This is a genomic window from Pseudomonas sp. A-RE-22 (assembly GCF_019956035.1).
Taxonomy (GTDB): Bacteria; Pseudomonadota; Gammaproteobacteria; order Pseudomonadales; family Pseudomonadaceae; genus Aquipseudomonas; species Aquipseudomonas brassicacearum.
In genome coordinates, this window is record NZ_JAHBCZ010000010.1 from 57,120 (window position 1) to 109,617 (window position 52,498).

General features: G+C 61.1%; 49 protein-coding genes (1 of these 49 running past the window's edge). 20 read left to right on the plus strand and 29 right to left on the minus strand.

Features of this window, described 5'->3' with window-relative positions:
- Nucleotides 1–465 carry the 5' portion of a peptidoglycan editing factor PgeF gene (pgeF, locus tag KGA89_RS06080; protein ID WP_223470906.1) on the minus strand. Its footprint begins 261 nt before the window's first position, so 465 of the gene's 726 nt are visible here — the first part of the coding sequence; it begins with the start codon at nucleotides 463–465; the stop codon falls past the left edge of the window.
- Entirely contained in the window at nucleotides 462–1,424 is a 963-nt protein-coding gene (gene rluD / locus KGA89_RS06085) for a 23S rRNA pseudouridine(1911/1915/1917) synthase RluD (protein ID WP_003205696.1), read from the minus strand. Before rluD ends, pgeF begins: the two co-directional genes overlap by 4 nt.
- Nucleotides 1,425–1,574: 150 nt before the next feature.
- Between rluD and KGA89_RS06090 the strand changes: the two genes are divergently transcribed.
- The 4 genes from KGA89_RS06090 to KGA89_RS06105 all read left to right on the plus strand — a co-directional run bounded on the left by KGA89_RS06090 (nucleotide 1,575) and on the right by KGA89_RS06105 (nucleotide 5,872).
- Nucleotides 1,575–2,591 (plus strand): outer membrane protein assembly factor BamD, encoded by a 1,017-nt coding sequence (locus KGA89_RS06090; protein ID WP_223470907.1) that lies wholly within the window; start codon nucleotides 1,575–1,577, stop codon nucleotides 2,589–2,591.
- 125 nt (nucleotides 2,592–2,716) lie between these two features.
- On the plus strand, nucleotides 2,717–2,950 hold the full coding sequence (locus tag KGA89_RS06095; protein WP_013694237.1) for a PP0621 family protein: 234 nt from the start codon (nucleotides 2,717–2,719) through the stop codon (nucleotides 2,948–2,950).
- A complete protein-coding gene (locus tag KGA89_RS06100; protein ID WP_223470908.1) occupies nucleotides 2,940–4,529 on the plus strand; it encodes a two-component system sensor histidine kinase NtrB in 1,590 nt (529 codons plus the stop codon). The genes KGA89_RS06095 and KGA89_RS06100 overlap by 11 nt, the downstream gene beginning before the upstream one ends.
- Complete coding sequence (locus KGA89_RS06105; protein WP_223470909.1) at nucleotides 4,526–5,872, plus strand: sigma-54-dependent transcriptional regulator; 1,347 nt, start codon at nucleotides 4,526–4,528, stop codon at nucleotides 5,870–5,872. The genes KGA89_RS06100 and KGA89_RS06105 overlap by 4 nt, the downstream gene beginning before the upstream one ends.
- Nucleotides 5,873–5,963: 91 nt before the next feature.
- On the opposite strand, the gene KGA89_RS06110 is transcribed toward KGA89_RS06105, so the two are convergent.
- Nucleotides 5,964–6,329: a DUF6124 family protein gene (locus KGA89_RS06110; RefSeq protein WP_223470910.1), complete on the minus strand. Its 366-nt coding sequence runs from the start codon at nucleotides 6,327–6,329 to the stop codon at nucleotides 5,964–5,966.
- Between the two features lie 283 nt (nucleotides 6,330–6,612).
- Here KGA89_RS06110 and KGA89_RS06115 point away from each other — a divergent pair, with 283 nt between their 5' ends.
- On the plus strand, nucleotides 6,613–6,813 hold the full coding sequence (locus KGA89_RS06115) for a nucleoid-structuring protein H-NS (RefSeq protein ID WP_156886074.1): 201 nt from the start codon (nucleotides 6,613–6,615) through the stop codon (nucleotides 6,811–6,813).
- A gap of 321 nt (nucleotides 6,814–7,134) precedes the next feature.
- On the opposite strand, the gene KGA89_RS06120 is transcribed toward KGA89_RS06115, so the two are convergent.
- The 8 genes from KGA89_RS06120 to KGA89_RS06155 form a co-directional block, all read right to left on the minus strand.
- Nucleotides 7,135–7,299, minus strand: coding sequence for a hypothetical protein (locus tag KGA89_RS06120; protein ID WP_223470933.1), 165 nt, complete (start codon nucleotides 7,297–7,299; stop codon nucleotides 7,135–7,137).
- A 233-nt stretch (nucleotides 7,300–7,532) separates the two neighbouring features.
- On the minus strand, nucleotides 7,533–8,633 hold the full coding sequence (thiO, locus tag KGA89_RS06125) for a glycine oxidase ThiO (RefSeq protein ID WP_223470912.1): 1,101 nt from the start codon (nucleotides 8,631–8,633) through the stop codon (nucleotides 7,533–7,535).
- A gap of 56 nt (nucleotides 8,634–8,689) precedes the next feature.
- Entirely contained in the window at nucleotides 8,690–9,091 is a 402-nt protein-coding gene (locus tag KGA89_RS06130) for a type IV pilin protein (RefSeq protein ID WP_223470914.1), read from the minus strand.
- Nucleotides 9,092–9,102: 11 nt separating this feature from the next.
- Nucleotides 9,103–12,207 (minus strand): pilus assembly protein, encoded by a 3,105-nt coding sequence (locus tag KGA89_RS06135; protein ID WP_223470916.1) that lies wholly within the window; start codon nucleotides 12,205–12,207, stop codon nucleotides 9,103–9,105.
- Nucleotides 12,194–12,664, minus strand: a complete 471-nt coding sequence (locus KGA89_RS06140; protein ID WP_223470931.1) for a PilX N-terminal domain-containing pilus assembly protein — start codon at nucleotides 12,662–12,664, stop codon at nucleotides 12,194–12,196. The genes KGA89_RS06135 and KGA89_RS06140 overlap by 14 nt, the downstream gene beginning before the upstream one ends.
- Nucleotides 12,665–12,684: 20 nt before the next feature.
- Entirely contained in the window at nucleotides 12,685–13,401 is a 717-nt protein-coding gene (locus tag KGA89_RS06145) for a PilW family protein (RefSeq protein ID WP_003205716.1), read from the minus strand.
- Nucleotides 13,398–13,859, minus strand: a complete 462-nt coding sequence (pilV, locus tag KGA89_RS06150) for a type IV pilus modification protein PilV (RefSeq protein ID WP_028237094.1) — start codon at nucleotides 13,857–13,859, stop codon at nucleotides 13,398–13,400. Before pilV ends, KGA89_RS06145 begins: the two co-directional genes overlap by 4 nt.
- Nucleotides 13,856–14,329, minus strand: coding sequence for a GspH/FimT family pseudopilin (locus KGA89_RS06155; RefSeq protein WP_003205719.1), 474 nt, complete (start codon nucleotides 14,327–14,329; stop codon nucleotides 13,856–13,858). Before KGA89_RS06155 ends, pilV begins: the two co-directional genes overlap by 4 nt.
- A gap of 120 nt (nucleotides 14,330–14,449) precedes the next feature.
- Here KGA89_RS06155 and KGA89_RS06160 point away from each other — a divergent pair, with 120 nt between their 5' ends.
- Nucleotides 14,450–14,989 carry a GspH/FimT family pseudopilin gene (locus KGA89_RS06160; RefSeq protein WP_013694240.1) on the plus strand — a complete coding sequence of 180 codons (540 nt, stop codon included), beginning with the start codon at nucleotides 14,450–14,452 and terminating at the stop codon, nucleotides 14,987–14,989.
- Here the strand turns inward: KGA89_RS06160 and ispH are convergent.
- From ispH to murJ, 6 genes are all read right to left on the minus strand, one after another.
- Nucleotides 14,943–15,890: a 4-hydroxy-3-methylbut-2-enyl diphosphate reductase gene (gene ispH, locus KGA89_RS06165; protein ID WP_223470918.1), complete on the minus strand. Its 948-nt coding sequence runs from the start codon at nucleotides 15,888–15,890 to the stop codon at nucleotides 14,943–14,945. The two genes, KGA89_RS06160 and ispH, sit on opposite strands and share 47 nt — an antisense overlap.
- A gap of 206 nt (nucleotides 15,891–16,096) precedes the next feature.
- Nucleotides 16,097–16,534: an FKBP-type peptidyl-prolyl cis-trans isomerase gene (fkpB, locus tag KGA89_RS06170; protein WP_003205723.1), complete on the minus strand. Its 438-nt coding sequence runs from the start codon at nucleotides 16,532–16,534 to the stop codon at nucleotides 16,097–16,099.
- Nucleotides 16,527–17,039: a signal peptidase II gene (gene lspA, locus KGA89_RS06175; RefSeq protein ID WP_003205724.1), complete on the minus strand. Its 513-nt coding sequence runs from the start codon at nucleotides 17,037–17,039 to the stop codon at nucleotides 16,527–16,529. The genes fkpB and lspA overlap by 8 nt, the downstream gene beginning before the upstream one ends.
- Nucleotides 17,032–19,863, minus strand: coding sequence for an isoleucine--tRNA ligase (ileS, locus tag KGA89_RS06180; RefSeq protein WP_223470919.1), 2,832 nt, complete (start codon nucleotides 19,861–19,863; stop codon nucleotides 17,032–17,034). Before ileS ends, lspA begins: the two co-directional genes overlap by 8 nt.
- 13 nt (nucleotides 19,864–19,876) lie before the next feature.
- Nucleotides 19,877–20,815 carry a bifunctional riboflavin kinase/FAD synthetase gene (gene ribF / locus KGA89_RS06185; protein WP_057451576.1) on the minus strand — a complete coding sequence of 313 codons (939 nt, stop codon included), beginning with the start codon at nucleotides 20,813–20,815 and terminating at the stop codon, nucleotides 19,877–19,879.
- A gap of 130 nt (nucleotides 20,816–20,945) precedes the next feature.
- Nucleotides 20,946–22,484: a murein biosynthesis integral membrane protein MurJ gene (murJ, locus tag KGA89_RS06190; protein WP_223470920.1), complete on the minus strand. Its 1,539-nt coding sequence runs from the start codon at nucleotides 22,482–22,484 to the stop codon at nucleotides 20,946–20,948.
- Nucleotides 22,485–22,738: 254 nt separating this feature from the next.
- Between murJ and rpsT the strand changes: the two genes are divergently transcribed.
- Nucleotides 22,739–23,017 (plus strand): 30S ribosomal protein S20, encoded by a 279-nt coding sequence (gene rpsT, locus KGA89_RS06195; protein WP_003185593.1) that lies wholly within the window; start codon nucleotides 22,739–22,741, stop codon nucleotides 23,015–23,017.
- Nucleotides 23,018–23,288: 271 nt separating this feature from the next.
- On the opposite strand, the gene KGA89_RS06200 is transcribed toward rpsT, so the two are convergent.
- The 6 genes from KGA89_RS06200 to rplU all read right to left on the minus strand — a co-directional run bounded on the left by KGA89_RS06200 (nucleotide 23,289) and on the right by rplU (nucleotide 29,349).
- On the minus strand, nucleotides 23,289–25,325 hold the full coding sequence (locus tag KGA89_RS06200; protein WP_223470921.1) for a toxin-antitoxin system YwqK family antitoxin: 2,037 nt from the start codon (nucleotides 25,323–25,325) through the stop codon (nucleotides 23,289–23,291).
- Between the two features lie 81 nt (nucleotides 25,326–25,406).
- On the minus strand, nucleotides 25,407–25,862 hold the full coding sequence (locus tag KGA89_RS06205; protein WP_003205733.1) for a CreA family protein: 456 nt from the start codon (nucleotides 25,860–25,862) through the stop codon (nucleotides 25,407–25,409).
- Nucleotides 25,863–25,871: 9 nt separating this feature from the next.
- Entirely contained in the window at nucleotides 25,872–26,990 is a 1,119-nt protein-coding gene (gene proB / locus KGA89_RS06210; protein ID WP_003205734.1) for a glutamate 5-kinase, read from the minus strand.
- A gap of 337 nt (nucleotides 26,991–27,327) precedes the next feature.
- Nucleotides 27,328–28,551, minus strand: a complete 1,224-nt coding sequence (gene cgtA / locus KGA89_RS06215) for an Obg family GTPase CgtA (protein ID WP_003205736.1) — start codon at nucleotides 28,549–28,551, stop codon at nucleotides 27,328–27,330.
- Between the two features lie 190 nt (nucleotides 28,552–28,741).
- On the minus strand, nucleotides 28,742–28,999 hold the full coding sequence (gene rpmA / locus KGA89_RS06220) for a 50S ribosomal protein L27 (RefSeq protein WP_003205738.1): 258 nt from the start codon (nucleotides 28,997–28,999) through the stop codon (nucleotides 28,742–28,744).
- 35 nt (nucleotides 29,000–29,034) lie between these two features.
- Nucleotides 29,035–29,349, minus strand: a complete 315-nt coding sequence (gene rplU, locus KGA89_RS06225) for a 50S ribosomal protein L21 (protein ID WP_003176051.1) — start codon at nucleotides 29,347–29,349, stop codon at nucleotides 29,035–29,037.
- Between the two features lie 239 nt (nucleotides 29,350–29,588).
- Here rplU and KGA89_RS06230 point away from each other — a divergent pair, with 239 nt between their 5' ends.
- The 3 genes from KGA89_RS06230 to KGA89_RS06240 all read left to right on the plus strand — a co-directional run bounded on the left by KGA89_RS06230 (nucleotide 29,589) and on the right by KGA89_RS06240 (nucleotide 31,567).
- Nucleotides 29,589–30,557 carry a polyprenyl synthetase family protein gene (locus KGA89_RS06230; protein WP_003205740.1) on the plus strand — a complete coding sequence of 323 codons (969 nt, stop codon included), beginning with the start codon at nucleotides 29,589–29,591 and terminating at the stop codon, nucleotides 30,555–30,557.
- A gap of 204 nt (nucleotides 30,558–30,761) precedes the next feature.
- Nucleotides 30,762–31,103, plus strand: a complete 342-nt coding sequence (locus tag KGA89_RS06235) for a zinc ribbon domain-containing protein YjdM (RefSeq protein ID WP_003205741.1) — start codon at nucleotides 30,762–30,764, stop codon at nucleotides 31,101–31,103.
- Nucleotides 31,104–31,309: 206 nt separating this feature from the next.
- A complete protein-coding gene (locus KGA89_RS06240) occupies nucleotides 31,310–31,567 on the plus strand; it encodes a hypothetical protein (protein ID WP_003205743.1) in 258 nt (85 codons plus the stop codon).
- Nucleotides 31,568–31,701: 134 nt separating this feature from the next.
- On the opposite strand, the gene KGA89_RS06245 is transcribed toward KGA89_RS06240, so the two are convergent.
- From KGA89_RS06245 to KGA89_RS06260, 4 genes are all read right to left on the minus strand, one after another.
- Complete coding sequence (locus KGA89_RS06245) at nucleotides 31,702–32,319, minus strand: FKBP-type peptidyl-prolyl cis-trans isomerase (RefSeq protein ID WP_003205746.1); 618 nt, start codon at nucleotides 32,317–32,319, stop codon at nucleotides 31,702–31,704.
- Nucleotides 32,320–32,523: 204 nt separating this feature from the next.
- On the minus strand, nucleotides 32,524–33,012 hold the full coding sequence (locus KGA89_RS06250; RefSeq protein ID WP_003205748.1) for a TIGR00645 family protein: 489 nt from the start codon (nucleotides 33,010–33,012) through the stop codon (nucleotides 32,524–32,526).
- 133 nt (nucleotides 33,013–33,145) lie between these two features.
- The gene (locus KGA89_RS06255; protein ID WP_013694243.1) at nucleotides 33,146–33,487 is read right to left on the minus strand and encodes a hypothetical protein; all 342 of its coding nucleotides are present in this window, start codon (nucleotides 33,485–33,487) and stop codon (nucleotides 33,146–33,148) included.
- A gap of 368 nt (nucleotides 33,488–33,855) precedes the next feature.
- Entirely contained in the window at nucleotides 33,856–36,294 is a 2,439-nt protein-coding gene (locus KGA89_RS06260; protein WP_223470922.1) for a Lon protease family protein, read from the minus strand.
- A gap of 274 nt (nucleotides 36,295–36,568) precedes the next feature.
- On the opposite strand from KGA89_RS06260, the gene KGA89_RS06265 reads away from it, so the two are divergent.
- The 4 genes from KGA89_RS06265 to KGA89_RS06280 all read left to right on the plus strand — a co-directional run bounded on the left by KGA89_RS06265 (nucleotide 36,569) and on the right by KGA89_RS06280 (nucleotide 40,026).
- Nucleotides 36,569–37,057, plus strand: a complete 489-nt coding sequence (locus KGA89_RS06265; RefSeq protein ID WP_003185616.1) for a DUF3015 domain-containing protein — start codon at nucleotides 36,569–36,571, stop codon at nucleotides 37,055–37,057.
- An 88-nt stretch (nucleotides 37,058–37,145) separates the two neighbouring features.
- Nucleotides 37,146–38,999, plus strand: a complete 1,854-nt coding sequence (locus KGA89_RS06270) for a DUF4105 domain-containing protein (protein WP_223470923.1) — start codon at nucleotides 37,146–37,148, stop codon at nucleotides 38,997–38,999.
- A gap of 104 nt (nucleotides 39,000–39,103) precedes the next feature.
- Entirely contained in the window at nucleotides 39,104–39,460 is a 357-nt protein-coding gene (locus tag KGA89_RS06275; protein ID WP_223470924.1) for a hypothetical protein, read from the plus strand.
- Nucleotides 39,461–39,534: 74 nt separating this feature from the next.
- A complete protein-coding gene (locus tag KGA89_RS06280) occupies nucleotides 39,535–40,026 on the plus strand; it encodes a GreA/GreB family elongation factor (RefSeq protein ID WP_223470926.1) in 492 nt (163 codons plus the stop codon).
- A 155-nt stretch (nucleotides 40,027–40,181) separates the two neighbouring features.
- Here KGA89_RS06280 and ettA read toward each other — a convergent pair whose 3' ends face one another.
- Nucleotides 40,182–41,846 (minus strand): energy-dependent translational throttle protein EttA, encoded by a 1,665-nt coding sequence (gene ettA, locus KGA89_RS06285; protein ID WP_013694244.1) that lies wholly within the window; start codon nucleotides 41,844–41,846, stop codon nucleotides 40,182–40,184.
- A gap of 271 nt (nucleotides 41,847–42,117) precedes the next feature.
- Here ettA and KGA89_RS06290 point away from each other — a divergent pair, with 271 nt between their 5' ends.
- From KGA89_RS06290 to KGA89_RS06315, 6 genes are all read left to right on the plus strand, one after another.
- Nucleotides 42,118–45,966, plus strand: coding sequence for a bifunctional diguanylate cyclase/phosphodiesterase (locus KGA89_RS06290; protein WP_223470928.1), 3,849 nt, complete (start codon nucleotides 42,118–42,120; stop codon nucleotides 45,964–45,966).
- 222 nt (nucleotides 45,967–46,188) lie between these two features.
- A complete protein-coding gene (glyA, locus tag KGA89_RS06295) occupies nucleotides 46,189–47,442 on the plus strand; it encodes a serine hydroxymethyltransferase (protein ID WP_003205763.1) in 1,254 nt (417 codons plus the stop codon).
- Nucleotides 47,443–47,644: 202 nt separating this feature from the next.
- The gene (locus KGA89_RS06300) at nucleotides 47,645–48,175 is read left to right on the plus strand and encodes a hypothetical protein (protein WP_223470929.1); all 531 of its coding nucleotides are present in this window, start codon (nucleotides 47,645–47,647) and stop codon (nucleotides 48,173–48,175) included.
- 291 nt (nucleotides 48,176–48,466) lie between these two features.
- Nucleotides 48,467–49,780: a C4-dicarboxylate transporter DctA gene (locus tag KGA89_RS06305; RefSeq protein WP_003205767.1), complete on the plus strand. Its 1,314-nt coding sequence runs from the start codon at nucleotides 48,467–48,469 to the stop codon at nucleotides 49,778–49,780.
- 59 nt (nucleotides 49,781–49,839) lie between these two features.
- Nucleotides 49,840–50,544, plus strand: coding sequence for a FadR/GntR family transcriptional regulator (locus KGA89_RS06310; protein ID WP_003205768.1), 705 nt, complete (start codon nucleotides 49,840–49,842; stop codon nucleotides 50,542–50,544).
- Nucleotides 50,545–50,566: 22 nt separating this feature from the next.
- Complete coding sequence (locus KGA89_RS06315) at nucleotides 50,567–51,286, plus strand: GntR family transcriptional regulator (RefSeq protein WP_038858937.1); 720 nt, start codon at nucleotides 50,567–50,569, stop codon at nucleotides 51,284–51,286.
- Here KGA89_RS06315 and yjiA read toward each other — a convergent pair.
- Nucleotides 51,278–52,246, minus strand: coding sequence for a GTPase (gene yjiA / locus KGA89_RS06320; protein WP_013694246.1), 969 nt, complete (start codon nucleotides 52,244–52,246; stop codon nucleotides 51,278–51,280). The two genes, KGA89_RS06315 and yjiA, sit on opposite strands and share 9 nt — an antisense overlap.
- Nucleotides 52,247–52,498: the final 252 nt, after the last annotated feature.

Sequence of the window (52,498 nt, forward strand, 5' to 3'; positions counted from 1 at the left end):
CGGACCGATGGCCGGGCCGAGCCAGGCGAGGATTTCATCCGCGGGCACGGCAAGGCTGTCGAGGGTGGCTTCCAGCACGCCGTTCGCCAGCCCGCGCCAGCCGGCATGGGCTGCCGCGACGCGGGTGCCGGCACGGTTGCAGAACAGCACGGGCAGGCAGTCCGCGGTCATCGCGGTGCAGGCGATACCGGGTGTGTCGGTCCAACTGGCATCGGCAGCCGCCACCTGGGCCGGATCAGCCTCGACCACAGCAATGCCGTGGACCTGCTGCAACCAGGCCGGGGTGATGGCGAATTGATCGGTGAGGCGACGACGGTTTTCGGCGACGGCCACAGGATCGTCGCCCACATGGTCGCCCAGGTTGAGGCTGTCGAACGGCGCCAGGCTGACGCCGCCCGCACGGGTCGTGACACAGGCCTTGACCCGAGCCGGCGCGGGCCAGTCGGGTATCAGCCAGCCACTCATCCGATGAACGCCTCGCGGTCCTGCTTGAGCAACGTCAGCAGCCAGACGAAATCATCCGGCAACGGCGACTCCCAGCTCATGCGCTTGCCGGTCGTCGGATGATCCAGCTCCAGGAAACGTGCATGCAGCGCCTGGCGCGGGAAGTTCTTCAGCGATTCGACCATGGTCTGGCTGGCAGCCGGCGGAATGCGGAAACGACCGCCGTAGGCCGGGTCGCCCACCAACGGGAAGTTGATGTGGGCCATGTGTACACGGATCTGGTGGGTCCGACCGGTTTCCAGCTTGACCCGCACATGGGTGTGGGAGCGGAAACGCTCGAGCACGCGATAATGGCTGACCGCCTGCTTGCCGCCCTCCATCACCGCCATGCGCTGGCGCTGCTGGCCGTGACGACCGATGGGGGCGTTGATCTTGCCACCGGCGGTGACGACCCCGATCACGATGCATTCATAGATGCGGCTGACGCTGCGGCTTTGCAGCTGTGTGACCAGCTGTGTCTGCGCCTGGATGGTCTTGGCCACCACCATCAGACCGGTGGTGTCCTTGTCCAGGCGATGAACGATGCCGGCACGCGGCACATTGATAATGTCCGGTACGTGGTGCAGCAAGGCATTGAGCAAGGTGCCATCAGCATGGCCGGCAGCCGGGTGCACCACCAGGCCCGCAGGCTTGTTGATCACCAGGATGTCATCGTCTTCATAGACGATGTCCAGGGCGATGTCCTGGGCGACCCATTCTCCCTGGGCCTCCTGTTCGGCAGTCAGCTCGAGAATGGCACCGCCGTGGACGATGTCGCGCGGACGGATCACCGCCCCATCCACAGTCAGGCGGCCGTCCTTGATCCAGGCGGAAAGGCGCGAGCGAGAGTGCTCGGCAAAGAGTTGTGCGGCGACTTGATCGAGGCGTTGGCCGCCCAATTCGGACGGCACCTCTGCGCGAAGTTCTATTTTATCGGACATGCTCGGACTGGGCGTCGGCACAGCCTTTGGTTTCGGCTGCGCGCTTGTGGTTAAATACGGCGTCTTTTGCCCCGAGGCTTTCAACGGGGCGCTCATCATAACAGGACGGCCCCGCCCAAGACAGCGGCCGTCATAGGGACGCAAGCCGCCATGCAAGTGAAACACCTGCTGCTGATCGCCATCCTCGCATTGACTGCTGCTTGCTCGTCGAAGGAAGTCGTAGACGAAAACCTGAGCGAAGTCGAACTGTACCAACAGGCGCAGAACGACCTGGATAACAACAGCTATACCAGCGCCACCGCCAAGCTGAAGGCGCTGGAGTCGCGGTATCCGTTCGGTCGCTACGCCGATCAGGCACAGTTGGAGCTGATCTACGCCAACTACAAGAACGCCGAGCCGGAAGCCGCCAAGTCCGCCGCCGAGCGTTTCATTCGCCTGCACCCGCAGCACCCGAATGTCGATTACGCCTATTACCTCAAGGGCCTGACCTCCTTCGACCAGGACGTCGGCCTGCTGGCGCGTTTCCTGCCGCTGGACATGACCAAGCGTGACCCGGGCGCGGCGCGCGACTCCTACAATGAGTTCGCCCAACTGACCAGCCGCTTCCCCAACAGCCGCTACTCGCCGGACGCCAAGCAGCGCATGATCTACCTGCGCAACCTGCTGGCTTCCTACGAGATCCACGTGGCCGACTACTACCTGACCCGTCAGGCCTACGTCGCCGCCGCCAACCGTGGCCGCTACGTAGTGGAAAACTTCCAGGAGACCCCTTCGGTGGGTGACGGCCTGGCCGTGATGACCGAAGCCTACCAGCGCCTGCACCTGGACGACCTGGCGGCCACCAGCCTGGAAACCCTCAAGCTGAACTACCCGGATCACCCATCCCTGGTCGATGGCCAATTCACCCCACGGGTCGACGAAGCGGACAACCGTTCGTGGCTGAGCAAGGCGACCCTGGGCCTGATCGAGTCTCGTCCACCGCTGCCGCCAGGCGAGACACGCGCCAACCAGGACGTACAGCGCCAGTTCCAGGATGCCAAGGAAGCCATCCCGAGCGAACTCAAGCCCAAGGACGAAAATGGCGACGTGATCGAGGAAGAAGAGCCGGAGAGCGAGTCCAGCGACCGCTCCTGGTTCAGCCACCTGACCTTTGGTCTGTTCGACTGAGATCAAGGCATCCAAAAAAAGGGAGACCCGACGGTCTCCCTTTTTTGTGCCTGGGTTTTATTGCGCTGTGCGCCGTTCCTGTCCTTGGCTAAACTGCCTGATCTCTAGCCAAAAAGCCGCCCATCATGCTTCGTTTACTGTTCTGGATCGCCCTGATTGCCGCCGCGGTATGGTTCTGGCGCAAGTTCAAGGGCGGCTCCTCCGCGCCGAACGCTCCCCGCGAGCAGGACGCACCGCCCATGGTCCGTTGCGCCCATTGCGGCGTACACCTGCCCCGTGACCGGGCGCTGGCCCTCGAACAACAATGGTATTGCAGCCAGGCTCACCTCGAGCAAGGCCCGGGCACTCGTGAGCGCTGAGGCGTCAAGCCCACGCGAAAAACAGGCGCAGCGCCTGCTGCGTCTCTATCACCTGTATCGCCTGAGCATCGGCATCACCCTGGTGCTGCTGATCTCCAGCAAACTGGACAACCGCCTGCTGGAGTTCGCCAATGACGACCTGCTGCGCAGTGGCAGTTGGTTGTACCTGGTGCTGAATATCCTGCTGGTGGTGTTCCTTGAGAACACCCGCCGCCCTGCCCGGCTGTTCGGCCTGGCCCTGACTGACGTGCTGCTGCTCTCGTGGCTGTTCTTCGCCGCGGGCGGTGTGCCCAGTGCCATCGGCAACCTGCTCATCGTCTCGGTGGCCATCGGCAATACGCTGTTGCGAAGCCGGGTCGGCCTGTTGATCGCCGCTGTCGCCACGATCGGTATCGTCGGGTCGACTTTTTTCCTCGGCCTGAGCGACTCAAACCGTCCCAGCAGTTATCTGCAAGCCGGCACCCTCGGGGCACTGTGTTTTGCCGCCGCCCTGCTGGTACAGGGCCTGATCCGGCGACTGGAAGCCAGTGAAACCCTGGCCGAGCAACGGGCCAGCGAGGTAATCGGCCTCGAAGCGCTCAACGCACTGATCCTGCAACGCATGCGCACCGGCATCCTGGTGCTCGACCGCGAACGGCGCGTGCAATTGGCCAACGAAAGCGCCTTGAACCTGCTGGGCATGCACGACCTGGTCGGCCAGCGAATCGATGACTATTGCACCGCCCTGGTCGAACGCCTGCAATTGTGGCTGAACAACCCCAGCCTGCGCCCCCCCAGCCTGACCGTGACCGGCACAGGCCTGACCCTGCAACCGAGCTTCATCGCCTTGGGGCATCACGATCAGCAGCAGTTGCTGGTATTCCTTGAGGACCTGGCCCAAGTTGCCCAGCAGGCCCAGCAACTGAAACTCGCTTCCCTCGGGCGCCTCACTGCTGGCATCGCCCATGAAATCCGCAACCCCTTGGGCGCCATCAGCCACGCAGCGCAATTACTGCGCGAATCCGAGGAACTGAACAACGCGGATCGGCGTCTGACGCAGATTATTCAAGATCACTCCCAACGAATGAATCGCGTCATTGAAAACGTCCTGCAGCTGTCTCGCCGCCAGCAAACCACCCCCCAACGCCTCGACCTGCGGACCTGGCTCGATCAGTTCGTCCGGCAGGTCCGCGAAAGCATGGCCGAGCACCAGCACTTGCACCTGAGCATCGACCCGGGTGACTACACCACGCTGATGGACCCCGACCAGTTGACCCAAGTACTCGACAACCTGCTGCGCAACGCCTGGCGCCACAGCGCCATGGCCCACGAACAGGCCGAGGCCTGGTTGAAACTGTTCATCGATCCCCACAGCCAGCTGTCGACACTGGACATCATCGACAACGGCCCCGGTGTAACACCCGAGCAGCAGGCACATTTGTTCGAACCCTTCTTTACCACCAGCAGCCAGGGCACCGGCCTTGGGCTCTATCTGTCCCGTGAGCTGTGCGAAAGCAACCAGGCCCGCCTAGACTTCAAACCACGCCAAGGCGGCGGTTGCTTTCGCATCACCTTTGCTCACGGACGGAAACAGATTTGAATAATCGCTCACGGCAACGAATCCTGATCGTCGATGACGAACCGGACATCCGCGAACTCCTGGATATCACCCTGGGCCGGATGAAACTCGACACCCGCAGCGCCAAGAACCTTGCCGAGGCCCAAGCCCTGCTGGCGGGGGAAGCCTTCGACCTGTGCCTGACCGACATGCGCCTGCCCGATGGCACCGGCCTGGAACTGGTGCAGCACATCCAGCAACGCTACCCCCAACTGCCCGTGGCGATGATCACCGCCTATGGCAGCCTGGAAACCGCCATCGACGCCCTCAAGGCCGGCGCCTTCGACTTCCTGACCAAACCGGTCGACCTGGGTCGGCTGCGAGAGCTGGTCACCAGTGCCCTGCGCCTGCCGCCGGTCGCCACGCCGGGCACGACCCTCGAGCGCAGCCTGCTGGGCAACTCGCCACCGATGCTCAGCGTGCGCAAGCAGATCGAGAAACTCGCCCGCAGCCAGGCACCGGTGTACATCAGCGGGGAATCGGGCTGCGGCAAGGAACTGGTCGCCCGGCTGATCCACGAACAGGGCCCCCGTGCCAACCAGCGCTTTGTACCGGTCAACTGTGGGGCGATTCCCACGGAGCTGATGGAAAGCGAGTTTTTCGGCCATCGAAAAGGCAGCTTCAGCGGCGCCATCGAGGACAAGCCCGGGCTGTTCCAGGCTGCCCATGGCGGGACCTTGTTCCTCGATGAAGTGGCCGACCTGCCCTTGGCGATGCAGGTCAAGCTGTTGCGAGCCATCCAGGAAAAAGCCGTGCGCGCTGTTGGCGGCCAGCAGGAAGAAGTGGTGGATGTGCGCATCCTCTGCGCCACCCACAAGGACCTGGACGGCGAAGTCGCCGCCGGACGCTTTCGCCAGGATTTGTATTACCGGCTGAACGTCATCGAACTGCGCGTCCCGCCGTTGCGCGAACGCCGTGAAGACATCGAGCTGCTGGCCAACCATATGCTCCAGCGTCTGGCGGCCAACACCGGCAGTCCACCGACCAGGTTACATCCCCAGGCGTTGGACGCCCTCAAGAATTACCGTTTCCCGGGTAATGTGCGGGAACTGGAGAACATGCTTGAACGTGCCTACACCCTTTGCGAACAGCAGCAGATCGAAGCGGATGACCTGCGCCTGGCGGAGGGCAATAGTACTACTGAGGCGGGCAATCCCGATTTGATGCAGGTCGACAACCTGGAGGATTACCTGGAAGACGTCGAGCGCAAGCTCATCCTCCAGGCATTGGAGGAAACCCGCTGGAACCGCACGGCGGCGGCGCAGCGGTTGAAGTTGTCGTTTCGGTCGATGCGGTATCGGTTGAAGAAGCTTGGGCTGGATTGAGCCACGGTTTCGAAGCCCGCGCCTGCCTCTGTGGTGAGGGAGCTTGCTCCCTCGCCACAGGTTCGGCGTTCACCCTCTGTAACGCCGCTCTCTAGCCCTCCGGCACAGGTACCCGCTCGTCCAGAACACGATTGGCCAATAATTCACTCAACTCAATCAATTGCTGTACCCCCAAGGCGATATGCCGCCGCGAGCCTTCAAGCTCGAAAGCCAGGTCGCTGATCGTTGCGTTGGCGGAGGCCAGGGTTTCGCTGAGGTTGGTGAGGAGGCATTCGGTGTCGATGCCGGCCACGACAGTGAATAACTGGTTTGAGGCGGTTTTCTTTTTGGTTTCGGGCTTTGGGCCGAGGTAATAGTCGAGGGCGCGCTTGGCGGCTTCACCAAGCCCTTTGGGGTTAAGGCTGGAGTCAGGAGAAGCGTTATTGGTTTCTGAAGGTGGTAGGGATTTGTCACTCATTGCGGTACTCCAAAGAGGGAATGGATTACCAAGTTTTCGGGCCGCGACGCCCGGACGCTGAATTGGCAGCGACGGGAAAAGGTTAGCCAGAGTTCTTCCCACCCGGCAACCGCCAGAACTCGTCGGAAAATTCTTTTTGAATCAGATTTTTGTCCGACCATTCCCACAAAGCCTGGTTGGCTGTGAGGGTGGTGTGTATATCCGTTTCTGCGGTTACGGCGGCTTAGGGTTCCGCCCTGACGGCGGGTCACTTTCGAAAAGCGCGAAAGTAACCAAAGCGCTCTTGCCCCACCACTTGGCACCTCGCTTTGGCTCGGTGTGCCCTCACTCCGGCATTGCTCCGTGGGCCCGCCGCGAAGGGCCATCCATGGCCCAGCGCGGCTATCCCGGCATCCATGCCGGGATGCCCACTCCACAACGCCTGCGTTCGGCCAGCGTGGTTAACGGGGCGCCCGAGATCAACGTCCACCGCGAGGCGGCCTAACAGCCGACCTGGTTCTTGATGGGGACCGCGTTCCTCCTGTGGGAGCAAAGCTTGCTCGCGAAGGCGATGGTTCAGTCACATGAATGTTGGGCTTGCTGGCCTCATCGCGAGCAAGCTCGCTCCCACAGGAGGCCCGGGCGCACATGAAATTTTGTGTCTACTGAATGAAGATCCAATGTGGGAGCGAGCTTGCTCGCGATAGCAGTGGGTCAGCTTGCATCAGCGTTGGATGTGCCGCCGCCTTCGCGAGCAAGCTTTGCTCCCACAGGTCCTGCTCAAACAGATCTGATGGGTGTACGACCAGGAGAGCCAGGCCGGCTACTAGGCCGCCTCGGCGTGGACGTTGATCTCGGGCGCCCCGTTAACCCCGATGGCCGAACGCAGGCATTGCGCAGTGGGCACCTCGGCATGGATGCCGAGGTAGCCGCGCTGGGCCATGGATGGCCCTTCGCGGCGGCCCACGGAGCAATGCCGGAGTGAGGGCATGCCGAGCCTAGGCGAGGCACCGAGTGGTGGGGCAAGAGCGTTTTGCTTACTTTTGACTGGGCCGGCTTCCGGGCTTTTCAAAAGTGAGCCGCCGTCAGGGCGGAACCCTAAGCCGCCGTTACCGCAGCAATGGATATGTACTCGATCAACAAGGCCAACTGTAAGGCCGCCATCGCGAGCAAGCTCGCTCCCACAATTGGATCTGAGTATAGGAACAGTATCAAAGCCGGACCTTACAAACGCCCCGCCGGCGCATACGGCGCAGGATCAATCACCGGCTCACGCCCTAACATCAAATCCGCAAACAACTGACACGACGCCGGCGCCAGCACCAACCCATTGCGATAATGCCCACAGTTCAACCACAACCCCGCAACCCCCGGCACCTCACCGATATAGGGAATGCCCTCAGGCGAGCCTGGCCGCAACCCAGCCCAATGCCCAACCACCTCGGCACCGCCCAACGCTGGAATCAACTGCTGTGCCGAAGCCTTCAGACTCTCCAACGCAGTATCGGTCGGAGTCTTGTCGAAGCCTTCGCGCTCCAGCGTACTGCCAACCAGAATATGCCCATCACGACGCGGAATCGCATAACGCCCCTTGGCCAGGACCATGCTCGACAGAAAATCCGACGCGCACTTGTACAAAATCATCTGGCCCTTGATCGGCTCGACCGGCAACTTCAAGCCCAAGGTCTTGAGCAACTCGCCACTCCAGGCACCGGCGGCCAGTACCACCTCATCGCCACGAATTTCTCCGGCAGAACTGTGCACACCCACCACACGCCCTCCGTCGCGAATGAACCCGCCGACTTCGCACTGCTCATGAATCCTGACGTTCGGCATCGCCAGCAACGCAGCCTTGAGGGACTTCACCAACCGGGGATTGCGCACGTTGGCCACGTCGGCCATGTAGATCGCCCGGGAAAAACCCGCGCCCAGCACCGGCACGGCGTCGTGGACAGCCGAGATATCCACAGCCCGCATCGGGCGCCCTTCACGCTCGGCCCAGTCCAGCGCTTCGTCCTGATCGTCCAGGTCCAGCCAATACAGACCGGTGACATGCACTTGCGGATCGATCCCGGTAGTGGCGAACAAGCGCTCGCCCAGCTGTGGATAAAAATCCTGCGACCAATGGGCCAGCGCCGTGACCGCCGGGCTGTAGCGCCAGGGGTACAACGGCGACACGATACCGCCGCCGGCCCAGGACGATTCCTGGCCGACACTGGAACGGTCCAGCAACACCACACGCCGCCCTTCGGACGCCAGATTGAACGCCGTCAGCAGGCCAATGACTCCGCCGCCGACAATCACCACTTGCTGTTGCCTGGTCATGTTCTGATTCGACTCATAAGACAGAGGGCACAAGGCTGCACCCCAAAAAAAGAAACTCAGCGGCCCCAGCAATCCTTGACCGTCAGCCCGGCAGCCTGGTTGACCATGTCTCGCGTGCCCGTGTTGTTGATCCTGAAATCACCGCACTTGTCCGTCGCCATGGACGAGCCACTCTTGCGCACAGCGGTCAGGGTGAAGCTCTGGTCCGCCAGCGTCGGGGTAATGGTATAGAAATCGTTGCCGCCGCTCAGGCCGGTCGCATTGGTGTAGACGTTGTTCTTCGAGTAGTAGCGCTCGAGAATCTGCGCCTGCTCCGATAACAGCCCGGCGATTTCGGTCCGCCGGCCCTTCTTCATGTATTCGGTCAGACTCGGATAGCCGACGGTGATCACGATACCGATGATCGCGATCACGATCATGATTTCGATCAAGGTGAAACCTCGGTTGGATCTGCGCATGCCTTGCCTCTTCATTGTATTTGTCGCCACATGATGCGGCGGCTGCCGCCCACGGATTTTTCCAGCAGCTCGGTGATGTTGCCGCTGGAGTCGTTGACGATCATGTTGGTGGCCCCGCTGGCGGCGACGACGGCGCTCAAGGTCGGGATCCCCCCCGTGAAGACCACCCCGCTGGAAATCGTGTCGGTGCTGTTGATCGTGCCGTCACCGTTGGTATCGAGCACCGCATAATTGAGCATCTTACCGTTGAACGCATCCAATTCGATCAGTTTGCCGGTACCGAAGCTGGCACAAGGGTCGGTAGTGTCGACGGCGGCCGTGGTAAAGACCACGCGCCCACTCACCAGATTGGCCGGGTTGATCACCCGCTCCCCGGTCAGCGCATTGTTGTACACCAACGGCAGGTACCAACCCTTTTTCGTCGGATAAGCCACGTCGGTCTGGCTGGTAGTCACGAACTGCCCCGTGCTGCCTGAGAACACTCCCGTGATCGACTGGGCCTGCAGGCTCGACACGGTGATTTGCCCGGCACCGCCGGTGGCGTCCCATATCGAGTAGAACCCTTGCAGGTCCTTGTTGAGTTTATCCGCGGTTTCGTTGAACTTGCCGGTGCCGAAAAACACCTGGGTACCGCCCTGAGGGTTGTCCGCCAGCAGCGGTTGAACGGTGATCGGCTGGGTCGCGCCACCGGAGGTGGTGAACAATGGCTGACCGGCAAACGCCACGCCCCAAGCAGTCGGAGAAGTGCCACTGAGGTCGAATTTCCACATCCGCCCTTTCAGGTCGCCACCGTATGCCGCCTGCACCACATTCTGGGAGTTGACCCGCAGCTTGACCGACGACAAGCCATTACCGGTCTCGCTGCTGTTGATGACGATTTTCCTGATCAACGAGCCGTCGCGGATATCCACCACGTACAGCGCCGCAACACCGCTGTTGCTGCCGTAGCCGTTGGAGATGAACGCCGCCCAGCGCCCATCCGCCAGGCGGGCGACTTCGGGGCGGGCGTAGGCGTAGCCCAGGTCATTGAAAGCATTGGCGGAGTTGGCAACGGTCGGCGCGCTGATTTCCCACAACGCCCGAAACACATTGCCCGCCGACGCATCGAACAGCTGGACCGCGAAGAACGTCTTGCCGCCGGCACCCGTGCCGCCCACGGCCACCGTCTTCCAGGCACTCCCCGACTGCGTATCGAATACGCCGATCTGCCCATCCACCAAGAACTTGTGGCTCACGCCATTGACGTAGTTGGTGTCAGCAATGTTCTGCAGCGATGGCAGCACGCTCGACGGCATATAGGCGTAACGCCGCGTACCGTTAGTGCTATTGATGACACTGAAAAAACCGTCGTTGGCGTTCACCACCAGGTTGGCGCTCATGTTCGCCGCCTTGGTCGTCAAGTACGTACTGTAGCTGGTGTCGTTGAGCAAATCCGCGGCGGTCTGTTCATTGGGTGATGCCAGCACCAACGGCGAGTTGATGATGTCCCCCAGCAATACACTGCGCACCTTCAGGCCGGTTTTGTTGACACCCTTGCTCCACTCCACCAAGTCATTGCCGGTGATTCCCGTGGGTAGGTTCTGGCTGAGGCTGGTTTGCTGGGCCGGTGAGAAGTTAGCGAAGGCCAGGGTGACAGGTACATTCGTCACGGTGTTCCAGGATTGATAGATGGGTGCCGTGGCGCCGGGCACGATGGCGGTGTCGGTGGTCCATTGCACCGCCGCCCTGTTGACCGTGCCTGCCGAGGTGAAGCCGAACGCCCGGATGGTGCCGCGCCAGTCCTTGGGGTCGTAGGTGGTCTGGTAGTAACTGGAGGTGCTGGACAACGTGGCGGCGTTGGTCGTGCCGGCGCCCCCGGACCCGGCCTTGGAGGTGATGTCGCTCAAGGCGGAGGCCAACGCTGAGTTCAGGCCTTCGCTGTCGCTCGCTTGGTAATACTTGCCTGCGCCGTAGCGGGCGGCGTCGGACAACATCGGGTTGCTGGCGGTAAAACCCACGGTGTAGGTGTTCAGGTATTGCCGAGTGAAATCCGTGGCGTTCCAGCTCTGGCCGGTGGCGTCGGTGCCGGTGGAACGCATGTCGATGTCGAAGGCGAACTTGGCGATATCATCCAGATATAGCGTGTCGCCCTCGCCGTCACCACTGAGATCGGCACCATCGTTGTTGACGCCATCCCAGTTCGGCAAACGGGCCAAGCCTAATGGGTCGTTGGTGGGAAACGTCCGGTCATAGGTGGGTAAACCGTCGGTGATGACCACGCCGAAGTTTTTCTGGCAGCGGTACTGAATCGGGCTGGTATAGGTGGTCGGCGTGCTGTTGTAGTACGGCGCCATGCCCCTGAAATAGCGGGTGACTTCGTAATAGCTCTCGGCCAGCGGCGTATTCGCAACGGCGCCCAAGCCGTTGATGGCGTTGATCAACGCGCTGTAGTTGCTGTTGGCCTGGGTCTGGGTCACGCTGCCGCTGACCGGCGACAGGTCGCTGATGGCGCGAGCGATATAGCCCCCTGGCCCGAAATTGCTGCTGTTGGGCGGGTTGAACGTGGCGAGGCCGATACGCAAGGCACGATTGCTGGCAACCAGGTCGTTGGACACATCCCGCGCCACGTTGATTCGATAATCGTTGGGAATCGTGCCAGTGGTGAAATCCCGGCTCGAGCCGTTGGCCAGGGTCATTAGATAAGATAAGTATCTAGTTGTGTAGCGAGTGTTCTCACCACCGACAGGATCGGGTAACCGCAGGCAAACCTGACCAAAGCCTACTCGGTAGAAGCCATACCAGCCATTTGAGCAGCCTCCACGGAACAGACTCGCCAGCAAGACGTTCCCATCGTTTGCCGCAAGCAACGCCCTGTTACTGCTGCTGCAGCTTCTGTCGTCAGTGCATACATAGACCGGTGGTTGCGCCGCCGCCGGATCAAACCCCGCCGCCCAGATAATGTTGTTCATGCTCCCCGAATCATCGATCAGCAACATCACGTTCGGTGTAACGGCAGCTGCACTCAACAGCGGTGAATCAGAAGGCGTGAACGCATAGGCCGGTGCCGCCAGGTAAAGGCTGAGCAACAACCCCCACAACATCGCTATCCAGCCACGGCGAGCCTCAGTATTTCGCATAGATGCTCTCCACCACGCTGCGCTGGTTATTGCCCACCACCGCCACCGCCGTGATCCGGTACAGCGTCGCCGAGGTATTGACCGGCACGTTGACCGCCGCAAGCGTAGTGCCGATGTTCTGCACGCCATAAAACCCGCCGGCAGCGGCAACCCAGAGCACCCCCGACGACGAATTGCGCCCCGCCGCCGTGATGGTCGCCGACTCGGTCGGCGGCGCGCATTGGATCGTGGTGGTACAGGCTGGCAAGGAATAGGTCTCGACCTGCACCGCACTCTCACCCATCCTCAGCGCAGCCTCGGCAATCTGGAAGGACTGGTTGCGCTGCATGACGCTGCTGGTCATCTTTTCCTGGAGGGTGGCGCTCTGCATCGACGACAGGCCGATCAGCGTCAGCAGCAACAGGAAAACCAGGCTGACCAGCAGTGCCATGCCACGCTGGCGATGCTTGAGATCCATCGAGATCATCGAGCGCCCCCTCATAGAAGCCGGTTGCGCAAGGCGGCAACCACGTTGAAGGTCTGCTCGCGCACCGTGTTCCTTGGATCAAAGAGCGTCAGGCTCAGGCGCACGCTGCGGATCAGTGCCGGGTCTGCCGGGTTGCCGGTGTAGCTCGACGCTGCGACGTCCGTGGCGCTGGCGGCCACGCCAAACGTCACGTCGAACGCCCGCACGTTGTCCACCAGCACCGACAGGGTCGGCGGATTGGCGGTGCCGCTGCCCAACAGCAATTGGTTGTTGTTGAAGCTGTAGACCAATCGACGGATCGGGAAGGCCAACTGCCCCGCCGCTGGCACCCGTGCGTTCGAGTAGGCCGTCGCCGAGGTACGGCAATCGGAGACGACGGTCCAGGTCGGCACGCTACCGCCACTCCCAATGTCCGCAGTGACCAGGGTCAACCTCCGGTTGGCGTTATCCCAACGGATTGGAGTGGTCTGGCTGGCCGCGAAACTGTTATCCGTTGAAGCATCGATGACGGTCGCCAGGCAGCCGAACATGCCCACCATGCGAATTTCCTGGACCATTTTGCTCAAGGCAAACCGCGCGTCCTCCTGAATCACCGCGGCGGCGTTCTGGCTGACGTAGGTATTTTTGGCGGCAATGAAAATCTGCACGACACCCAACACGACGATCAGGCTGAGCACCAGCGCGATCATCAACTCGATCAGGCCAAAACCGCGACTGTGCCGGTTCATGGCGGCGTCCCCACCGGGTCGACGGCGACGCGGCTGGTCAGCACGAAGCTGCGCCGCGCCTCGGCGGCGTTGGTGGTATTGGCGGCCCGGGTGTCGTCCCAGGAAATGGTGATGGTGTAGACGCGCTGGTTCAGCGCAATGGTGCCAGTGGCCGTGGCGCCGCCGAAGGCAATGATGTTGGTCTTGAAATCGTAGAGGTCCTGGTCCCGGGCCACGTTGAGGTTCGGCGAGCTGGGCGGTGTGATGGTGTAGTCGGCTCCGGAGTTGGCGCGAATGCGGTCCAGCAGGTCGTAGGCAATGAAGCTGGCCTGGCTGGTCATGCGCGAACTGTCGGTGTACTTGAGCGCATTGAGCTGGATCATCGCCGCCCCCAGCAAACCGACGCCGAGAATCAGCACCGCCACCAGCACTTCGATCAACGTCATGCCGGCCTGCGCCCTTTTACTGCAACCCTTCATCCGCAACTTCCACCCAATACGATTCTTCCATTGAGGCAAACACTCAGCGTCCTGCTCTGCGCCCCGCGTACATAATTGAAACTCACCGGCGTGGCTGGTGCCGACAACCCGCCGAGGTTGTTGAAATCAATGTTAGTCACGTCTGAGGTTAGCGTCAGAGTCGCGCCGCTGCTCATTGCTGGAACAACCCGCAATACATTGGCCGGCGTGCCAGTACTGTCATAGACCGTCAGTTCGCCGCTCCAGACACTGCCCTGGGCCGTGGGGCGAATTCGCGTGGTGATACCACGGTCGATCGCCTCCATCCGGGCAAAGTTCAGCGCCCGGCGCAAGTCGCCGATATCGGTATCGGCCTTGGTGCTCTGCAGCGAGCCAGTGAATGACGGTACCGCCATGGTGATCAGGATCAGCAGCACGCCAAGGGCCACCAGCACCTCGATCAGCGTGAAACCTTTTGTACGAAGATCCATCGGTGCCCTCCGTTGCCGTCGGCTATACCTGCCTCTACACGCTAGAACAAACCACCGCCGTATGTGCGGTTGTTTCGGTTTACGGCGCTCGTCGTTTTCGTACTCCAGGGAGGAGACGTCATGTATCAACAGGGTTTCAGCCTGATCGAACTGCTCATGGGACTGGCAATCGCCGCAATTGTTCTGCCGTGGGCCGGCGCGAGCTACAAAGAGCTGATCGAATCCATCGAACGCGAGGACACCGCGCAGTTGCTGATCAGCGGCTTGCGCATTGCCCGCAGCGAAGCCATCACGCGTAATCGCAGCGTATTGATACAAGGAATAGACAATGATTGGGGCCGGGGTTGGCGGATCATGCTGGACAACAAGGAAAAAACCTTGCTGATGGAACGCCCCGCTAGCGCCCGTGTGGTCGGCAACCAGCCGATGAGACGCAGGGTGAGGTTCGGCAACCAGGGGGAAGCACTGCACCCCAGCGGCGCATTCCAGGCCGGCAGGCTGCATGTCTGCGCCAAACGCGGGCCGGTCAGCCACCATCAAGTGATACTGGCGCCCTCCGGCCGCGTCCGCCTGGAAAGCGTCGAGGCCGAGCAGGCGCTGTGCGAGAAAGGACTTAAAGCAAGGAGCGCACGCGCAGCTCTTTCGGCATCGAGAACGTGATGTTCTCCTCGCGACCGGCCAGTTCATCGGCACCCGTTGCACCCCAGGCCTGCAATTGCTGGATCACGCCGCGCACCAGCACTTCCGGCGCGGAAGCACCGGCGGTGATGCCGATGCGCTCGACGCCGTCGAACCAGCTGCGTTGCATGTCCTCGGCACCGTCGATCAGATAGGCCGGGGTGGACATGCGCTCGGCCAGCTCACGCAAGCGGTTGGAGTTGGAGCTGTTGGGACTGCCGACGACCAGGACCACATCGCATTCGTCGGCCAGTTGCTTGACCGCATCCTGACGGTTCTGGGTGGCGTAGCAGATGTCATCCTTGCGCGGGCCACCGATGGCCGGAAAACGCGAGCGCAGGGCGTCGATCACACGGCTGGTGTCGTCCATGGACAGGGTCGTCTGGGTAACAAAAGCCAGGCTCTCAGGGTTGCGAACCTGCAAGGCCGCCACGTCCTCCTCGTCTTCGACCAGGTAGATCGCTCCGCCGTTGCTGACATCGTATTGGCCCATGGTGCCTTCGACTTCCGGATGGCCTTCATGACCGATCAGGATGCATTCGCGACCATCACGACTGTAGCGCGCCACTTCGATGTGCACCTTGGTCACCAATGGGCACGTCGCGTCGAAGACCTTCAGGCCACGACCGGCGGCTTCGGTGCGTACTGCCTGGGAAACCCCGTGGGCGCTGAAGATCACGATGACGTCGTCCGGTACCTGGTCCAGCTCCTCGACGAAAATCGCCCCGCGGCTACGCAGGTCTTCGACGACGAATTTGTTGTGGACCACTTCGTGGCGCACGTAGATCGGCGGCCCGAAGACTTCCAGGGCGCGGTTGACGATTTCGATCGCCCGGTCCACACCGGCGCAGAAGCCACGGGGGTTGGCGAGTTTGATTTGCATGCTGTGCCTCGTGTCTTGCGCGCAAGAATTGAATGCTTGCCTGTTAATCGAGCGAAAGGCCCGAAAACAATGGAGATCCCATGTGGGAGCGAGCTTGCTCGCGATGGCGATGGGGCAGTCACCCCTGGACTAAAAGGGTCTGCGCAATCGCGAGCGAGCTCGCTCCCACAGTAAATCGAGTGGCAGCAGGAACTGCCTGTAAAACCTTAAACCGCCTTCACTTCGAGGATTTCCACTTCGAAGTTCAAGGTCTTGCCCGCCAGCGGATGGTTGAAATCCACGGTCACCTGGGCGTCGTCAAAAGCCTTCACCACACCCGGCAGCTCGGTATTGGCCGCGTCGTTGAAGATCACCAGCAGGCCCTCGGACAGCTCCATGTCCTGGAACTGGGAGCGTGGCATGGTCTGCACGTTTTGCGGGTTGGGCTGACCAAAGGCGTTTTCTGGCGGTACGACCACGGTGCGCTTGTCGCCGGCCTTGAAGCCAAAGATCGCCGCTTCGAAGCCTGGCAGCAGGTTGCCGTCACCGACCTTGAACACCGCCGGAGCCTTGTCGAAGGTGCTGTCGACGGTGTCACCGTTTTCCAGGTACAGGGCGAAGTGAAGCTTCACTTCAGTGTTTTGAGCGATACGCTGCTCAGTCATGGACGGCTTCTCCGGTTTTCTTGCTCTTGAACATATCCAGGGCGAGCATCACGGCGCCCACGCTGATGGCGCTGTCGGCAAAGTTGAACGCCGGGAAATACCAGCGGTTCTGCCAATGCACCAGGATGAAATCGATGACATGGCCCAACGCGATGCGGTCATAGAGGTTACCCAAGGCACCACCGAGCACCAAGGCCAACGCCACGGCCAGCCAGGTCTCATTGCGCCCCAGGCGCTTGAGCCAGACCACCAGCACGGCGCTGACCACGACGGCGATCAGGGCGAACAGCCAGCGCTGCCAGCCCGAACTGTCGGCCAGGAAGCTGAATGCCGCCCCAGTGTTGTAGGCCAAGGTCCAGCTGAAGTAGTCGGGAATGATCACGATCTGCTGGTACATGGTCAGCGAGTTCTCGAAGTAGTACTTGCTGGCCTGGTCGATGACCAGTACCAGCACACTCAACCAGAGCCAGCCCAGCCGCCCGAAGCGGCCCGCCGCGTTAGGCATAATGACGAACCTCACCGGTGCCGCTGATGTTGTCGACGCAACGACCGCAGATTTCCGGATGCTCCAGGTTCACGCCGACGTCTTCGCGGCAGTGCCAGCAACGGGCGCACTTGGTGTGGTTCGACTTGACGATCTTCAGCTTCAGGCCGCTGACTTCAGTGGTCACCGCATCGGCCGGCGCCTGCACGAAAGGCGCGACGCTGGCGGTGGAGGTGATCAGCACGAAGCGCAGTTCGTTGCCCAGCTTGGCCAGGTCGGCGTCCAGTGCGTCTTCGGCATAGAGGGTCACTTCGGCCTGCAGGTTGCCACCGACGGCCTTGGCCGCGCGCTGGATCTCCATTTCCTTGTTGACCGCCGCCTTGACCGCCATCACGCGATCCCAATACGCACGGTCCAGCTCGAAGCCTTGCGGCAGTTCGGTCAGGCCTTCGTACCAGGTGTTGAGCATCACCGATTCGTTACGCTCGCCCGGCAGGTACTGCCACAGCTCGTCAGCGGTGAACGCCAGGATCGGTGCGATCCAGCGCACCAGCGCCTCGCTGATGTGGAACAGCGCGGTCTGGCACGAACGACGGGCCTTACTGTTGGCGCCGGTGGTGTACTGGCGGTCCTTGATGATGTCGAGGTAGAAACCACCAAGCTCCTGCACGCAGAAGTTGTGGATCTTGGAGTAGACGTTCCAGAAGCGGTATTCGCCGTAGTGCTCCTGCAATTCGCGTTGCAGCAACAGGGTACGGTCCACGGCCCAACGGTCCAGCGCGAGCATTTCTTCGGCCGGCAGCAGGTCGGTGGCCGGGTTGAAACCGGTCAGGTTGGAAAGCAGGAAGCGCGCGGTGTTACGGATCCGCCGGTAGGCGTCCGCGCTGCGTTGCAGGATCTGCTCGGAAACGGCCATCTCGCCGGAATAGTCGGTGGACGCCACCCACAGGCGCATGATGTCGGCGCCCAGGGTGTCGTTGACCTTCTGCGGCGCGATCACGTTGCCCAGGGACTTGGACATCTTGCGACCGGACTCGTCGACGGTGAAGCCGTGGGTCAGCAACTCGCGGTACGGCGCGTGATTGTCGATGGCGCAACCGGTCAGCAGCGACGAGTGGAACCAGCCGCGGTGCTGGTCCGAGCCTTCCAGGTACAGGTCGGCACGCGGGCCGCTCTCGTGGCCCATCGGGTGCGAACCGCGCAGCACGTGCCAATGGGTGGTGCCGGAGTCGAACCAGACGTCCAGAGTGTCGCTGATCTTGTCGTACAGTGGCGCTTCGTCGCCCAGCAGCTCGGCGGCATCCATCTTGAACCAGGCTTCGATGCCTTCGGACTCGACGCGCTTGGCAACTTCTTCCATCAGTTCGACGGTGCGCGGGTGCAACTCGCCGCTTTCCTTGTTCAGGAAGAACGGGATCGGCACGCCCCAGTTGCGCTGGCGGGAGATGCACCAGTCCGGACGGTTGGCGATCATCGAGTGCAGGCGCGCCTGGCCCCAGGCCGGCACGAACTGGGTTTCTTCGATGGCCTTGAGCGAACGCTGGCGCAGGGTGTCACCGCTGGTGGGCTGCTTGTCCATGCCGATGAACCACTGCGCGGTAGCGCGGTAGATCAGCGGGGTCTTGTGGCGCCAGCAGTGCATGTAGCTGTGTTCGATGACGGCGGTGTGCAGCAGCGCGCCGACTTCGGTCAGCTTGTCGACGATGGCCGGGTTGGCTTTCCAGATGAACTGACCGCCAAAGAACTCCAGCGACGGTGCGTACACGCCATTGCTCTGCACCGGGTTGAGGATGTCGTCGTTGACCATGCCGTATTTCTTGCAGGTCACGAAGTCGTCGACGCCATAGGCCGGCGCGGAGTGAACCACGCCAGTACCTGCGCCCAGTTCCACGTAGTCGGCCAGGTATACCGGCGACAGGCGGTCATAGAACGGATGACGGAAATTGATCAGCTCCAGCGCCGAACCTGGCGCGGTGGCGACCACCGAACCTTCGAGGTTGTAGCGGGCCAGGCAGGATTCGACCAGTTCTTCGGCCAGCACCAGCAGCTTGTCACCGACGTCGACCAGGGCGTAGTTGAATTCCGGGTGGACGTTCAGCGCCTGGTTGGCCGGGATGGTCCACGGGGTGGTGGTCCAGATCACGATCGAGGCCGGCTTGGCCAGCTTGCCCAGGCCGAAAGCCGTGGCGAGTTTGTCTTCATCGGCGATCGGGAACGCGACATCGATGGTCGAGGACTTCTTGTTCTCGTACTCGACTTCCGCCTCGGCCAGGGCCGAACCGCAATCGAAGCACCAGTTCACTGGTTTGAGGCCCTTGAACACGAAGCCGCCCTCGACGATTTTCGCCAGGGCACGGATTTCGCCGGCTTCGTTCTTGAAGTCCATGGTCTTGTACGGGTTGGCGAAGTCGCCCAGCACGCCGAGGCGGATGAATTCAGACTTCTGCCCTTCGATCTGCTCGGTGGCGTAGGCACGGCACAGTTCGCGAGTCTTGTCCGCGCCCAGGTTCTTGCCGTGGGTCACTTCGACCTTGTGTTCGATCGGCAGGCCATGACAGTCCCAGCCCGGGACATACGGAGCATCAAAACCCGACAGGGTCTTGGAGCGGATGATCATGTCCTTGAGAATCTTGTTCAGCGCGTGACCGATGTGGATAGTGCCGTTGGCGTACGGAGGGCCGTCGTGCAGGACGAACTTCGGACGATCCTTGCCAATTTCGCGCAACTTTCCGTACAGGCCAATGCTGTCCCAACGCTGCAGAATCTGTGGTTCGCGCTGAGGCAGGCCGGCCTTCATTGGGAAGGCGGTGTCCGGAAGGTTTAGCGTGGCTTTATAGTCGGTCATTTAAGGCTCTTCATTAGCGATTGGCGCTGGTTGCGACAAGGGCACGGGCGGCGGCGATATCTGCATGGATCGCCGTCTTGAGCGCCTCCAGAGAGGCAAAACGCTGCTCTTCACGCAGCTTATGGTGGAAAACCACCGTCAAACGCCGGTCATACAGATCGCCGGCAAAATCCAGAACATGTACTTCGAGGTGGGCCTTGCCATCCCCTTGGACCGTGGGCCGCACGCCGATATTGGCGACACCGGGCCAGGTCTTTCCGTCGATCTCGACACTCACCAGGAACACCCCGGTCAGCGGCACACGACGACGCTTGAGTTGCACGTTGGCCGTTGGCGTGCCCAATTGACGCGCCAGTTTCTGCCCGTGCAGGATCCGCCCGGCAATCCGGTACGACCGGCCGAGCAAGCGCTCGGCCAATTCGAAGTCGGCAGCCGCCAGGGCATTGCGGACCTGGGTACTGCTGACGCGCAAGCCGTCCATCTCGACAGTCTGCGCCGCTTCGACGGTAAAACCATGGGCGATACCGGCTTGTTGCAAATAGTCGAAATCCCCGGAGCGGTCGCAGCCGAAACGGAAATCATCGCCCACTTCCAGATGCTTCACATCCAGACCATCCACCAGGATGGTCTTGACGAACTCAGCAGCGCTGAGCTTGCTCAGGCGCTGGTTGAAGGCCAGGCACAGGACCCGGTCGACGCCTTCGGCGGCCAGCAATTGCAGCTTGTCGCGCAACCGGGCCAGACGGGCCGGGGCGGTATCCGGGGCGAAAAACTCCCGCGGCTGCGGCTCGAAGATCACCACGCAGCTGGGCACGCCCAGCTCCAGCGCACGCTCGCGCAGTCGCGCCAGGATAGCCTGGTGGCCACGGTGAACACCGTCAAAGTTGCCAATAGTGGCGACACAGCCCCGATGCTGGGGGCGCAGGTTGTGGAGGCCTCGAACCAGCTGCATAACGCGCTTCTTGCTCATAAAGTGGCCGATTATAACCACACCCGGCGGCCGACGACAGGCAACACCGCACCCCAAAGTGATCGAACCGACAAAACCACTGCCCGGCCCGGGATTATCGGGGGCTTACCCCTCAGCTCAAGGCCTTGCGATTGAAGTCACGCAGACGGAACCCCATCAGCAGCAACATGCCGAAATACGCCACCACGCCGGCAACTACCAGCGCCCCCAGGCGCAGGAAACGTTCAAGCATCTGCCCTTCGCTCCAAGCCGGCATGAAATGCATCGCCCCCAGCAAAACCGCCGACATCACCGCCACGGCGACCACCAGCTTGAGGCCGAACTTGCCCCAGCCCGGCTGCGGTTGATACATCTTCTGCTTGCGCAACTGGTAAAACAGCAGCCCGGCGTTGAGGCACGCGCCGGCACTGATCGCCAAGGCCAGGCCGGCGTGGGCCAGCGGGCCGATGAGCAACAGGTTGAACAATTGCGTCATCACCAGGGTGAAAATGGCGATTTTCACTGGCGTGCGAATGTTCTGCTGGGCATAGAACCCCGGCGCCAGCACCTTGATCACGATGATCCCGAGCAGGCCCACCGAGTAAGCAATCAGCGCACGCTGGGTCATCAAGGCGTCGAAGGCATTGAACTGGCCGTATTGGAACAGCGAAACCGTCAGCGGCTCAGCCAGGATTCCCAGGGCCAGGGAACAAGGCAAGACCAGCACGAAACACAGGCGCAGGCCCCAGTCGAGGATGCGCGAGTACTCCTGGCGGTCCTGACTGGCGTAGGTCTTGGCCAGGGTTGGCAGCAGGATCGTGCCCAGGGCCACACCCAGCACGCCGGACGGCAATTCCATCAAGCGGTCGGCGTAATACATCCACGACACCGAGCCGGCCACCAGGAACGAGGCAAAGATGGTGTTGATGATCAGGGAAATCTGGCTCACCGACACCCCGAGGATCGCCGGCAGCATCTGCTTCATTACCCGCCACACGCCGCTGTCGCGCAGGTTCAGCCGTGGCAGCACCAGCATGCCGATCTTTTTCAGGTGCGGCAGTTGATAGAGTAATTGCGCCAGGCCACCCACCAACACCGCCCAGCCGAGTGCCATCACCGGCGGATTGAAATACGGCGTCAGGAATACCGCGAACACGATCATGCTGACGTTGAGCAGGGTCGGCACAAAGGCCGGTACGGAAAAGCGGTTCCAGGTATTGAGGATCGCCCCGGCCAGGGACGACAGGGAAATCAGCAATATATAAGGAAAGGTCACCCGCAACAGGTCCGAGGTGAGCTGGAATTTTTCTGGCGTATCGGTGAAACCCGGGGCCGTGGCCCAGATCACCCATGGCGCGGCGAGCATGCCGGCCGCCGTGACCAGCGCCAGCACCAACGTCAGCAGGCCGGTGACGTAGGCAATGAACGTGCGGGTCGCTTCGTCGCCCTTCTGGCTTTTATATTCCGCCAGGATCGGCACGAAGGCCTGGGAGAACGCCCCTTCGGCGAAGATCCGCCGCAACAGGTTGGGCAACTTGAAGGCGATGAAGAAGGCGTCGGTGGCCATCCCGGCGCCGAATATCCGTGCGATCAACGTATCGCGAACGAACCCCAGGACGCGGGAAAGCATCGTGATAGAGCTGACGGCGGCCAACGATTTGAGCAGATTCATGAAAAGAGTTTTTGCCTGTCGATAAACAGCAGGCGAACAACGCGCCCACTTGTGCGATACTCCGCGCCGCTAAACAGTGCAGAGCCAAAGCCCGCGAGTTTACAGGTCGCACGCCGGAAAGAAATCCTTCGGTGCGCAGCACCTGCCATTCAGCGGAACGCGTCACCCGCCCTTGACAAGACTTCAACTCATCGGCATGATTCGCGGCCTATTTTGTTTGCTATTTCCCAAAAAGTCTTTCGAGGAGCTCGACGGTGGCCAACACACCTTCCGCCAAAAAACGTGCAAAACAGGCTGAGAAGCGTCGCAGCCACAACGCCAGCCTGCGTTCCATGGTCCGTACCTACATCAAGAACGTAGTTAAGGCCATCGACGCAAAAGACGCTGAAAAAGCTCAAGCTGCTTACGTTCTGGCTGTGCCAGTTATCGACCGCATGGCCGATAAAGGCATCATCCACAAGAACAAGGCTGCTCGCCATAAGAGCCGCTTGAATGGCCACGTAAAGGCCCTGAACGTTGCCGCTGCTGCCTAAGCGACGCGCTCGTTAAAAAACCGACCTCAGGGTCGGTTTTTTATTGCCTGCGATTTAACCCTAACCAGCCCCCCCTCTCACACTGGATCTTCAGCAGGCATAAATTTAGCGCCCAACACAAATCCCCTGTGGGAGCGAGCTTGCTCGCGATGGCGGTGGGCCAGATGACGGCGATGGTGACTGTGCCGCCATCATCGCGAGCAAGCTCGCTCCCACACTTGGATCTGCGGCGATTTCCAGTTTAATGAACCCGCAATCCCCAGCAGAAGCCTTACTCCCCAAAATTGAAAACCACCGGCTTGGGCAGAGGACAACCTCCCGGCGGTGGGAAATTCTGCACGCCCGCCTCGTCGTAGCCGGTGTAACAACCCACTATCTTGTCATCCTTGAAGTTCATGCGGCGCTCAACCACACCTGTCGGGTAGTAGTAGACCGTCTCCCCTTCGCGCCTGGCGTACGAGTAGTCCCTGTATTCGCGCCCCTCGACCATTATCAGGCGAAAGCCCTGCTTGGCCTCGGAGAACTTCAACTGGCCGCTGGGGTAGTACTCGTTGTGAGTCACGCGATCATCAGGCCCCAACAACACCTCCCGGACCTTGCGCCCGTCCTGGGTATGGCGGGCGCTTTGCTCATTACCGAACAGGTAATCACTCTCCGAGTCGAAATGCCCGTTGTTGAAAGCCCCGCGCTGCTTGCCGCAAAGCTTGATACGGGTGTATTTCCCATCAGGCACGTGGCAATAGTTCCTGTCCGCGATCAACACCCCAGTCGCATCAAATGATTGCACGTTACCGATGGGCTCATCCCCCTCGTACATTGCCACCGTATCGGGTTGACCATTGGGGTGATAGAGACGAAAGGCACCCTCTCGCGAACCATGGCGCCACGAGATATCCGAAAGCAGCACGGCACCGTCATCGGTGTAGGTCAGCGCCCGCCCCTCGATCTGGCCGTTGGCATAGTTGGCCGAATAGGTGAGCTTGCCATTGGCCGCGTAGGCTTCTTTCAAGCCATCCAGCACACCCGCGCGGTAATGCTCGACGAGCAGCAACACACCCGCGGCATCCACTTCGCGCAATTCGCCTTGCTTCTTGTCGGCGACAAAATCCACAGTCTGGACACCACCGCCGTCCATTCTCAAGGTCCAACGACCTTCCCGGACGCCCTGCACATAACGCCCCTCACCCCAAGGCATTATCCAGTCCCCGTGCTGCTGCCCCGCCACAAAATCGCCGCGCTGGACAACCTCCCCATGACGCACGCGCTCGGAGGGCCCGTCGAAATCACCATGCTTGTAAGTATCGAAGCCAGACATCTGCTCTTCATCGTCACGCGCCTCGATCGTCCAGCGCCCCTCATAGAAATCGTCGACGATCATACCCTTGGAAACCGTGCCCCCATCACTGACGACCCACGGCCCCTGGCGCAGTCCATCCACATAGGTGCCGGTGGACGCGTAGCCCGACTCGTCGAATTCCGCCCACTTGCCCGACCTCTTGCCCTGAACATAGACACCCAGCGCCCAGAGTCGCCCATTGCCCAAGGCCGCCCAGGCCCCATCCTCGGAACCCTGGTACACCTTCGGATCGGTTTCCCAAGCCATCCTGCTGACACGATAGGCAGAACCCACATCCTCGTCCTGAGGCGGCACGCGCTCGTAAGTCAGCGTGAGCCAGCGCCCTTCGCGCTGCTGGAAAGTCTTTTTGTAGGTGTCGCGATGAGGATCCTCCGGCGGTTGCCCCACTGACACCGGGACACCGTCGACGCCAAAGTAGCCCACCAGCGTGCCACTCGCGGGCTGCAGCATGTCGAACTCGGCGACACCGGTCTTGGGCAACACGGCGCTGTAATCGTAGGGCGGTAACTTGCCCAGCTCTTTCTGGACCAGCGCGGCAGTGAGGACCTTGCGATCAGCGGCTATACGATCCAATACCGGCTGCAACGTCTCGAGCCGGCGATACCCGCCAGTGGACGGCACGAACCGATAGCCATGAAGAGCGTACTGCCCCTTTGCCCGTGACAGCACGACCAGTGTCTGGAGAGCACTGTCGAGGCTGGCGTAGAACACCGACTCGACACTCGCATCGCCATACCTGTCGAGCACTTGCGGGACGCCATCCGGCGAATCACACAGGCATGAGTAGCCTACGACACCCTCGGCTTCGCGGATAAATGCCAGCGTCGCCCCACTCTCCTGGGAAGTTTTTATCAGCGGATGGGCCAAGGGTTTTTCGCTATAAAACGGCTCAGCCAAAGCCCCGACCGACACCGAACAACCCAATACAAACAGCAGCAAAAACGCACGCATACGAATCCCTTCGCGCCAAAAGCACAACAAATCCATGTAGATAAAAAAAGCGAGCCGATCGGCTCGCCCGCCATTCGCGACTTAACGCCAAGGCAAGATCGGAATAGCCGTCACCGCGTTCTGCGGGCTGCCCTCGATCACGCGATCGCTGTAGACCAGGTACACCAGCGTATTGCGCTTCTTGTCGAGGAATCGCACCACTTGCATGGTCTTGAACACCAGCGAAGTGCGCTCACGGAACACCTCTTCGCCGTCCTTGAGCTCACCCTTGAAGCTGATAGGCCCGACCTGGCGGCAGGCGATGGACGCCTCGGCGCGATCCTCGGCCAGGCCCAGGCCGCCTTTCACGCCGCCAGTCTTGGCCCGCGACAGATAACAGGTCACGCCATCCACCTTGGGATCGTCGAACGCCTCGACCACGATCCGATCGTTCGGCCCGACAAACTTGAACACCGTCGACACTTGGCCAATTTCTTCAGCCGAAGCCAGCAGCGGCACCGCCAACAGCAAGCCGATCAATCCTTTTGCCAAACCCATGATTTTTCCTTAGACGAGGATCAGGTTGTCACGGTGAACCAGTTCGGGCTCCGCCATGTAACCCAACAGACCGACAATCGCATCAGACGACTGACCGATGATTTTCTGCGCTTCCAGCGCGCTGTAGTTGGCCAGGCCACGGGCGATCTCACGACCGTCCGGCGCCACGCACACCACCATTTCGCCCCGACGGAAACTGCCCTGGACCAGCTTCACACCCACTGGCAGCAGGCTTTTGTTGCCTTGGGACAGGGCCGCCACCGCGCCAGCATCCAGCACCAACGTGCCACGGGTCTGCAGATGCCCAGCCAGCCACTGCTTGCGCGCTGCCAGCATGCCGCGCTCCGGGGAGAGCAAGGTACCGATCCGCTCGCCGGCTTTCAGGCGGTCCAGCACCCGCTCCAAGCGCCCACCCACGATGATGGTATGAGCCCCGGAACGCGCCGCCAGACGCGCAGCGCGCAGTTTGGTCTGCATGCCGCCACGGCCCAGCGCACCACCCGTGCCGCCCGCCACCGCGTCCAGCGCAGGATCGTCGGCACGAGCTTCGTAAATCAGCTTGGCATCGGGATTGTTGCGCGGATCGGCATCGAACATGCCGTCGCGATCCGTGAGGATCACCAGTAGATCCGCCTCCACCAGGTTCGCCACCAGCGCCGCCAGGGTGTCGTTATCGCCGAAACGAATCTCGTCGGTGACCACCGTGTCGTTCTCGTTGATCACCGGGATGACTTTGAGCTCCACCAGCGCGCGCAAGGTACTGCGGGCATTGAGGTAGCGCTTGCGGTCGGACAGGTCGTCGTGGGTCAGCAGGATCTGCGCCGTATGGCGACCGTGCTCGGCGAAGCTTGATTCCCAAGCCTGCACCAGGCCCATCTGGCCGATGGCGGCGGCGGCCTGCAGCTCATGCATCGCGCTGGGTCGCGACGTCCAGCCCAAACGGCTCATACCGGCTGCCACGGCCCCCGAAGAGACCAATACCAGCTCGACGCCAGCCTCATGCAAGGCCACCATCTGCTCGACCCACACCGCCATTGCCTGGCGGTCCAGGCCCTTGCCATCCGCCGTCAGCAGTGCGCTGCCGATCTTCACGACCCAGCGCTGCGCACCCGTCACCTTGCTCCGCATTATCTTCAACCTTTGCCAGCGAACGACGCGACCCAGCGCCGCCCATGGGATTATTCGTATTTGCGTTTTACAGATACCAAAACGCCGCTCGAATGAGCGGCGCCTTGGAAACCGGCTGGTTGCGATGATAACACCGCACTGGACCAGTTAAACCTGCCCCATGCCAGCCACCCGAGAATCCCTGTGGGGGCGAGCTTGTGGGAGCAAAGCCTGCTCGCGATGACATCGTCACATCCAACACCTTTGCTGGCTGTAAAATCGCTATCGCGAGCAAGCTTTGCTCCCACAGATTCGCTCACATAGGCCTTAGCCTCAACTGAGCGGCATCAGCACAAGATCAGTCGCGAACGTAGATGATTTCCGGACCATCCTCGTCATCCACATCTTCTTCGTCCCAATCGTCGTCACCGATGTCATGGACCGACTTGACGCCACTGCGACGCAGGGCACGCTGGTCGTCCAGCGCCTGCAACTGGGCACGGGCCTCGTCTTCGATGCGCTGATCGAGCTCGGCCAGCTCTTCCTTGTAGGCCGGATCGTTGGCCAGGCGGTCGGCGCGATCTTCCAGGTAACGCATGATGTCGTGACACAGGCGCTCGGTGCCTTCTTTGGCGATGGCCGAGATCACGTAGACCGGACCTTCCCACTCCAGGCGATCGACAATTTCCTTGACCCGCTCCTCATGCTCTTCTTCAAGGATCTGGTCGCACTTGTTCAGCACCAGCCAACGGTCGCGCTCGGCCAGGGCCGGGCTGAACTTGGTCAGTTCGTTGACGATGACTTCGGCGGCATCGGCGGCACTGGTTTCATCCAGCGGCGCCATGTCCACGAGGTGCAGCAACAGACGGGTACGGGACAAGTGCTTGAGGAAACGAATCCCCAGGCCTGCACCCTCGGAAGCCCCTTCGATCAAGCCTGGAATGTCGGCGATTACGAAACTCTTCCAGCGGTCGACGCTGACCACGCCCAGGTTCGGTACCAGGGTGGTGAACGGGTAATCGGCCACTTTCGGCTTGGCCGCCGACACCGAGCGAATGAAGGTACTTTTACCGGCGTTCGGCAAGCCCAGCAGGCCCACGTCGGCCAACACTTTCATTTCCAGCTTCAGGTCACGCTGCTCGCCTGGCTTGCCTGGCGTGGTCTGGCGTGGCGCACGGTTGGTACTGGATTTGAAACGGGTGTTGCCCAGGCCGTGCCAGCCGCCATGGGCGACCAGCAGACGCTGGCCAGCCTTGGTCAGGTCGCCAATCACTTCCTGGGTGGCCGAATCGATCACCGTGGTGCCGACCGGCACACGCAGGATCAGGTCTTCGCCCTTCTTGCCGGTGCAGTCGGTGCTGCCGCCGTTGGAGCCACGCTCGGCATCGAAGTGCCGGGTGTAACGGTAGTCCACCAGGGTGTTGAGGTTTTCGTCGGCGAGCATGTAGATCGAGCCGCCGTCGCCCCCGTCACCGCCGTTCGGGCCACCGTTTTCAATGAACTTTTCCCGACGGAAACTCATGCAACCATTGCCGCCGTCGCCGGCCTTTACTCGAATCGATACTTCATCAACAAACTTCATGACACACGCCTCTCGCCATACGGACGAGCCAAAAAAACAAGACATAAGACTCTTGCAAAAATGAGCGCAGCGACCTGATGACACGCCCCAACCGCAGCGCCGACAGCCCATACAAACAGTTTTGCAAGAGACTCACCCCACAAACGAAAAAGCCCCGTCGCAAGACAGGGCTTTTCCAGCGGTCTCGCAATTAAGCTGCGATAACGCTTACGTAACGACGACCGAAGGCGCCTTTTACTTCGAACTTGATCACGCCTTCGACTTTAGCGAAGAGGGTGTGATCTTTACCCATGCCCACGCCGTAGCCAGCGTGGAATTGGGTGCCGCGCTGACGCACGATGATGTTGCCTGCTTTGATAGCCTGGCCGCCATACATCTTCACGCCAAGGCGTTTGGCTTCTGAGTCGCGACCGTTACGGGTACTACCACCAGCTTTTTTGTGTGCCATGAGTTCAATTCTCCTAGTGAGGAATTAGGCTGAAATTAAGCCTGAATACCGGTGATTTTGATCTCGGTGTACCACTGGCGGTGGCCCATACGCTTCATGTGGTGCTTACGGCGACGGAACTTGATGATGCGGACTTTATCGTGACGACCTTGGGAGATCACTTCAGCCACAACGGTAGCGCCAGCAACGACTGGAGCGCCGATATTCACGTCATCGCCATTGGCGACCAACAGAACGCGATCAAAAGTCACGGATTCGCCGGTAGCGATTTCCAGTTTTTCGATCTTCAGGTATTCACCTGGGGCGACCTTGTATTGCTTGCCACCAGTAACAATTACTGCGTACGACATGGTATTTCTCCGATAATCCTGCTCACCCAGCGCTTTATAAGAAGAGGTATTGGCTGGCATGGCTGCATGGGCTGGAAGGCCCTAATGCAATTGCGTAAGGCAGGTGCTGCCCAGGAAGTTCAGGGTGCGCGATTGTACGCAAGCCAAGAGAGCCTTGCAAGTAGCCGTCCATCGCGCCTTGACAGGCCTGGGTGGGGGTCCTAGCATGCCGCGCAACCCTTCTGGAGCACCTGTCGCTGATGCAACCCCAAGCTTTCTACCGCGCGGTGGCGGACGATTTTAGCGCCGTCGACGGCATCATCAAGAAGCAGCTGACTTCCCGAGTGCCGCTGGTATCGAAAATCGGCGACTACATCACATCGGCCGGCGGTAAACGCCTGCGTCCTTTATTGGTGCTGTTGTGCGGCAAGGCCCTGGGTCGCGAAGGCGACGACATGCGCCTGCTGGCCGCCACCATCGAATTCCTGCACACCGCGACCCTGCTGCACGACGACGTGGTCGACATGTCCGGCATGCGGCGTGGCCGTTCGACCGCCAACGCCATGTGGGGCAATGCCCCGAGCGTGCTGGTGGGCGACTTCCTGTATTCGCGCTCGTTCGAAATGATGGTCGAGCTGGGCTCGATGCCGGTGATGAAAATCCTGTCCCAGGCCACGCGCATCATCGCCGAGGGCGAAGTGCTGCAGTTGTCCAAGGTGCGCGATGCCAGCACCACCGAAGAAACCTACATGGAAGTCATCCGCGGCAAGACCGCGATGCTCTTCGAAGCCTCGACCCACAGCGCCGCCGCCCTGGCCGGTGCCAGCGCCGAACAGAGCGAAGCGCTGCGCACCTTCGGCGACCACCTGGGCGTGGCTTTCCAGCTGGTGGACGACCTGCTGGACTACAAGGGCGATGCCGAGACCCTGGGCAAGAACGTCGGTGACGACCTGGCCGAAGGCAAGCCGACCCTGCCGCTGATCTACACCATGCGCGAGGGCACGCCTGAACAGGCAGCACTGGTTCGCCAGGCGATCCAGAAAGGCGGGATCGAAGACCTGGAAAGCATCCGTGTCGCGGTCGAAGCGTCCGGCTCGCTGGACTACACCGCGAACCTGGCCCGTGACTACGTCGCCCGCGCGATCAAATGCCTCGACGCCCTGCCGGCCAGCGAATACCGCGATGCGCTGGTGGAACTGAGCGAGTTTGCGGTGGCCCGCACCCACTGACACACAGGGCTTTTGTGGGAGCAAGGCTTGCCCGCGATACCGGCGACTCGGTTTCTGAAGGATCGCATAGTCGCCATCGCGGGCAAGCCTTGCTCCCACAAATCCTCTCGCCACAGGATATCCAAACGCAGCACCGTCCCTCTTTCGCAACAAAACCCTATATAATGTGCGCCCTTTTGTCCTCCCGATACCCAAGGAACCTTAGTGAGCACGTTGCCTCCCTGCCCGAAATGCAATTCCGAATACACCTACGAAGACGGTACTCAACTGGTCTGCCCGGAGTGTGCCCACGAATGGTCCGCCAGCGGCGAAGCTGAAACAGTGTCCGACGATACCGTGAAGAAAGATTCGGTCGGCAACGTCCTGCAGGACGGCGACACCATCACCGTGATCAAGGACCTCAAGGTCAAGGGCACGTCGCTGGTGGTCAAGGTCGGCACCAAGGTCAAGAACATCCGCCTGTGCGATGGCGACCACGACATTGACTGCAAGATCGACGGCATCGGCCCGATGAAACTCAAATCCGAGTTCGTAAGAAAAGTCTGATCCTGCTGTATTCCATCCCATACCCCGCGTGTGGGATGGAGCTTCGCTCTCTGCGCTTCGGCCCCATTTCTCGGACGTTAGCCAAGTGCCAGCCGTCCTGAGCGGCCATAACCCATCGTCAGAAAAACAATCGCAACGCCAATAGAGCCTTGCTATTTAGCGAATAAGAATTATTCTCATCGAACCCCATCAAGGAGATGAGAACCATGACTTATTTGATCGATGCCTGGCTGGACCGCCCACATCCCTACCTCAGGATCCTGCATCGGGAAACCGGGGAAGTCTGTGCGGTGCTTGAAGAAGAAGCCTTGAACGAGCTGCAGGACCAAGGGGATCTGGACCTCAACAGCCTCAATTCCAGTGAACCGTTGGTGCTCAAGGAACTGGTGCGCAATCTGTTCCTGTTCTGCTACGCCCGGGCATTGCGCCCGACGGGTGATTTCAGCGGCAGGTTCCACGGATGAAGCACCTGACCCTGTGGGAGCGAGCTTGCTCGCGAAGCGGTGTGTCATTCAACATCGATATCGATTGACTGACCGCCATCGCGAGCAAGCTCGCTCCCACAGTTTTTTGTCCGGCAGTAAAACCGGGCAGGGTCTTACAGTACGTCCAACAGCTCGACGTCAAACACCAGCACGCTGTGCGGTGGAATGCTGCCAACGCCTTGAGCGCCGTAAGCCAGTTCGCTCGGCACGTACAGACGCCATTTGCTGCCGGCGTTCATCAGTTGCAGGGCTTCGGTCCAGCCTGGGATCACGCCGCCTACCGGGAATTCGGCTGGCTGGCCACGATCGTAGGAGCTGTCGAACACAGTGCCGTCGATCAGGGTGCCGTGGTAATGGGTACGCACCTGGTCTTCACGGGTCGGCTTGGCGCCTTCACCCTGGGTCAGCACTTCGAATTGCAGGCCGGAAGCCAGGGTGGTGATGCCTTCACGCTTGGCGTTTTCGGCCAGGAACGCACGGCCTTCGCCAGCGGCGGCTTCAGCCTTGGCAGCGGCTTCGGCTTGCATGATTTCACGGATGACCTTGAAGCTGGCGGACATCTCGTCCTGGCCCACGCGGCTTGGCTTGCCGGCGAACGCGTCGGTCAGGCCGGCCAGGATCGCATCCAGGCTCACACCCGGTGGCGGGTTGTCGCGCAGTTGGTCGCCCAACTGACGGCCAATGCCGTAGCTGACGCGGGTTTCGTCGGTGGACAGGTTAACTTCGGACATGATGCTGCTCCGCTGTGCGGACGGCTCGAGAGTTGCCGTGCGTGACACAGCGCCTCCCGGAGCGCCCGGAACCAAAAGGGCGAGCAGACTAGCACAGATGCCACCGCGGGTGACGCGCCCCCTGCGTCAAAGGAGGCCGCCAGAAACGACAACGCCCGCCTGCAATTCTACAGGCGGGCGTTGCGCCAGCGCGGTGAGCGGACCTCAGTGCTTGGTCAGTTTGTCCAGGTAGCCCATGGCAAATGCCGAGACCACGAAAGTCATGTGGATGATCACGTACCACATCAGGTGCTCGGGATCGACGTTCTTGGCGTCCATGAAAATGCGCAGCAGGTGGATGGAGGAAATGGCCACGATCGAGGCGGCGACTTTCATCTTCAGCGACGAAGAGTCCATGGTGCCCAGCCAGTTGAGCTTTTCCTTGTCGTCGCCGATATCCAGTTGCGAGACGAAGTTCTCGTAGCCGGAAATCATCACCATCACCAGCAGGCCGCCCACCAGCGCCATGTCGATCAACGACAGCAGCACCAGGATCAGGTCGGACTCGGCCATGGAAAACACGTTGGGAATGACGTGAAAGACTTCCTGGAAGAACTTCAGCGCCAAGGCCAACAGGCCCAGGGACAACCCGAAGTAGATCGGCGCCAGCAGCCAACGGGAGGCGTACATTGCGTTTTCGATAAAGCGTTCCATTGAATCTCACACCAGGGCTGAAAAAATCGCGGCGAGTATATCAGCCACGACCGGCCCCACAAATGCCGGGCCCCTCCCTGGTCCCTGCTCTTGTGTCAAAATTTTACTGCCGGTGCCCGTGCGGTGATGGCCTTCAATGCAGCGGACGAAACTCGAAGCCGCCGACATTGCGACAACGGCCTCCATTGATTTCACGCAGTTGAGCTTGCATGTGCAGGGACCAGATCTGCGGGTCGTCGGCCAGCTCATAGCCATGCAGTGTCAGGCTTTGCACAATGGTATCGAGGATGGATTCGGCGGCAGTCGGGCCGGGGAATGGCCCTTGGGCCTTGATGGCAGAAGGTTGTTCACCGGCCATTCCGGCGGCGAAGAGCAAGGTCCACATACCGGTATCTCCCGCCAGGGGGCGGATGGCGCATTCGATACGGGTGACAAGGCCCAGGCATTGACGAGTGAGGCAAAGGTTGCGCGACATGGCGGCGCCCCTCGGTAGATCCGGTATTCAGCCCCGGGAGGAGGCTGTTTCGATCCGATGATGACTCTCGTTATCCTTGAGCTGAGGATAGAAGAAAAGTTCCGGTCGCAAGGACTTTCGAGACCAGAATACGCCGAGCGGTCACAGTGTGAATATTGACGCCAAAGTGGTGGCACTTTTTAGCAATAATCCCCAAAACATTGATGGTGACAGCAAGCCTGTGGGAGCAAAGCTTGCTCGCGATGAGATTGTCACATGCAACATTTCTGTTGACTGGACAAACGCTATCGCGAGCAAGCTTTGCTCCCACAGGCTGTTCTCCCACAAGCTAGCTCCCACAGGGGGGGCTAGCTGCGGTCAGGAAAACATCAAGCCGGCTTGGCCTCCGTCAATGCCTGCTGTGCCAGTTCCTTTTCCGCTTCCTTGATGTCGTCCTCGCTGATCATCTCCGCGATCACCCGCAACCGCTCCACTACGCGGGCGTTGACGCTGCCCTCCGGGAACTCGCCGTTTTCATCCGGCTCGCCGGCAGGCTCGCCCACCAGCAGGCTCAGGGCTTCGTCGGCCTGGCGCACCGCGTAGACGTGGAACTGCCCGGCGCGCACGGCGGCCAGCACTTTCTCGTCGAGCATCAGGGTCGCGACGTTGGCCTGGGGAATGATCGCCCCTTGCTCACCGGTCAGCCCGCGGGCTTCGCAGAGGCGGAAGAAGCCTTCGATCTTCTCGTTGACCCCGCCCACCGCCTGCACTTCGCCGAACTGGTTGATCGAGCCGGTGATGGCGAAGCACTGCTTGAGCGGCGTCTTCGACAGGGCCGAGATCAGCGTACACGCCTCGCCCAGGGACGCGCTGTCGCCGTCCACGTAACCGTAGGACTGCTCCAGGGCGATGCTGGCCGAGATCGCCAGCGGGAATTCCTGGGCATAACGACTGCCCAGGTAACCGGTGAGGATCATCACGCCCTTGGAGTGGATTGGCTGGCCGAGGTTGACCTCCCGCTCGATGTCGACGATACCGCTGCCGCCCGGGTACACCGTGGCGGAAATCCGCGCTGGCACACCAAACGCAGAGTCGCCGACCTCGAGCACCGTCAGCCCGTTGCATTTGCCCACGGCCGCGCCAGCAGTGTCGATCAGGATGATCCCCGCGAGCATGTCGTCGAGAATTCGCGCCGAGACACGCCCGGTGCGGGTGGCCTTGGCCTTGAGGGCGCGTTCGATATGACCGGCGTCGGTCATCTCGTCACCGGCCAGTTGGCGAATGAAATCCGCCTCGCTGACCAGTTGGAACAGATCACCGATACGCGCCGACAAGCGCCCCTGGTGTTCGGCCAGACGCGCACTGTAGGTCGCCAGGCGCGCCACCGCGTCGGCGGTCAGCGGCGCCATGCCCTCTTCCGAAGTACGGGTCTTGAGCAACTGGGCGAACTGCTCCAGGCTCTCGTCGCCCATCGGGATGTCTTCGTCGAAATCCACCAGCACGCGAAACATTTCCTGGAAGTCCGGATCCAGGTCCTGCAAGGCGTAGTAGAGCTGGCGGGCGCCGATGATCACGACCTTGACCTGCAGCGGAATGTGCTGCGGCGTCAGGGTCACCGTGGCCAGCCGCCCCAGCTCACCCAACGGCGATTCCATTTTCAGCTTGCGCGATTGCAGGGCACGCTTGAGCGCATCCCACACGAACGGCTCACCGAGCATTTTTTCCGCCTCGAGAATCAGGAAACCGCCATTGGCCCGGTGCAAGGCACCCGGACGCAACTGCCGGTACGTGGTGTAGAGCGCGCCCTGGTCGGTGCTGTATTCGATGCGACCAAACAGGTTGTCGTAGGTCGGGTGCGGCTCGAACACCACCGGCGCGCCGCCACTGAACGGATGCCCGACCACCAGGCTCGGGGCGTACTGTTCCTCCAGCAGTTTGCGGGCGATGGCGTCGGTCTTGCTGTCGTCCACCAATTGCTCGACCACGGTCTTGAGCAGATAGACCTGCATGGCCTGCAGGTAGCCGCAGACCGCAGCGTTCTCTGCGTATTTCTCCGACAGCGGTGCCAGCAATGGTTGCAGAGCCAGGGTGATGGTTTCTTCGTTGAGGTGGCGCAACTGGTTGCTGGACTCGCGCTTCCATTGCGGCAGGCTGGCGAGCTCTTCGTTCAAGCGCTCTTCCAGGCCCGAGATGTCCTCGTGGAAACGCTCGCGCTCGGCTTCCGGCAACTGGGCGAATTCCGCTTCATCCAGAGCCTTGCCTTCGCTCATCGGCGTGAAGGCAATGTTGCTGCTGTCACGGTACAGCGCGACATCCTTCTCCAGCGCCAGGCGCTCGATCACGTCCAAGGCGCGGTCATAGCGCTGGTTGAAGGCGCGGTCGATCGCGCTTTTCTTCTGCTGGTAGGACGGGTGCTCGAACACCGCCGGAAAAGTCGCCAGCAGGTTGTCGATCAGGCCGTTGATGTCGGCGATGAAAGCACCGGCCGTGCCTGACGGCAGTTCCAGGGCACGGGGTTCGCGGGGCTCATCGAAATTGTTGACATAGACCCAGTCCGCCGGGGTCTGCAGGCGCTTGCCTTCGGCCTTGAGGTAGCGTTTGACGAACGAAAACCGGCCAGTGCCGGGCTCGCCCATGACGAATACGTTGTAACCGGGGCGCGGCATGGCAACGCCGAACTGCAAGGCTTCGACGGCACGTTCCTGGCCAAGCACTCCGCGGAAGGGCTCCAGATCATTGGTGGTAGAGAAGCTGAACTGTTCAGCGGAAAACGGACGGGTCAGCGCTTCGGGCGCTAGACGCAAGCTGGCAGCAACAGGATCAGGCATCGGGCTTCCTTACATCAGGCGGGGCAGATAGCGGCATTCTGGCGCTGCCTGTACCTGACTGGCAAGGAGCGCCTCAGACCAAAGCATAGTCAATGGGAAAACCCCAGGCGGGGCCCCGTAAACAGGCGATCCCCAGTAATGTTTTTGCAAAATGTCACGGAACCCTCGGATCGTGCCTAAACTCCAAATTGCGCGGCTGGAACAATAACCGGCCCACTGGCAGCTGTAGGGGCCAGACCCTGTCCATTGGTATGCACATAAAGAGAACATAGCTATGAAACGGATTCTTCTCGGTACTCTCTTCACCGCTGTATCCATCAACGCCATGGCTCAGGCGCCGGGCGGCCCGGATTGCGGCTGGGGCAACATGCTGTTCGAAGGTCAGCGTGGCACTCCGGCACACTTCCTGGCATCCACCACCAACGGCACTTCCGGTAACGCGACCTTCGGCATGACCTCCGGCACCAACGGGTGCTCGACCAATGCTGCACTGACCTACGGTGGCAAGTCCTGGCTGGCCATGAATGGCATGATGAACGAGCTGTCCGAAGACATGGCCAAGGGTCAGGGCGAAGCGCTGACCACCTATGCCGTGGTACTGGGCGTAGCGCCGGAAGACCGCGCACATTTCTCTGCCGTCACCCACGAGCACTTCCAGCAGATCTTCAGCAAGGCTGACGTAACCGCCGAAGACGTGCATACCAACACCCTGGCCGTGCTGAAAAGCGATCCTCGCCTGGCCAAGTACGCCACTCAAGCTTAAGCTCGACACCACTCGCTCCTCTCGGGGAGCGGGTTTTCTTTTTGGGGCCCCTTCGGTCTTTATTTTTCGCCTTTCCAAGTAGCCGACTATGCTCAAACGCCTTGCCTGGCTGGCGCTCTGTGTGTGCGCCCCGCTGTCCGCCGCGCCTCATGTCGCCCCTCAACGTTTGCAGCAACTGGCCAATGACCGCTTCTGGATTTCCCTGGGCCACTACGAAGCCGCCAAGCTCGGCGGTTGGCGCAGCTATATCAGCGACAAGAAATTCTTCCTCGCGCCCGATGGCAACGAACATCCCGAGCGTGAACTGAGCGCCACGCTAAAAGCCCTGTACAGCCCGGCCAGCGCCGGCCAGCAGCATGCCCAGTGCGTGTACCCGGCGCGCACGCGCTGGCTCAAGGCCCAGCTCAACCTGACGGATCTGCCGGCCGTCGACTGCGGCGACTTCAACCAATGGTTCAAGGACGTCTCGCCCCACAGCGCGGTGATGATCTTCCCCGCTGCGTACCTGAACAGTCCCTCCTCGATGTTCGGCCACACCCTGCTGCGCATCGACCAGGCCGATGTGCAAAGCGACAAGACCGCCCTGCTCAGCTATGCGATCAATTTCGGCGCCTACATCGAAGGCTCGGACAACAGCATCCTCTATGCCTGGAAGGGCCTGATGGGCGGCTATCCCGGCCTGTTCGCCCTGGTGCCGTACCAGGAAAAACTCTCCGAGTACCGTAGCCTGGAGAACCGCGACCTGTGGGAATACCGCCTGAACCTGAGCCAGGCGGAAACCGAGCGCATGGTTGAGCACGTCTGGGAACTCAAGCAGATTCAGTTCGACTATTTTTTCTTCGACGAAAACTGCTCCTATCGCCTGCTCGAATTGCTGCAAGTGGCTCGCCCCAGCCTGCGCCTGACTGAACAATTCCCGCTGACCGCGATTCCCACCGACACCGTCAAGGCAGTGAAAGAAGCTGGCCTGGTGGAAAGCATCCAGTATCGACCGTCCCGTGAACGGGAACTGCTCAGCCGCGCCGAACCGCTCAGCGATGATGAACAGCAATGGGTACTGAAAGTCAGCGCCGACCAGCAGCAACTGCAAGCCCCCGGCTTCAAGGCGTTGCCGCGCGAACGCCAGGCGCTGATCATCGATGCGGCCTATCGCCTGGAGCGCTATCGCGCCAACGGCCAGGAGCGTGATCCGCAGCGTTCCCAGCGCAGTTTCGAACTGTTGCGGGCGATCAACCAGAACCCTGCGCCGGAACTCGATATCCCACAACCGGGCCTGCCCGAGGACGGTCACCAATCGCGCACCTGGCAGGCCGGCCTCGGCACCCGGGGCGACCGGGCGTTCGGCGAGTATGGCTTGCGCATGGCCTATCACGATCTGAACGACAACGCCGAGAGCTTCCCCTTGGGCGCACAGATCGAAATCCTGCAATTGAAACTGCGCCAGTACGAAGGCAATGACTGGCAGGTGCAACAACTGGACCTGGCGACCATTCGCTCCCTGACTCCACGCAACGAGCTGCTGCAACCGCTGTCCTGGCAGGTCACCGGCGGCTTGGAGCGGGTGCCAGGCAAACACGACGACGAAACCCTGGTCAGCCACGTCAACGGCGGTGCCGGTGGCACTTGGGCGCTGGGCGAAGAGGTGCTGGGCTTTGCCCTGGGCACGGTACGGGTCGAGCATAACAACGACTTCGCCCAATTCATCGCCCCGGCTGCCGGTTTCAACAGCGGTGTGCTGTGGAAAAACCCGCTGGGCAACCTGAGCCTGGAAGCCAAGGGTGATTATTTCGTCAACGGCGAAGTGCGCCGCAGCCTGAGCTTGAATCAACAATGGGAATTGTCCCGCAACCTCGGCCTGCGCCTGAGTGCCCAGCGGGAATTCAGCCAATTGGCCTCGCCGGAGAACGAAGTGATGCTCGAGGTGAAGTGGTACCACTACTGACCATGGCCTAGGCAACGAACGGATTAATCACCACGCTTTCACGCCTTACTGACGAATCTACTCCTAGACTTATTGTATGAGCGGGATTCGGCAGGAAAGCAGAAATGAAGCGTGCGACAGTGGTCCTGAGTGTGTTGATGTTGCTCGGTGGCTGTGAAACCACCCACGAAGACCTGATCGCCCGGGGTTATCCACCAGCGTTCGCCGACGGCTACGACGACGGTTGCAGCAGCGGCCGGCAAGCCGCCGGGGTGATCACCGGCCAATTCAGAAAAGACGTGCCGCGTTACCTCAAGGATCCGCGTTATGCCGAAGGCTGGAGCGATGGCTTCCGCCAGTGCCAGGCCATGCGCGAGAGCGAAGAGCGCAATGCCTATCGCGAGCGCCATTGGGACGAACGTGAACGGGCCTGGCAGCAACAGAAAGACCAGGACGCCGCCCGGGCTTATCGCTCGCAATAAGTCGCGTACAGACATCCGTCGAAACCAAAACCCTGCAACCATGGCCCAAACTCCAATGCAGAGGAGCAAATGCCATGAGCCGCGCCTTCGTCAACGAAGATAACGCCGCTGCCCTGGCCGACCAGCCGGTCGAACGCCAGGTCAGCGCGCAACCCAACTACGTCACGCCCACAGGACTTGCCCAGCTACAGGCCCGTGTCGCCGAGTTGCAGGCACTGCACGCCCAGCAGGCGAGCCGTGGGGAGCTGGCGGACAAGCAGCGGATCGCCGACCTTGAGCGGGATCTGCGCTATTTCACGCAGCGCCTGCAAAGCGCCCAGGTCGTTGCGCCGACTTCATCCGATCAAGTGCGGATCGGCCACTGGGTGACCTTTGTCGATGAACAGGACCACGAGCAGCGAGTGCAATTGGTCGGGGAAGACCAGGCCGATGCGGCCAGTGGGCTGATCAACTGGGGCTCGCCGCTGGGACGGGCGTTGCTGGGGGCAAAGGTTGGAGATGAGGTGACATGGGAACGACCGTTGGGGAATCTCGTTATCGAGGTCGTTGCGATCGATCTCCAGTGATACTGCCAATCTGTTTAAACATGCCTGAAGCCTCTAACAAAGCCCGATATTACCCGGTGCTCGGATAGCCCCATCAATTAAGCCTCCCACAATGGATTTGCATCCATAAAAAAACGGAGCCTTCGAAGGCTCCGTTTTTTATGCAACCGACCGAATCAGGCCAATTTCTTGTGCCGTACGCGATGCGGCTGGGCAGCAGCTTCGCCGAGGCGTTTCTTGCGATCGGCTTCGTACTCGGTGTAGTTGCCTTCGAAGAACACCGCTTGCGAGTCGTCTTCGTACGCCAGGATGTGGGTCGCCACGCGATCGAGGAACCACCGATCGTGGGAGATCACAATGGCGGCGCCCGGGAAGTCCAGCAAGGCCTCTTCCAGGGACCGCAGGGTTTCGACGTCGAGGTCGTTGGACGGTTCGTCGAGCAGCAGGACGTTGCCGCCCTCCTTCAAGGTCAACGCCAGGTGCAAGCGACCGCGCTCACCACCGGACAAGTCCTTGACGAACTTCTGCTGGTCGCCACCCTTGAAGTTGAAACGGCCCACATAAGTACGCGACGGGATTTCATAGTTGCCGATGCGGATCTGGTCGGAACCGTCGGAGATCTGCTGGAACACAGTCTTGCTGCCGTCCAGGTCTTCGCGGCTCTGGTCGACGCAGGCCAGTTGCACGGTCTCACCGATTTCGATGCTGCCCGAATCCGGCGTTTCCTTGCCCATCAGCATGCGGAACAGTGTGGATTTACCCGCGCCGTTACCGCCGATCACACCCACGATGGCACCTTTGGGCATGGAGAACGACAGGTTGTCGATCAGCACGCGGTCGCCATAACCCTTGGAGACGTTCTTGAACTCGATGACCTTGTCACCCAGGCGCGGACCGGCCGGGATGTAGATCTCGTTGGTTTCGCTGCGCTTCTGGAATTCCTGGGATTGCATTTCCTCGAAGCGTTGCAGACGTGCCTTGGATTTGGACTGGCGGGCCTTGGCGCCTTTGCGCACCCACTCCAGTTCTTCCTTCATGGCTTTTTCATGAGCCGACTGCTGCTTGGATTCCTGGGCCAGACGATCGGACTTGGCTTCCAGCCAGCCCGAATAGTTGCCCTCGTACGGAATGCCTGCGCCGCGGTCGAGTTCCAGGATCCAGCCGGCGACGTTGTCCAGGAAGTAACGGTCGTGCGTGATCGCAACCACGGTGCCTGGGAAGTCGTGCAGGAAGTGTTCGAGCCAGGCGACGGAATCGGCGTCCAGGTGGTTGGTAGGTTCGTCGAGCAGCAGCATGTCCGGGGCCGACAGCAGCAGGCGGCACAGAGCCACACGGCGCTTCTCACCACCGGACAGGTGTTCGACCTTCGCGTCCCAGGCCGGCAGGCGCAACGCATCGGCGGCGACTTCCAGCTGGCGATCCAGGTTGTGGCCGTCGCTGGCCTGCAGGATCGCTTCGAGCTTGGCCTGTTCGGCGGCCAGCTTGTCGAAGTCGGCATCCGGATCGGCGTAGGCGGCATAGACCTCGTCGAGGCGCGCCTGGGCGTCCTTGATCACGCTGACCGCTTCCTCGACCACTTCACGGACGGTCTTGCTCGGGTCCAGTTGCGGTTCCTGGGGCAGGTAGCCGATGTTCAGGTCCGGCATCGGGCGGGCTTCGCCGTCGAATTCGTTATCGACGCCGGCCATGATTTTCAGCAGCGTGGACTTACCCGAACCGTTGAGACCCAGTACGCCGATCTTGGCGCCGGGGAAAAAGGACAGTGAAATATTTTTCAGGATTTCCCGCTTCGGCGGAACTACTTTGCTCAGCCGATGCATGGTGAAGACGTATTGAGCCATGGTGAACCTAGCGTCAGTGACAGGTGAAAAGAACGAGCCAGGCCATGCGCGGCGCCGGCTCTTGACGATCATCAATGCCTGCGGGCGGATAGAGCCTGGGAATCTGGAGCTGGAACGCTCTTATTTGACCGGCAAAGCTACCTCAACCGTCGGTCAAGGTCCAGCCGCCAAGGGCTGGCACTTTGCCACAAGTCAAGGCATGCTAGCCGCCCTTCGGGCGTCCGGCTTATAGTGCACGTCGCGCCAGTCCAGCAAACCGCAGGATTACAGCTTGTCCAACGTCACTCCGCCCTTGTCCCCTCGCGCACCCGCTGTCGTGCCCGGCTCGCCCCTGCGCGGGACATTGAAGGGCGGACTGGCCACCCTGGTGCTGCTGTTACTCGGCTTGCTGTTCTGGCAACTGCTCGACCAACTGCGCGAAACCCAGCAGCAACAACGCCAATACACCATCGACTACACCGCCGATCTCGCCGCGCAGGTCAGCCTGAACATGGCCCTGAACGCGCAAATCGCCCTCAACCTGCTACCGATTGTCGAACAACCCCAAACAGGCGACGAGCAGCGGGCCCTGGTGCGTAAACTCCAGCAATCGCTCCCCGAATTGCGCAGCCTGGCCCTGCTGAGCCCCTCCGGCCGAGTGCTCAGTGACAGCGACGCCGACAGCCACGACGCCGATTACCTGGGTGAACTGGTGCGGCGCAGCCGGGCCCAGGCCCATTACTTCAGCAATGCCGAAGACGGCTCCGTGGTGCATCTATTGTTGCACCAGGCCAGCGGTAGCAGCCGTGGCTACTGGGCGCTGCGCCTGAACCCGAAGTTTTTCTCCACCCTGACCAAGCAGACCGATATGGGACTGCGCCCGCTGTGGCTGGTGGAAAACCGTCTCAACCAGCAGATCATCAGCCGCGACGAAAGCCTGCCCTCGAGCAGCCCTACCCATTTGTCCCCGGATGACCTGGAGAACACCGTACTGACCGTGCCCTTGAGCAGCAGCGACTGGCAACTGCGGGGGCTGTTCGACAGGCGCCAGGTGATCGAACAACTGCTGCCGGCCTTCATCGGCAAATGCCTGCTGGGCCTGGCGTTTTCCTTGTTGCCGGTGATTGCGCTCTTGAACATGCGCCGGCGTCAGCGGCAGTTGCATGAAGGTCGGCGGCGCTACCAGGATATTTTCGAAGGCACCGGCGTGGCCCTGTGCGTGCTGGATCTGTCGGGGCTCAAGGCCTTTTTTGAGCGGACCGGCCTGCACACGGGCGATCAATTGCGCGCCTGGACGAAAACTTCCCATCAGCTCGAGCAATTGCGCCAGGAAGTCCACGTCACCGAAGTCAACCAGATGGCGTTGAAACTGCTCAACGTCGATTCCTGCGACCAGGCCTGGCAACTGCTGGTCGGCAAGGGTGCGCAGGACAACAACCCCGTTGGCTCGAAGCTGCTCGAAGCGCTGCTCGATCGACACAAGCAACTGGAACTGGAAATCAAACTCCAGGACGCCCATGGCCGCGACCAGCACCTGTGGCTGGTGCTGCGCCTGCCGGAAAAACAGCAAGACCATAACGCGGTCATCCTGAGCATCAGCGACATCACCAGCCGCAAGCTGATCGAGCTCTCGTTGCTCGAACGCGAGGGTTTCTGGTCCGACGTGGTGCGCACCGTGCCGGATCATCTCTATGTGCAGGACGTCATCAGCCAGCGGATGATCTTCAGCAACCACCACCTGGGCCAGACCCTGGGCTACGACCGCACCGAGCTGCACCAGATGGGCGAGTACTTCTGGGAAATCCTGCTGCACAGCGACGATGCCGATCACTACCACGGCCTGCGCCAGGCACAACGGCGGGGCGGGTACACGCAATTGTTGCAATGCCAACTGCGCTTTCGCCATCGCAATGGCAAATGGCGCTGCTTCGACATCCGCGAGCAGGCACTGGCCCGGGACCGGGACAATCAGGTGACACGAATCATCGGTGTGGCCAAGGACGTCACCGAGCAGATCGAGGCCAGCGAATCGCTGCGTGACAGCGAGCAACGCTACCGGATGCTCGCCGAAAGCATCAGCGACGTGATTTTCTCCACCGACAACAAGCTTTCGCTCAACTACGTCAGCCCGTCGGTGCAAGCGGTACTGGGCTACACCGCCGACTGGATCTTCCAGAACGGCTGGCAATCGATCATCGCCAATCCGCAACAACTGACCGGCATCTACAGCCTGATGGACCGGGTCAGCAAGGCCCTCGACAAGCCCGAACAACTGGCCGAGCTGCGCAACCAGATGCAGACCCAGTTGTTCCTGTTCGACTGCCTGCGTGCCGACGGGCGCAAGATTCCCATCGAGCTGCGGCTGGTACTGGTGTGGGATGAACACGGCGCGTTCGAAGGCGTGCTCGGCGTTGGTCGCGACATAAGCCAGCAGCGTCGCGCTGAAAAAGACCTGCGCATGGCCGCCACGGTCTTCGAGCACTCGACCTCGGCGATCCTGATCACCGACCCGGCCGGCTACATTGTCCAGGCCAACGAAGCCTTCAGTCGCGTCAGCGGTTATGCCGTGTCGCAAGTGCTGGACCAGTTGCCCAACATGCTGACCGTGGACGACCAGCAGGAAGCCCACTTGCGCTACGTGCTCAAGCAGTTGCAACAGCACAGCACCTGGGAAGGCGAAGTCTGGCTCAAGCGCCGCAATGGCGAGCATTACCCGGCCTGGGTCGGCATCACGGCCGTGCTGGATGACGAGGGCGACCTGGCCAGCTACGTATGCTTCTTCAGCGACATCAGCGAGCGCAAGGCCAGCGAGCAGCGCATTCATCGCCTGGCCTATTACGACGCCCTGACTCACCTGCCCAACCGCACGCTGTTCCAGGATCGCCTGCACACCGCGCTGCAATCGGCCGACCGGCAGAAGACCTGGGTCGTGCTGATGTTCCTCGACCTGGACCGCTTCAAGCCGATCAACGACTCCCTGGGGCATGCCGCCGGCGACCGGATGCTCAAGGAAATGGCCACGCGCCTGCTCGGCTGCGTCGCCGACGACGACACCGTGGCACGCATGGGCGGCGACGAATTCACCCTGCTGCTGCAACCACGCGCCAGCCGCGAAATGGCGCTGAACCGGGCCATCAACGTAGCCGAGCAGATCCTCGCCAGCCTGGTCCGGCCATTCGTGCTCGAAGGCCGGGAGTTCTTCGTCACCGCCAGTATCGGTATCGCCCTGAGCCCCCAGGACGGCAACGAACTGAGCCAATTGATGAAGAACGCCGACACGGCCATGTATCACGCCAAGGAGCGTGGCAAGAACAACTTCCAGTTCTATCAGGCCGACATGAACGCCAGCGCCCTGGAGCGCCTGGAGCTGGAAAGCGACCTGCGCCACGCCCTGGAACAGAACGAGTTCGTGCTGTATTACCAGCCGCAGTTCAGCGGCGATGGCAAACGTTTGACCGGCGCCGAAGCCCTGCTGCGCTGGCGCCATCCGCGACGCGGGTTGGTGCCGCCGGGGGACTTCATCCCGGTACTCGAAGAGCTCGGCTTGGTGGTGGACGTCGGCGACTGGGTCATCGCCGAAGCCTGTCGGCAGCTCAGGACGTGGCACCAGGCCAAGGTCCGGGTGCCGAAGGTCTCGGTCAACATTTCCGCCCGGCAGTTCTCCGACGGCCAGCTGGGCACGCGTATCGCCAATATCCTGCGCAGCACCGGCCTGCCGCCGGCCTGCCTGGAACTGGAACTGACGGAAAGTATCCTGATGCGCGAAGTCAGCGAGGCGATGCAGATCCTGGCCGGGCTGAAAAACCTCGGCCTGAGCATCGCCGTCGATGACTTCGGCACCGGTTATTCGTCGCTCAACTACCTCAAGCAATTCCCCATCGATGTGCTGAAGATCGACCGCACCTTCGTCGACGGCCTGCCGTCCGGCGAGCAGGATGCGCAGATCGCCCGGGCGATCATCGCCATGGCCCACAGCCTCAACCTGGCGGTGATCGCCGAGGGCGTCGAGACCCACGAGCAACTGGACTTCTTGCGCGAGCACGGCTGCGACGAAGTCCAGGGCTACCTGTTCGGCCGGCCGATGCCAGCCACCCGGTTTGAAGCGCAGTTCAGCAATGATGCGTTGTTCATGCTCGACTGAGGCCTTGTACTATCTGGGCCGGCCTCTCGCGGGCAAGCCTTGCTCCCACAGGGGAACGAGGGCTTCTGTGGGAGCAAGGCTTGCCCGCGATGAGGCCAGTACAGGCAACACCCCTCTTGCGTGAAACCCATTCGTCCGCGACATGACGCCCTTTCATATGCCTTCCAAAACCGGTTGAGGTAGAATGCCCCCCTTTTCTGCCCCCGATCCTTGAGGACCGCCATGTTCAGCCGTGATTTGACTATTGCCAAGTACGACGCCGATCTCTTTGCCGCCATGGAGCAAGAAGCTCAGCGCCAGGAAGAGCACATTGAGCTGATCGCTTCGGAAAACTACACCAGCCCCGCGGTGATGGAAGCTCAAGGCTCGGTACTGACCAACAAGTACGCCGAAGGCTACCCGGGCAAGCGTTACTACGGTGGTTGCGAGTACGTCGACGTGGTCGAGCAACTGGCCATCGATCGCGCCAAGCAACTGTTCGGTGCCGACTATGCCAACGTCCAGCCGCACGCTGGCTCCCAAGCCAACTCCGCCGTGTACCTGGCGCTGCTGTCGGCCGGCGACACCATCCTGGGCATGAGCCTGGCCCACGGCGGTCACCTGACCCACGGCGCCAGCGTTTCCTCCTCCGGCAAGCTGTACAACGCCATCCAGTACGGCATCGACGGCAACGGCCTGATCGACTACGACGAAGTCGAGCGCCTGGCCCTCGAGCACAAGCCGAAAATGATCGTGGCCGGTTTCTCCGCCTACTCCCAGGTCCTCGACTTCCCGCGTTTCCGCGAGATCGCCGACAAGGTCGGTGCCTACCTGTTCGTCGACATGGCCCACGTTGCCGGCCTGGTCGCCGCTGGCGTCTACCCGAACCCGGTGCCATTCGCCGACGTGGTCACCACCACCACCCACAAGACCCTGCGTGGTCCACGTGGCGGCCTGATCCTGGCGCGCGCCAATGCCGACATCGAGAAGAAGCTGAACTCCGCCGTCTTCCCGGGCGCCCAGGGTGGCCCGCTGGAGCACGTGATCGCAGCCAAGGCGATCTGCTTCAAGGAAGCCCTGCAACCTGAGTTCAAGACTTACCAGCAACAAGTAGTGAAGAATGCCAAGGCCATGGCCGGCGTGTTCATCGAGCGCGGCTTCGACGTGGTGTCCGGCGGTACTGAAAACCACCTGTTCCTGCTGTCGCTGATCAAGCAAGAGATCTCCGGCAAAGACGCCGACGCGGCGCTGGGCAAGGCGTTCATCACCGTCAACAAGAACTCGGTGCCAAACGACCCACGCTCTCCGTTCGTCACCTCGGGCCTGCGTTTCGGCACCCCTGCCGTGACCACTCGTGGTTTCAAGGAAGCCGAGTGCAAGGAACTGGCTGGCTGGATCTGCGACATCCTGGCGGACCTGAACAACGAAGCGGTCATCGACGCCGTACGTGAGAAGGTCAAGGCTATCTGCAAGAAGCTGCCAGTCTACGGCGCTTAATCAGCCCGCTAGAACGAGTTGAATAAGGCCCGCATCGAAAGATGCGGGCCTTTTTTTATTGCCCTGGAAAACAGGGCCAAACAACTAACACCATCCAACACTTAATTTTCTGCAATACAGAAAACCTTACACGCAATTAATAAACCCATACGATCTCTCCTGCCCCCTGAACTTAATCACTCAAAACAGGACGCTTATTCACATGGACAGTGAACAATCCTTTAATGCAACACTCAGCATGTTCAACAGCCGCGTAAATCTACTGGAAAGGCTGCATGGCAAACCCGCGATGGCGACCATCAGTGCATTCAGCGGTGGATTCTTCAGCGGTAGACCCCAAACCCAGGATCACTCAAGCCTGCTCGGCATGCGCGTCGAAGACCAGGCTGTGCGCGGCGAGCCCTTGCGGCTGCACTTGCGGTATACCGCTGGCGGCTACCTCCTGACCCTGAAAAACACCGGTGAACACTACAACAAACTGATCAGTAAAAGCTGGCTCGAAGTGTTTGGGGCAAGTGATCCAAACACTCGCAACCCGACTCTTTTCAGCCTGGTCGATCATCAGCAAAACATCATCACACGCAAGCACATCAAATCCCGCCATGTCCCCATCTCGCTCATGACAGGCAATAAGAAACATGTCGGGGGATTAAGGGTACGCGGCTCGCCTTATCTTTATCTTGCCGAGACAGACGAACAATCAAAAGCGACGTTCATTCTGAGCGTGCTCTGAAGGTCGCCCCTGTTGGCATGTAAAGTCAGTCGAAGGGACGAAGCACGACCCTTGTGGCGGGGCGGTTATTGACCACCCGTCATTTTTTCTTTTGAGAAAACGCTCAAGCACAGGGCTTTCGCCTCAACTGGTAAGACCGGTCATGCCAAACCAGCACAATCGAGCTTGCATCCCCGCAAAAACAGCGTCTAGACTGCGCCTGCACTGGACAAACCGGTAAGACCACAATAATGAAGTCCCGACGCCAGCCCTCCCCTGGCGAACAAGGACACCGAACCAGGAATCCCTCCCATGCTCAAATGGTGCTCGCGGTCGATCTTCCTTCAAGTTGTCCTCGGACTGGTGCTCGGCATCGTCTGTGGACTTACCCTTCCTGAATACTCTGCACAACTCAAACCCCTCGGCGACGGCTTCATCAAGCTGATCAAGATGCTCATCGGCCTGATCGTGTTCTGCGTGGTGGTCAGCGGTATCTCCGGCGCCGGCGATCTCAAGAAGGTCGGACGCATTGGCCTCAAGTCGGTCATCTACTTCGAAATACTCACCTCCATCGCCCTGGTCATCGGCCTGGTCCTTGCTTTCAGCACAGGCATTGGCAGCGGCGCGAACATCCACCTGGAGCAGCTCTCCAGCGCGGACGTGAACGATATCGCCCAGCGCGGCCAGCACATGGTCACCACCACCCAGTTCCTGATGAACCTGATCCCGACCTCGGTGATTGGCGCGTTCGCGGAAAACAACATCCTGCAGGTACTGCTGTTTGCCGTGCTGTTTGGCAGCGCGTTGAACCTTGTTGGTGACGCCGCTTCCGGCATTTCACGCCTGATCAACGAACTCAGCCACGTGATCTTCCGCATCATGGGCATGATCGTACGGCTGGCCCCGATCGGCGTCTTCGGGGCCATTGCCTTCACCACCAGCAAATATGGCCTGGATTCGCTACAGCACCTGGGCAGCCTCGTTGGCCTGTTCTACCTGACCTGCATCGCCTTTGTCGCGGTGATCCTGGGTGCGGTGATGCGCGTGTCGGGCCTGCCGATGCTGCCATTCCTCAAATACCTGCGCGAAGAGCTGCTGATCGTGCTCGGCACCGCGTCGTCCGATGCCGTGCTGCCACAGATCATGCGCAAGCTCGAACACCTGGGGATCGGCAGCTCCACCGTGGGCCTGGTCATTCCAACCGGCTACTCGTTCAACCTGGATGGTTTCTCGATCTACCTGACCCTGGCCATTGTCTTCATCGCCAACGCGACCGGCACGCCCCTGGCCATGAGCGATCTGTTGACCATCCTGCTGGTCTCGCTGATCACCTCCAAGGGCGCCCATGGGATTCCCGGCTCGGCGCTAGTGATCCTGGCAGCGACGCTGACCGCGATCCCGGCGATCCCGGTGGTCGGCCTGGTGCTGGTGTTGGCCGTGGACTGGTTCATGGGCATCGGTCGCGCCCTGACCAACCTGATTGGCAACTGCGTGGCCACCGTGGCGATTGCCCGCTGGGAAAAAGACATCGACATCCCTCGGGCGCGCAAGGTGCTGTCCGGCCAACAAGGCTATACCTTCCAACCCAGGAAACCGGTGGGCAGTGCCCATCACCAGCAATTCTGAAAGACGACGATGCCGGCCCGCGAACCGGCATCGCCTGATCGATTTCCAAGGAGTCACATGTGATCAGTTCATCGACCGTCGTCAATTCCGTGGTGGAGAAACTCCGCGCCGCCCTCGCCCGAGGCCAATGGCGCTCGGGCGACATGCTGCCCGGCCAGCGCGAGCTGGCCGAGCAACTGGGCATCAGCCGGCCAAGCCTGCGTGAAGCGGTGATTGTGCTGGAAACCCTGGGCCTGGTGCGCTCGATGCCCGGCAAAGGCGTCGTGGTGCTGGAGGCCAATCTCAACGATGCTGCCGGTGAAGGCAGCGCCATGGCCGGCGCGAGCCTGGAAGACCTGCTGCAGCTGCGCTACACCCTGGAGCCGTTCATCGTCGGCCTTGTGGCCCAGTCCATCAGCAGCAAAGAGGTCGGCCAGTTGCGCCTGACCCTCATGGACATGCGCGAAGCCCTGGAAGCCAACGACAGCGACGCCTGCGCCAACGCCTACATCGCCTTCCATGAAGAATTGTTTGCCCTGACATCCAACCCGATCTTCCAGAACGTGGTCCAGCAGACCAGTAACGCCCTCAAGCAGAGCGCCGATGTGTTGCGCAATTCGCCCGAGCACCTGGCTGAACGCCTGGAAGAAAACGAAGCCGTGGTCCGTGCCATCCGGGGCAAGAACAGCGCCCAGGCCAGCGCCGAAATGCGCCGGCACATTCTCCGGGAAGGCCAGCGCATGGGCATCGAATTGAACATTCCGGACGACAACCTCGGCACCTGAGCCATTGCCTGTGGAGACCGCCATGAACAACCTCATGCCCCATCAACCCCAGCACAACCACAACGTGCTGGCCGCCCTGCCCCCGCCCGGCCGGGTCGGCAAACCGTCGGTGGACGATATCTACCCGCGGATCTTCGACGCCATCCTCGAACAACGCATCGCCCCGGCCAGCCGCTTCACCGAGGAAAGCCTGGGGGATGTGTTTGGTGTCAGCCGCAGTGTCATTCGCCGCGTTCTGGCGCGCCTGTCTCATCAGCAAGTGGTGATCCTGCGGCCCAACCACCGGCCACAAGTCGCTGCGCCAGACCTGGAGCAGACCCGGCAGATCCTCCACGCTCGCCGCCTGGCTGAGCAGACCCTGGTGCGCCTGGCCTGCAGGGCGCCGCAGCCCAAGGACTTGCAACAGCTGCGCGATCTGGTGGAACGCGAGCGCCAGTGCCTGGATCGTGGTGAACGTGGCCCGGCGATCCGCCTGTCCGGCGAGTTTCATCTGCAACTGGCCGCCATGGCCGGCAACGCGCCGTTGATGCAATTTCTCGGCAGCCTGGTGCCGTTGACCTCGTTGGCCCTGGCGCGACACGAGATCAAGTCCCGCCGGCACTGCGCCTGGCAGGAACACCTGGCAATCGTCGACGCAGTGGAAGGCCGCAACGTCAACGAAGCGGTGCGGCTGATGGACGAGCACCTGGACCATCTGGAGCAAAAACTGCTGCTGGCCGCAGGTACGGGTTCGTCAAAGTAGCGCGGCTTCGAAACCGGCGCGGATCTTCTCTTCCGGCAGTTCGTCGGCGATGAACACGATCACGCTTTCCCGGGCTTCGCCGGGGGCCCATTCGGTGTCCCAATCGAAACCGTACAACTTGAGCACGCCCTGGAACACCAACCGACGGGGTTCGCCCGCGATGTTCAGCACGCCCTTGTAGCGCAGCAATTGCTTGCCGTGTTCTTCCAGCAACTGGTTCATGAACTCGCTGAGCTTGTCGATATCCAGCGCCTTGTCGGTACGCAGCACCAGGCTGCTGATGCGATCGCCCGGGGTGGCCTTGCCGACCGGTCGCAGGCTGAACCCCGCGCCCAGGTCCGCATTGAGATTGAAGCCGCGGATGTCGAGCAGCTCGGCCAGGTCGATCTTGCCGTGCTCGACCACCCTGATGGGTGCCCGTCGGTTGATGCGCGTCAGGCGCTCGCCAAGGGCCTGGACCTGGGCCGCGTCCACCAGATCGGTCTTGCTCAAGAGCAGGCGGTCGGCAAACCCGACCTGGGCCTGGGCGATGGCCTGGGTCAGGTGGACATCGGCATGAGCGGCGTCCACCAGCGTAAGAATGCCGTCGAGGATATAGCGCTCGCGCAGGTCCTCGTCGATGAAGAACGTTTGCGCCACCGGGGCCGGGTCGGCCAGGCCGGTGCATTCGATGACCAGGCGATCGAAGGCGATCTCGCCGCTGTCCAGCCGCTCGAGCAACAGGTACAGGGCCTTGGTCAGGTCGGTGTGGATGGTGCAGCACACGCAACCGTTGGCCAGGGTCATGACTTGCACCGGCTCGTCGCCCAGCAGTTGGGTATCGATGCCGGCATCGCTGAATTCGTTCTCGATCACGGCGATTTTCAGGCCGTGCTCGGCCTTGAGCAGATGGCGCAACAGCGTGGTCTTGCCGGCGCCGAGGAAGCCGCTGAGGATGGTGACCGGGATGGGAGAGGACAAACTGAATCTCCTTGATGCCTGAAAGGGAAGCGGTTTTGTGGGAGCGAGCCTGCTCGCGAAGGCGATGGATCAGTCGACATTATCATTAACTGACACTCCGCTATCGCGAGCAAGCTCGCTCCCAAAGGGGATCTGTGGTGTATGCACATCTTGAGACCACCCCAAAAACAACTGTGGGAGCGAGCCTGCTCGCGAAGGCGGTGGGTCAGTCAACATCAATGCTGCTGATCCACCGCCTTCGCGAGCAAGCCC

Bases quoted from the DNA above. Each gene is read 5' to 3' on its own strand.
- rluD (WP_003205696.1), bottom strand. From the start codon at position 1,424: ATGTCCGATAAAATAGAACTTCGCGCAGAGGTGCCGTCCGAATTGGGC.
- KGA89_RS06090 (WP_223470907.1), top strand. From the start codon at position 1,575: ATGCAAGTGAAACACCTGCTGCTGATCGCCATCCTCGCATTGACTGCT.
- KGA89_RS06095 (WP_013694237.1), top strand. From the start codon at position 2,717: ATGCTTCGTTTACTGTTCTGGATCGCCCTGATTGCCGCCGCGGTATGG.
- KGA89_RS06110 (WP_223470910.1), bottom strand. From the start codon at position 6,329: ATGAGTGACAAATCCCTACCACCTTCAGAAACCAATAACGCTTCTCCT.
- KGA89_RS06120 (WP_223470933.1), bottom strand. From the start codon at position 7,299: ATGCCCTCACTCCGGCATTGCTCCGTGGGCCGCCGCGAAGGGCCATCC.
- thiO (WP_223470912.1), bottom strand. From the start codon at position 8,633: ATGACCAGGCAACAGCAAGTGGTGATTGTCGGCGGCGGAGTCATTGGC.
- KGA89_RS06130 (WP_223470914.1), bottom strand. From the start codon at position 9,091: ATGCGCAGATCCAACCGAGGTTTCACCTTGATCGAAATCATGATCGTG.
- KGA89_RS06135 (WP_223470916.1), bottom strand. From the start codon at position 12,207: ATGCGAAATACTGAGGCTCGCCGTGGCTGGATAGCGATGTTGTGGGGG.
- KGA89_RS06140 (WP_223470931.1), bottom strand. From the start codon at position 12,664: ATGGATCTCAAGCATCGCCAGCGTGGCATGGCACTGCTGGTCAGCCTG.
- KGA89_RS06145 (WP_003205716.1), bottom strand. From the start codon at position 13,401: ATGAACCGGCACAGTCGCGGTTTTGGCCTGATCGAGTTGATGATCGCG.
- pilV (WP_028237094.1), bottom strand. From the start codon at position 13,859: ATGAAGGGTTGCAGTAAAAGGGCGCAGGCCGGCATGACGTTGATCGAA.
- KGA89_RS06155 (WP_003205719.1), bottom strand. From the start codon at position 14,329: ATGGATCTTCGTACAAAAGGTTTCACGCTGATCGAGGTGCTGGTGGCC.
- KGA89_RS06160 (WP_013694240.1), top strand. From the start codon at position 14,450: ATGTATCAACAGGGTTTCAGCCTGATCGAACTGCTCATGGGACTGGCA.
- ispH (WP_223470918.1), bottom strand. From the start codon at position 15,890: ATGCAAATCAAACTCGCCAACCCCCGTGGCTTCTGCGCCGGTGTGGAC.
- fkpB (WP_003205723.1), bottom strand. From the start codon at position 16,534: ATGACTGAGCAGCGTATCGCTCAAAACACTGAAGTGAAGCTTCACTTC.
- lspA (WP_003205724.1), bottom strand. From the start codon at position 17,039: ATGCCTAACGCGGCGGGCCGCTTCGGGCGGCTGGGCTGGCTCTGGTTG.
- ileS (WP_223470919.1), bottom strand. From the start codon at position 19,863: ATGACCGACTATAAAGCCACGCTAAACCTTCCGGACACCGCCTTCCCA.
- ribF (WP_057451576.1), bottom strand. From the start codon at position 20,815: ATGCAGCTGGTTCGAGGCCTCCACAACCTGCGCCCCCAGCATCGGGGC.
- murJ (WP_223470920.1), bottom strand. From the start codon at position 22,484: ATGAATCTGCTCAAATCGTTGGCCGCCGTCAGCTCTATCACGATGCTT.
- KGA89_RS06200 (WP_223470921.1), bottom strand. From the start codon at position 25,325: ATGCGTGCGTTTTTGCTGCTGTTTGTATTGGGTTGTTCGGTGTCGGTC.
- KGA89_RS06205 (WP_003205733.1), bottom strand. From the start codon at position 25,862: ATGGGTTTGGCAAAAGGATTGATCGGCTTGCTGTTGGCGGTGCCGCTG.
- proB (WP_003205734.1), bottom strand. From the start codon at position 26,990: ATGCGGAGCAAGGTGACGGGTGCGCAGCGCTGGGTCGTGAAGATCGGC.
- cgtA (WP_003205736.1), bottom strand. From the start codon at position 28,551: ATGAAGTTTGTTGATGAAGTATCGATTCGAGTAAAGGCCGGCGACGGC.
- rpmA (WP_003205738.1), bottom strand. From the start codon at position 28,999: ATGGCACACAAAAAAGCTGGTGGTAGTACCCGTAACGGTCGCGACTCA.
- rplU (WP_003176051.1), bottom strand. From the start codon at position 29,349: ATGTCGTACGCAGTAATTGTTACTGGTGGCAAGCAATACAAGGTCGCC.
- KGA89_RS06230 (WP_003205740.1), top strand. From the start codon at position 29,589: ATGCAACCCCAAGCTTTCTACCGCGCGGTGGCGGACGATTTTAGCGCC.
- KGA89_RS06240 (WP_003205743.1), top strand. From the start codon at position 31,310: ATGACTTATTTGATCGATGCCTGGCTGGACCGCCCACATCCCTACCTC.
- KGA89_RS06245 (WP_003205746.1), bottom strand. From the start codon at position 32,319: ATGTCCGAAGTTAACCTGTCCACCGACGAAACCCGCGTCAGCTACGGC.
- KGA89_RS06250 (WP_003205748.1), bottom strand. From the start codon at position 33,012: ATGGAACGCTTTATCGAAAACGCAATGTACGCCTCCCGTTGGCTGCTG.
- KGA89_RS06255 (WP_013694243.1), bottom strand. From the start codon at position 33,487: ATGTCGCGCAACCTTTGCCTCACTCGTCAATGCCTGGGCCTTGTCACC.
- KGA89_RS06260 (WP_223470922.1), bottom strand. From the start codon at position 36,294: ATGCCTGATCCTGTTGCTGCCAGCTTGCGTCTAGCGCCCGAAGCGCTG.
- KGA89_RS06265 (WP_003185616.1), top strand. From the start codon at position 36,569: ATGAAACGGATTCTTCTCGGTACTCTCTTCACCGCTGTATCCATCAAC.
- KGA89_RS06270 (WP_223470923.1), top strand. From the start codon at position 37,146: ATGCTCAAACGCCTTGCCTGGCTGGCGCTCTGTGTGTGCGCCCCGCTG.
- KGA89_RS06275 (WP_223470924.1), top strand. From the start codon at position 39,104: ATGAAGCGTGCGACAGTGGTCCTGAGTGTGTTGATGTTGCTCGGTGGC.
- KGA89_RS06280 (WP_223470926.1), top strand. From the start codon at position 39,535: ATGAGCCGCGCCTTCGTCAACGAAGATAACGCCGCTGCCCTGGCCGAC.
- ettA (WP_013694244.1), bottom strand. From the start codon at position 41,846: ATGGCTCAATACGTCTTCACCATGCATCGGCTGAGCAAAGTAGTTCCG.
- glyA (WP_003205763.1), top strand. From the start codon at position 46,189: ATGTTCAGCCGTGATTTGACTATTGCCAAGTACGACGCCGATCTCTTT.
- KGA89_RS06300 (WP_223470929.1), top strand. From the start codon at position 47,645: ATGGACAGTGAACAATCCTTTAATGCAACACTCAGCATGTTCAACAGC.
- KGA89_RS06305 (WP_003205767.1), top strand. From the start codon at position 48,467: ATGCTCAAATGGTGCTCGCGGTCGATCTTCCTTCAAGTTGTCCTCGGA.
- KGA89_RS06315 (WP_038858937.1), top strand. From the start codon at position 50,567: ATGAACAACCTCATGCCCCATCAACCCCAGCACAACCACAACGTGCTG.